At 72.1% G+C, this 51240-nt stretch carries 57 protein-coding genes and 1 pseudogene; 36 read left to right on the plus strand and 22 right to left on the minus strand.

Translation table 11 applies throughout. The annotated features are described in order from the left end of the window. The coding region (locus E1262_RS23530; protein ID WP_238993028.1) for an FGGY-family carbohydrate kinase at positions 1-742 on the plus strand (742 nt) is incomplete at its 5' end. Next, positions 739-1383, plus strand: coding sequence for a class II aldolase/adducin family protein (locus E1262_RS23535; RefSeq protein WP_132106206.1), 645 nt, complete (start codon positions 739-741; stop codon positions 1381-1383). The genes E1262_RS23530 and E1262_RS23535, both read left to right, overlap by 4 nt. A gap of 11 nt (positions 1384-1394) precedes the next feature. On the opposite strand, the gene E1262_RS23540 is transcribed toward E1262_RS23535, so the two are convergent. Further along, complete coding sequence (locus tag E1262_RS23540) at positions 1395-2447, minus strand: LacI family DNA-binding transcriptional regulator (protein ID WP_162606044.1); 1053 nt, start codon at positions 2445-2447, stop codon at positions 1395-1397. A 55-nt stretch (positions 2448-2502) separates the two neighbouring features. On the opposite strand from E1262_RS23540, the gene E1262_RS23545 reads away from it, so the two are divergent. The 3 genes from E1262_RS23545 to E1262_RS23555 all read left to right on the plus strand — a co-directional run bounded on the left by E1262_RS23545 (position 2503) and on the right by E1262_RS23555 (position 4376). Then, entirely contained in the window at positions 2503-3468 is a 966-nt protein-coding gene (locus tag E1262_RS23545; protein ID WP_132106210.1) for a ketose-bisphosphate aldolase, read from the plus strand. 238 nt (positions 3469-3706) lie between these two features. Further along, positions 3707-3934 (plus strand): AbrB/MazE/SpoVT family DNA-binding domain-containing protein, encoded by a 228-nt coding sequence (locus tag E1262_RS23550; RefSeq protein WP_132106211.1) that lies wholly within the window; start codon positions 3707-3709, stop codon positions 3932-3934. Then, the gene (locus E1262_RS23555; protein WP_132106213.1) at positions 3927-4376 is read left to right on the plus strand and encodes a type II toxin-antitoxin system VapC family toxin; all 450 of its coding nucleotides are present in this window, start codon (positions 3927-3929) and stop codon (positions 4374-4376) included. Before E1262_RS23550 ends, E1262_RS23555 begins: the two co-directional genes overlap by 8 nt. 4 nt (positions 4377-4380) lie before the next feature. Here E1262_RS23555 and E1262_RS23560 read toward each other — a convergent pair whose 3' ends face one another. Further along, positions 4381-4872 carry an RNA polymerase sigma factor gene (locus E1262_RS23560; RefSeq protein WP_162606045.1) on the minus strand — a complete coding sequence of 164 codons (492 nt, stop codon included), beginning with the start codon at positions 4870-4872 and terminating at the stop codon, positions 4381-4383. Between the two features lie 460 nt (positions 4873-5332). Between E1262_RS23560 and E1262_RS23565 the strand changes: the two genes are divergently transcribed. The 6 genes from E1262_RS23565 to E1262_RS23590 all read left to right on the plus strand — a co-directional run bounded on the left by E1262_RS23565 (position 5333) and on the right by E1262_RS23590 (position 16583). Beyond that, positions 5333-10210: a DUF7927 domain-containing protein gene (locus E1262_RS23565; protein ID WP_132106217.1), complete on the plus strand. Its 4878-nt coding sequence runs from the start codon at positions 5333-5335 to the stop codon at positions 10208-10210. Between the two features lie 78 nt (positions 10211-10288). After that, positions 10289-11011, plus strand: a complete 723-nt coding sequence (locus E1262_RS23570; protein WP_203454277.1) for a hypothetical protein — start codon at positions 10289-10291, stop codon at positions 11009-11011. Between the two features lie 4 nt (positions 11012-11015). Further along, positions 11016-11462, plus strand: coding sequence for a helix-turn-helix domain-containing protein (locus tag E1262_RS23575; protein ID WP_132106219.1), 447 nt, complete (start codon positions 11016-11018; stop codon positions 11460-11462). 104 nt (positions 11463-11566) lie between these two features. Next, on the plus strand, positions 11567-13630 hold the full coding sequence (locus E1262_RS23580; protein ID WP_132106221.1) for a hypothetical protein: 2064 nt from the start codon (positions 11567-11569) through the stop codon (positions 13628-13630). Between the two features lie 20 nt (positions 13631-13650). Continuing rightward, entirely contained in the window at positions 13651-15633 is a 1983-nt protein-coding gene (locus E1262_RS23585) for an NHL repeat-containing protein (RefSeq protein WP_132106223.1), read from the plus strand. Continuing rightward, entirely contained in the window at positions 15630-16583 is a 954-nt protein-coding gene (locus E1262_RS23590) for a phosphotriesterase family protein (protein WP_203454278.1), read from the plus strand. Before E1262_RS23585 ends, E1262_RS23590 begins: the two co-directional genes overlap by 4 nt. A gap of 110 nt (positions 16584-16693) precedes the next feature. Here the strand turns inward: E1262_RS23590 and E1262_RS23595 are convergent, their stop codons facing one another. Continuing rightward, positions 16694-17410: a GntR family transcriptional regulator gene (locus E1262_RS23595; RefSeq protein ID WP_132106225.1), complete on the minus strand. Its 717-nt coding sequence runs from the start codon at positions 17408-17410 to the stop codon at positions 16694-16696. A 93-nt stretch (positions 17411-17503) separates the two neighbouring features. Between E1262_RS23595 and E1262_RS23600 the strand changes: the two genes are divergently transcribed. The 9 genes from E1262_RS23600 (at position 17504) to E1262_RS23640 (ending at position 25155) form a co-directional block, all read left to right on the plus strand. Beyond that, positions 17504-18463, plus strand: a complete 960-nt coding sequence (locus E1262_RS23600) for an ROK family protein (RefSeq protein ID WP_132106227.1) — start codon at positions 17504-17506, stop codon at positions 18461-18463. Continuing rightward, positions 18438-19205, plus strand: coding sequence for a sugar isomerase domain-containing protein (locus tag E1262_RS23605; RefSeq protein ID WP_203454279.1), 768 nt, complete (start codon positions 18438-18440; stop codon positions 19203-19205). Before E1262_RS23600 ends, E1262_RS23605 begins: the two co-directional genes overlap by 26 nt. Continuing rightward, complete coding sequence (locus E1262_RS23610; protein ID WP_132106231.1) at positions 19202-19900, plus strand: SDR family NAD(P)-dependent oxidoreductase; 699 nt, start codon at positions 19202-19204, stop codon at positions 19898-19900. The genes E1262_RS23605 and E1262_RS23610 overlap by 4 nt, the downstream gene beginning before the upstream one ends. Further along, positions 19897-21174: an FAD-dependent oxidoreductase gene (locus E1262_RS23615; protein ID WP_132106233.1), complete on the plus strand. Its 1278-nt coding sequence runs from the start codon at positions 19897-19899 to the stop codon at positions 21172-21174. Before E1262_RS23610 ends, E1262_RS23615 begins: the two co-directional genes overlap by 4 nt. Before the next feature lie 39 nt (positions 21175-21213). Continuing rightward, complete coding sequence (locus E1262_RS23620) at positions 21214-22482, plus strand: ABC transporter substrate-binding protein (RefSeq protein WP_132106235.1); 1269 nt, start codon at positions 21214-21216, stop codon at positions 22480-22482. After that, positions 22479-23375 carry a carbohydrate ABC transporter permease gene (locus E1262_RS23625; RefSeq protein WP_132106237.1) on the plus strand — a complete coding sequence of 299 codons (897 nt, stop codon included), beginning with the start codon at positions 22479-22481 and terminating at the stop codon, positions 23373-23375. Before E1262_RS23620 ends, E1262_RS23625 begins: the two co-directional genes overlap by 4 nt. Continuing rightward, positions 23372-24271 (plus strand): carbohydrate ABC transporter permease, encoded by a 900-nt coding sequence (locus E1262_RS23630; RefSeq protein WP_132106243.1) that lies wholly within the window; start codon positions 23372-23374, stop codon positions 24269-24271. The genes E1262_RS23625 and E1262_RS23630 overlap by 4 nt, the downstream gene beginning before the upstream one ends. Beyond that, on the plus strand, positions 24268-24516 hold the full coding sequence (locus E1262_RS23635) for a hypothetical protein (protein ID WP_132106245.1): 249 nt from the start codon (positions 24268-24270) through the stop codon (positions 24514-24516). Before E1262_RS23630 ends, E1262_RS23635 begins: the two co-directional genes overlap by 4 nt. A gap of 210 nt (positions 24517-24726) precedes the next feature. Next, the gene (locus E1262_RS23640) at positions 24727-25155 is read left to right on the plus strand and encodes a CBS domain-containing protein (protein WP_203454281.1); all 429 of its coding nucleotides are present in this window, start codon (positions 24727-24729) and stop codon (positions 25153-25155) included. 41 nt (positions 25156-25196) lie between these two features. Here the strand turns inward: E1262_RS23640 and E1262_RS23645 are convergent, their stop codons facing one another. From E1262_RS23645 to E1262_RS23660, 4 genes are all read right to left on the minus strand, one after another. Further along, the gene (locus E1262_RS23645; RefSeq protein WP_132106247.1) at positions 25197-25643 is read right to left on the minus strand and encodes a methylglyoxal synthase; all 447 of its coding nucleotides are present in this window, start codon (positions 25641-25643) and stop codon (positions 25197-25199) included. 96 nt (positions 25644-25739) lie between these two features. Further along, positions 25740-25994, minus strand: a complete 255-nt coding sequence (locus E1262_RS23650) for a hypothetical protein (protein ID WP_132106249.1) — start codon at positions 25992-25994, stop codon at positions 25740-25742. A gap of 187 nt (positions 25995-26181) precedes the next feature. Next, positions 26182-26862 (minus strand): hypothetical protein, encoded by a 681-nt coding sequence (locus tag E1262_RS23655; RefSeq protein ID WP_132106251.1) that lies wholly within the window; start codon positions 26860-26862, stop codon positions 26182-26184. A gap of 228 nt (positions 26863-27090) precedes the next feature. After that, entirely contained in the window at positions 27091-27915 is an 825-nt protein-coding gene (locus tag E1262_RS23660) for an LLM class flavin-dependent oxidoreductase (RefSeq protein ID WP_132106253.1), read from the minus strand. A 52-nt stretch (positions 27916-27967) separates the two neighbouring features. Here E1262_RS23660 and E1262_RS23665 point away from each other — a divergent pair, with 52 nt between their 5' ends. After that, positions 27968-28612 (plus strand): methyltransferase, encoded by a 645-nt coding sequence (locus E1262_RS23665; protein WP_203454282.1) that lies wholly within the window; start codon positions 27968-27970, stop codon positions 28610-28612. A 5-nt stretch (positions 28613-28617) separates the two neighbouring features. On the opposite strand, the gene E1262_RS23670 is transcribed toward E1262_RS23665, so the two are convergent. The 5 genes and pseudogenes from E1262_RS23670 to E1262_RS32205 form a co-directional block, all read right to left on the minus strand. Beyond that, a complete protein-coding gene (locus E1262_RS23670) occupies positions 28618-28842 on the minus strand; it encodes a CDGSH iron-sulfur domain-containing protein (RefSeq protein WP_203454283.1) in 225 nt (74 codons plus the stop codon). After that, positions 28839-29786 carry an iron-containing redox enzyme family protein gene (locus E1262_RS23675; protein ID WP_132106257.1) on the minus strand — a complete coding sequence of 316 codons (948 nt, stop codon included), beginning with the start codon at positions 29784-29786 and terminating at the stop codon, positions 28839-28841. The genes E1262_RS23670 and E1262_RS23675 overlap by 4 nt, the downstream gene beginning before the upstream one ends. A 44-nt stretch (positions 29787-29830) precedes the next feature. Beyond that, a pseudogene (locus E1262_RS23680) lies at positions 29831-30798 on the minus strand (NAD(P)-dependent alcohol dehydrogenase). A 4-nt stretch (positions 30799-30802) separates the two neighbouring features. Beyond that, positions 30803-31072: a hypothetical protein gene (locus tag E1262_RS23685; RefSeq protein WP_132106259.1), complete on the minus strand. Its 270-nt coding sequence runs from the start codon at positions 31070-31072 to the stop codon at positions 30803-30805. Further along, a complete protein-coding gene (locus E1262_RS32205; protein WP_132106300.1) occupies positions 31072-31380 on the minus strand; it encodes an ArsR/SmtB family transcription factor in 309 nt (102 codons plus the stop codon). Before E1262_RS32205 ends, E1262_RS23685 begins: the two co-directional genes overlap by 1 nt. A gap of 236 nt (positions 31381-31616) precedes the next feature. On the opposite strand from E1262_RS32205, the gene E1262_RS31825 reads away from it, so the two are divergent. After that, the gene (locus tag E1262_RS31825) at positions 31617-32018 is read left to right on the plus strand and encodes a helix-turn-helix domain-containing protein (RefSeq protein ID WP_203454299.1); all 402 of its coding nucleotides are present in this window, start codon (positions 31617-31619) and stop codon (positions 32016-32018) included. Positions 32019-32043: 25 nt separating this feature from the next. Here the strand turns inward: E1262_RS31825 and E1262_RS23700 are convergent, their stop codons facing one another. From E1262_RS23700 to E1262_RS23710, 3 genes are all read right to left on the minus strand, one after another. Then, the gene (locus E1262_RS23700; RefSeq protein WP_132106261.1) at positions 32044-32661 is read right to left on the minus strand and encodes a ClpP family protease; all 618 of its coding nucleotides are present in this window, start codon (positions 32659-32661) and stop codon (positions 32044-32046) included. Then, complete coding sequence (locus tag E1262_RS23705; RefSeq protein WP_132106262.1) at positions 32658-33272, minus strand: ClpP family protease; 615 nt, start codon at positions 33270-33272, stop codon at positions 32658-32660. Before E1262_RS23705 ends, E1262_RS23700 begins: the two co-directional genes overlap by 4 nt. 322 nt (positions 33273-33594) lie before the next feature. After that, positions 33595-35067 carry an HNH endonuclease signature motif containing protein gene (locus tag E1262_RS23710; RefSeq protein WP_132106264.1) on the minus strand — a complete coding sequence of 491 codons (1473 nt, stop codon included), beginning with the start codon at positions 35065-35067 and terminating at the stop codon, positions 33595-33597. 122 nt (positions 35068-35189) lie between these two features. On the opposite strand from E1262_RS23710, the gene E1262_RS23715 reads away from it, so the two are divergent. The 5 genes from E1262_RS23715 (at position 35190) to E1262_RS23735 (ending at position 39166) form a co-directional block, all read left to right on the plus strand. After that, complete coding sequence (locus E1262_RS23715; RefSeq protein ID WP_132106266.1) at positions 35190-35639, plus strand: helix-turn-helix transcriptional regulator; 450 nt, start codon at positions 35190-35192, stop codon at positions 35637-35639. A gap of 5 nt (positions 35640-35644) precedes the next feature. Then, positions 35645-36055, plus strand: a complete 411-nt coding sequence (locus tag E1262_RS23720; RefSeq protein WP_132106268.1) for a VOC family protein — start codon at positions 35645-35647, stop codon at positions 36053-36055. Positions 36056-36063: 8 nt separating this feature from the next. Beyond that, a complete protein-coding gene (locus tag E1262_RS23725) occupies positions 36064-37296 on the plus strand; it encodes an MFS transporter (protein WP_203454301.1) in 1233 nt (410 codons plus the stop codon). A 59-nt stretch (positions 37297-37355) separates the two neighbouring features. Further along, a complete protein-coding gene (locus E1262_RS23730) occupies positions 37356-38339 on the plus strand; it encodes a DUF3800 domain-containing protein (RefSeq protein ID WP_132106270.1) in 984 nt (327 codons plus the stop codon). Positions 38340-38407: 68 nt separating this feature from the next. Then, the gene (locus E1262_RS23735) at positions 38408-39166 is read left to right on the plus strand and encodes an SDR family NAD(P)-dependent oxidoreductase (protein ID WP_132106272.1); all 759 of its coding nucleotides are present in this window, start codon (positions 38408-38410) and stop codon (positions 39164-39166) included. A gap of 28 nt (positions 39167-39194) precedes the next feature. Here E1262_RS23735 and E1262_RS23740 read toward each other — a convergent pair whose 3' ends face one another. Continuing rightward, positions 39195-39854 carry a response regulator gene (locus E1262_RS23740; protein ID WP_132106275.1) on the minus strand — a complete coding sequence of 220 codons (660 nt, stop codon included), beginning with the start codon at positions 39852-39854 and terminating at the stop codon, positions 39195-39197. 128 nt (positions 39855-39982) lie between these two features. Between E1262_RS23740 and E1262_RS30505 the strand changes: the two genes are divergently transcribed. Further along, on the plus strand, positions 39983-40129 hold the full coding sequence (locus tag E1262_RS30505) for a hypothetical protein (RefSeq protein ID WP_162606046.1): 147 nt from the start codon (positions 39983-39985) through the stop codon (positions 40127-40129). A gap of 84 nt (positions 40130-40213) precedes the next feature. On the opposite strand, the gene E1262_RS23745 is transcribed toward E1262_RS30505, so the two are convergent. Beyond that, a complete protein-coding gene (locus E1262_RS23745; protein WP_132106276.1) occupies positions 40214-41089 on the minus strand; it encodes an EamA family transporter in 876 nt (291 codons plus the stop codon). Positions 41090-41162: 73 nt separating this feature from the next. Between E1262_RS23745 and E1262_RS23750 the strand changes: the two genes are divergently transcribed. Then, positions 41163-41738, plus strand: coding sequence for a CGNR zinc finger domain-containing protein (locus tag E1262_RS23750; protein WP_162606047.1), 576 nt, complete (start codon positions 41163-41165; stop codon positions 41736-41738). Positions 41739-41745: 7 nt separating this feature from the next. Here E1262_RS23750 and E1262_RS23755 read toward each other — a convergent pair whose 3' ends face one another. Then, positions 41746-42468, minus strand: coding sequence for an IclR family transcriptional regulator (locus tag E1262_RS23755; protein WP_046771421.1), 723 nt, complete (start codon positions 42466-42468; stop codon positions 41746-41748). An 82-nt stretch (positions 42469-42550) separates the two neighbouring features. On the opposite strand from E1262_RS23755, the gene leuC reads away from it, so the two are divergent. The 3 genes from leuC to E1262_RS23770 all read left to right on the plus strand — a co-directional run bounded on the left by leuC (position 42551) and on the right by E1262_RS23770 (position 45635). Continuing rightward, entirely contained in the window at positions 42551-43960 is a 1410-nt protein-coding gene (gene leuC / locus E1262_RS23760; RefSeq protein WP_132106280.1) for a 3-isopropylmalate dehydratase large subunit, read from the plus strand. Positions 43961-43987: 27 nt separating this feature from the next. Beyond that, on the plus strand, positions 43988-44578 hold the full coding sequence (gene leuD / locus E1262_RS23765) for a 3-isopropylmalate dehydratase small subunit (RefSeq protein WP_119662238.1): 591 nt from the start codon (positions 43988-43990) through the stop codon (positions 44576-44578). A gap of 79 nt (positions 44579-44657) precedes the next feature. Beyond that, the gene (locus E1262_RS23770; protein WP_132106282.1) at positions 44658-45635 is read left to right on the plus strand and encodes an HU family DNA-binding protein; all 978 of its coding nucleotides are present in this window, start codon (positions 44658-44660) and stop codon (positions 45633-45635) included. 80 nt (positions 45636-45715) lie between these two features. Here the strand turns inward: E1262_RS23770 and cofC are convergent, their stop codons facing one another. After that, positions 45716-46360 carry a 2-phospho-L-lactate guanylyltransferase gene (gene cofC, locus E1262_RS23775; protein WP_132106284.1) on the minus strand — a complete coding sequence of 215 codons (645 nt, stop codon included), beginning with the start codon at positions 46358-46360 and terminating at the stop codon, positions 45716-45718. A gap of 114 nt (positions 46361-46474) precedes the next feature. On the opposite strand from cofC, the gene E1262_RS23780 reads away from it, so the two are divergent. From E1262_RS23780 to E1262_RS23790, 3 genes are read left to right on the plus strand one after another with little or no spacing between them, the layout of a single operon-like run. After that, positions 46475-47263: a lysophospholipid acyltransferase family protein gene (locus E1262_RS23780; RefSeq protein ID WP_203454303.1), complete on the plus strand. Its 789-nt coding sequence runs from the start codon at positions 46475-46477 to the stop codon at positions 47261-47263. Next, positions 47260-48267: an NAD(P)H-dependent glycerol-3-phosphate dehydrogenase gene (locus E1262_RS23785; protein ID WP_132106286.1), complete on the plus strand. Its 1008-nt coding sequence runs from the start codon at positions 47260-47262 to the stop codon at positions 48265-48267. The genes E1262_RS23780 and E1262_RS23785 overlap by 4 nt, the downstream gene beginning before the upstream one ends. 20 nt (positions 48268-48287) lie before the next feature. Further along, entirely contained in the window at positions 48288-49403 is a 1116-nt protein-coding gene (locus E1262_RS23790) for a D-alanine--D-alanine ligase family protein (RefSeq protein WP_132106289.1), read from the plus strand. 65 nt (positions 49404-49468) lie between these two features. Here the strand turns inward: E1262_RS23790 and E1262_RS23795 are convergent, their stop codons facing one another. From E1262_RS23795 to E1262_RS23805, 3 genes are read right to left on the minus strand one after another with little or no spacing between them, the layout of a single operon-like run. After that, complete coding sequence (locus E1262_RS23795; RefSeq protein ID WP_203454305.1) at positions 49469-49990, minus strand: GNAT family N-acetyltransferase; 522 nt, start codon at positions 49988-49990, stop codon at positions 49469-49471. Positions 49991-49999: 9 nt separating this feature from the next. Then, the gene (locus E1262_RS23800; RefSeq protein WP_132106291.1) at positions 50000-50461 is read right to left on the minus strand and encodes a DUF3515 domain-containing protein; all 462 of its coding nucleotides are present in this window, start codon (positions 50459-50461) and stop codon (positions 50000-50002) included. Continuing rightward, entirely contained in the window at positions 50440-50676 is a 237-nt protein-coding gene (locus E1262_RS23805) for an Lrp/AsnC family transcriptional regulator (protein WP_111255174.1), read from the minus strand. The genes E1262_RS23800 and E1262_RS23805 overlap by 22 nt, the downstream gene beginning before the upstream one ends. Positions 50677-50764: 88 nt before the next feature. Here E1262_RS23805 and E1262_RS23810 point away from each other — a divergent pair. Next, the coding region (locus E1262_RS23810) for an AIR synthase related protein (RefSeq protein WP_238993029.1) at positions 50765-51240 on the plus strand (476 nt) is incomplete at its 3' end.

Genomic DNA, 51240 nt, shown 5'->3' on the forward strand with positions numbered 1-51240 from the left:
GGTGGGGGAGCGGTCGGTGTTCTCCTTCGGCTCCAGCGACTGCCTCACCGTGGGGACGGCGCGGCGGCCCGGGACGCTGCTCGGCACCGGGCTGGCGACGTACCCCGTCGGGCCGGGACTGTGGGTCACGCTGGCCGGGACCGCGGCGGGCGGCTGGGCGCTGGACTGGTTCGCCTCGCTGGTGCGCCACGACCGCGTCGACCCGTGGGCATCGCTGTTCGACCTGACGGCGACCCCGCCGCCGGCGCTGCTGGTGCTGCCGTACCTGGCCGGGTCCGGCACGCTCGACAACGACCCGCGGGCCCGCGGCGCGTTGCTCGGGCTGACGCTGGAGACGACGACGGCGCAGGTCGCGCGCGCGTTCGTCGAGGCGTCCGGGTACGAGCTGGCGAAGATCCGGGCCGCGCTGGCCGAGCGCGGGATCGCCGGCACCGACGTGTACGCCGCCGGCGGCGGCTCGGCCAATCACAGCGCGCTCCAGGCCCGGGCCGACGCCGCCGGCCTGCGGCTGCGCGCCGTCACCACGGAGGCGTCCAGCCGCGGCGCCGCCCTGCTGGCCGCCGCCGGCGTCGGCGTCCACGATGGCGTCGGCGCGCTGCCCGCGCCGCCCGTCCTGCACGACGCCGAGCCCGAACCCGAGTACGCCGCCTGGTACACCCGCCAGCGCGAGACCTTCGGCAGCCTCTACCCGCTGCTGCGGACTGTCAACGCCTCGTTCACCGCCCTGGAGGAGATCGCATGACCACGCTCGACACGTTCGACCTGAAGGCCGCCCGGGAGAGCGTGCTCGCCTACTGCCTGGAGTCGGTCCAGCTGGGCCTGAACTTCAACACCCAGGGCAACATCAGCATCCGCATCCCCGGCACGTCGACGTTCCTCATCACCCCGACCGACCTCGAGTACGACCGGATGAGCCCGGACGACGTCGTCGTCGTCGACGAGGACGCGAACGTCGTCGAAGGGCGCCTGCAGCCGTCGTCGGAGGTCACCGTGCACCTGGCGGTGTACGCGGCCCGGCCGGACGTGCAGGCGATCGTGCACACCGAGCCGACGTTCGCCAACGTGTTCGGTGTGCTCGGCGAGCCGATCCGCGGCGCGCTGGTGAACATGGTGATCTACACCAAGGGTGACGTGCCGGTCATGCCGTTCGCGCTGAGCAACTCCACCGAGTTCGGCGAGCGGATGGCGGAGTACCTGACCGACCGCAACGCCGTCGTATGGGCCAACCACGGGCTGCTCACCGTCGGGCCGAACCTGCGTGACGCGTTCAAGACGACGGTGGCGGTGGAGAGCGCGGCGAAGGTGCTCGCGCACGCCCGGGCGATCACGTCCGACCCGATCGTGCTGGACTACGCCTCGCTCGGCCTCACCCACACGCTGTGACTGCGGCGCGCTCAGCCGAGCACGTTGCGGGCGGCGTCGAGCGGGATGCAGCCGCAGGTGGTGCCGTAGGCGATGTCGTAGTCGATCTCGAGCAGCCGCGGCGGCAGCCCCGGGTTGTTGATCCGCTCGGTGAGCAGCTGCACGACCCGCGCCGCCAGCGTGGTCGCCGGCGCCACCGCGTTGGTCGGGACGATGCCCGTCGTGCCCACGCCGGGGATCTGGTCGAACGTCGTCAGCACGATGTCGGACGGGATCTTCAGCCCCAGCCGGACCGCCGCCGACAGCACGCCCCAGAACATCAGGCTGTTCGTCGACAGCACCCCGAACGGCGGCTCCAGCGTGCGGAACAGAGCGTACGCGGCGGTCTCGGCCTCCTCGGCGGTGGTGAGGCCGGCCAGCACGTGGTTCTCCGTCCCGGTGCGGCCGACCACCCGGTGGAACGCGGTGTGCCGGTTGCGCAGCGTCGACACCCCGAGGTTGCCGGCGACCAGGCAGACCCGCTGCACGTGGTGCTGCTCGATCATGTGCAGGGTCAGCGACTCCGCCGCCCGCCGGCTGTCAGGCAGCACGTGGTCGACCAGCCCGCGCACCGACGGCACCGTCCGGTCGACGACGACCGTCGGGATCTGCCGGGCGAACTCCGGCAGGCCCGGCGCACCGGTCGGGAAGATCACCAGGCCGTCGACCTCGAGCCGGCGGTAGGCCTGCAGGATCTCGTCCTCGATGTGCAGGTCGTCGTCGGAGTCGCTGGACACGAGCGTCGGGCTGACGGTCGCCAGCCGCTCCTGCAGCGCCCGGCTGACCGCGGCGAAGTAGTCGTTGCGCACGTCCGGGAAGATCAGGCCGACGACGCCGGTGCGGCGCTTGCGGCCACGCGGCCGGCTGTCGCCGCCGGCGCCGAGCTCCTCGATGGCGGCCTCGACCGCCTGCCGGGTGGCGGCGGCGACGTGCGGCTCGGCGTTGATGACGCGCGACACGGTCTTGACGGACACGCCGGCGCGGGTGGCGATGTCGGCCAGACGCACCGTGCGCCCGCCGGCCGCCGTCACGTGCGGACCGTCCACTGCACCGCCCCTGTCTCCTCCCGCGGATGTCCCGAATGATGCCACCGGAGCTGCCATGACGCTCGTCACGAACCGTACCCTGCTCGACGTCGCCGCCGGCGCCGGATTCGGCGTGGGCGCCTTCAACGTCGCCGACCTCACCATGGCGCAGGCCGTCCTCGACGCCGCCCGCGCGACCGAGTCGCCGGTCATCGTCGAGACCCTCGCCGGCGCTCATCCGCACTGCTCCGACGAGACGTTCTGGGCACTGCTGCTGGAACTGATCGACGGCTACCCGGAGGTGCCGGTCGCGCTGCACCTGGACCACGGGCCGTCGTACGAGACCTGTGCGCGGGCGATCTCGGCCGGGTTCACGAGCGTGATGATCGACGGGTCGCTGGACGGTGCCGGGCGGCCCGCGTCGTTCGAGCAGAACGTCGCGGTGACCCGCCGCGTGGTCGCGTACGCGCATGAGCGGGGGGTGTCGGTGGAGGGGGAGCTGGGGACGATCGGCGGCTCGAAGGACGGGACGGTCCGGGCGGAGATCGTGCTCGCCGATCCCGCCCAGGCGGCCTCATTTGTCGCGGCCACCGGCGTCGACGCGCTCGCCGTCGCGATCGGCACGTCGCACGGCGCCTACAAGTTCGACACCCCGCCGGACGGCTCGGTGCTGCGGCTGGACCTCGTCGCTGAGATCGCCGCGCTCGTGCCCGGCACCCACCTCGTCCTGCACGGGTCGTCGTCGCTCCCGGCTTCGCTGCGTGCGCGGGTCAACGCGTGTGGTGGCCGCGTGCCGGAGTCGTGGGGTGTGGCGGACGAGGAGAAGGTGCGGGCGGTGAAGCTGGGGATCCGCAAGATCAACCAGGGGATGGACCACTACCTCGCGTTCACGGCCGGCGTGCGGGAGGCGCTGGCCGCCGACCCCGTCTCCGTCGACCCGGCGGTCTACCTGGCCGCGGGTCGGGAGTCGGCGCAGCGGCTGCTGGAGGAGCGGATGGTGCTGTTCGGCCAGGCCGGCCAGGCGTCGCGATACCGGCGCTGACGTCACGGACCCGCTCCCGCTTGCTCCCCCGCATCGACCGGCATGAGCACCGCCGAAATCGCGGCGTTCCTGCGACGGGTGATGCGTCCCCCGCGCCTGGTCGAGTCCGCGACGCCTCAGCCGGTGACGCTCGTCGACCCGCACAGGTGGCGGAGGTACTGCTCGGTGGCGCGCGAAGAATTCCGAGCGGCACGTGATACGTTGTAGATGTAATACGTGTCGGGGTTGGGAGGGCGCCATGCGACTCAACAGCAAGGGCCAGGTCACCGTCCCAGCCGAGCTCCGCAGGAAGTACGGACTGCGCGAAGGTGACGAAGTGGACGTCGTTGAGTCCGGCGGAGCCTTGCAGATCGTCCGTCGCGCGGATGCGCCGTCCCGAGGTGCACGTGCGGCCCGCCGCTTGCGGGCCACGGCGAGCACCGGGATGAGCACGGACGAGATCATGGCCCTCCTCCGCGATGAGTGAGGCCGCGCTGCGCCTGGTGGAACCGGCATCCGCCGCGCCCGTCACCCTGGTCGACTCCTGTGTCCTGCTCGACATCGCCACTGACGATCCACGCTGGGGCGAGTGGTCCGAAAACGCGCTGACGCAGGCGCTCGATTCCGGCCGGGTCGTCATCAACCCCGTCGTCTATGCCGAGGTGTCGATCGGCTACGACACCGTCGAGGAACTCGACCGGGTTCTCCCGAACGGCGATTACGAACGGGAACCACTGCCCTACGAGGCAGGATTCCTCGCAGGCAAGGCCTTTCTGGCGTATCGGCGACGAGGCGGCCAGAAGCGATCTCCGCTGCCGGACTTCTACATCGGCGCCCACGCGGCCGTCCAGTCATACCGCCTGCTCACTCGAGACACCAAGCGCTACCGCACGTACTTCCCCCGGCTGGAGCTGATCACGCCACCGTGATGTTCTAGCCTGCGGCGGCGTATGCAAGGCGCAGTGCGCGGCGGGCGCGGCTGGCGAGGCTGGAGACGGCGTTCGGTGACATCTGCATCGGGGCGGCCAATTCGGCGGGCGAGTACCGGTCGACCTCGATGAGCCACAGGACGTCGCGCCAGCGCGGCGGCAGGGTGGCCAGGGCGGCCGCGGCACCGGCGGCGGGGTCGGGCAACGGAGTGTCGGAGGGCCGCTGCTCCCACTCGGCCTCGTCCAATGGAACGGTGCGGCGGGCAAGGGCGCAGTACCGATAGGCCAGTCGCTTCGTGATGGCCAGCACGTACCCGGTGAACGACCCGTCCGGGCCGCGTCCTGTGCGCAGCGCCTCGAGGGCGATACAGAAGGCCTCCTGGGCGAGATCGGCGGCGATGTCGGCGTTCTGGACGATGCGGTATGCGGTGCGGCGCGCCCGCGGGGCGACCGTGCGGTAGAGAGCTGCGAAGGCGTCGTCGTCGCCGTTCCTCACGCGGCGGACGTAATCGGAGCGGTCATCAGCGTCCGATCCACTGAGCATGAGAATGACCGTTCCGGCGCAAGGCACGTAGCCGCATCCGTGAAAACCGCACGGGGCCACCTAGGTTCACCCTCGAATCCGGGCAGACAACACTAAATCGTCCGTCAGAGTAGCGGTCGTTGCGGCGTGCTGCTGGGCGCGCGAGCTGCCCGTTGATCAACAGTCGAGAATGTCCGACATTGTCGCGATGCATTCATGTGATCTGCATCACATTAGGTTTAGCCGCGTGCTGCGGGGCCCCGTTTTCGCCACACCTATTGCAGGACCTATCCGCACGACCCCCGTCGTGGCCGGATGGGCTCCCGAAGGTCCCAGTAACACAAGTGCAGGGTGGATAGGGGGAAGCCGGATGAGTGGCGGACAGCTCCTGCAGCGTCGTCGATCAGCCCGAGTGAACTCAGTACGCAAGCCGATGGCGATCAGCATCGTGCTGGCGCTGATGGCGAGCTTCATGGTGATTCTCAGCGGCGCCGCACCAGCGTCCGCGGCGACACCGGAGTACGAGATCGACGGCAGATGGGTGGATCAGCCGGCGTCGGTCGAGCGCGGAGAGCCGGTGGTCGCCGAGTGGCGTTTCAACGTCAACGACGCCGACGAGCCGCCGAGCAACGAGCCGGTGGACAATGTCACCGCCACGTTCACAGTGGAGAAGGCGTTCTTCGACGAGATCCCCGACCTGTGCAAGACCACCGACGTGGAGCCGCCGTCGAGCATCTCCGAGGACGGGATGACGCTGACGTGCAACTTCGGCACGGTCAACATGGGTACGGCGATCGTCGTGCAGACCCCCGTGGTCGCCAACGGCATCACCGGTGAGGAGATCGTGCTGGACGGTACGAGCCCTGGCGGCGAAACCGTCGAGCTGCCGCCGATCGAGATCGTCAACCCGTTCGTGATGGACCTCCAGTGGACTGGGATCAGCGACTACGAGTTGTGGGATGACCCCTACGACCCGCACTATGTCGATGTCGATCTGCAGTGGTCGCTGCGCCTGGGGGAGGGCTCCGACCCGGGACCCGACACGGTCACGTACCGGCTGAACGTCGGGACGACGGACGGCTCCCCGGTGGAGGTCGGCTTCCATCCCTCGAACGCCGGTCAAGAAGACAACTGGGGCCTCCAAGGCTGCACGGAATTCGACTTCGCGCAGGCCGATGGACATCCGTGGTCACACGCCCCCGGGCATCCGCAAAGCACCCAATTCGTCGAGAGCTGCACGCTGACCGAGGTCAGCCCAGGCGTGTTCGACCTCACCCTGGCGGGGATCAACTACGACCTGCTCAACGCACCCGAACGGGACTCCACCGGCAACCCCCTGCCACCGAACTGGAACTACGTGGCGAGCGGCTCGGTGTGGTTCCGGGTGCGCACCGACTCAGCCGGGTCGATCAACCTCTCGATGCGGAACCAGCCGACGTACACGGCGCCGACCGGGCAGACGTACACCGAAACCCTCCCCAACAACGCCTCGAACAAGATCTACACCTTGCCCGGCGGGTTCCGGGCGGGATACTGGCGGCCCTACACCAACTCCGGCGGGACGCCCAACGACAACACCTATCGGGTCCCGGCCGACACCACGGTGATGCAGTGGGTCAACTCCGTCTGGGACGGCGACCAGGTGGAGCCGAATGCTCCGTACGGCAGCTGCCTGGTGTTCGACACGCAGTATGCGAAGGCCGTGGCGCCCCCGGCCGACGCGCCGTTCGCGCAGATCCGTGGCCTGATCCGCCAGGGCAACCCGGGCTGGCCGGACCAGAGCGGGCAGCCCCTGGACAACCCACCGCCGATCGAGTATCACACCGGTGGCGTAGGCGACCCTGACCAGTTCAACTGCTTCACCGGTGGTGGCTGGTCGACGACACCTCCCGCTGACATCGGGACCGTGACCGCGGTGCGGATCCGCTATCCGCACGACCTCCCCCGCCAGGAAGGCGTCGATGGCATCCAGCTCAACTGGTACACGCAGATCAACGACGACGCGCCGGTGGGTGAGGACATCTGGATGTTCGGCTCGTCACTGCGCAATGGGGTCGTGTATGGCATCGGCGAGCCCTGGGCCACGCAACAGGTATGGGCGCCGACGCCTGGCTTCGACTACCCACACACCAACGGGCGCCGCGACGTCGTGCGGGTCGTCCTCGCCGATCCGTACATCGAGAAGGAGGCCGCCGAAGCGACGCTGACGCCGGGGGTCGCGGCCGACTTCACGCTGACGTACTCGGCCACCGGCGCGGGCCTTGTCCCGCCGACGGTGGACGACTACCAGATCGTGGACACACTGCCGCTGGGCATGACCTACGTGGAGAACTCGGCCGACCCCGCGCCGGTCGTCTCCCTCGACGATCAGGGCCGGCAGGTCCTGACCTGGACGCTGGACGGCGTGGCCACCAACGAGGAGCACACCCTCACCTACCAGGCGATCGTCGAGGACGGCATCCCGCCTGGCACGCCGTTGACCAACACGGCGCAATCGAGCCTGGCCGGTGAGGAGTCGACGCCCGTCGAGGAGACGGTGACGACCACCACCAACGGCCACACGATGATCCTCAAGACGGCCGACCCGGAGTACGTCCCGTACGTCAACGAAGAGGGCGTCGGGACCGGTTCGTGGACCGTCGCAATCACGTCTGAGGACCCGACACCTCAGGCGTTCACCGACACCATCGACATCCTGCCCTACATCGGTGACCAGCGCGGAACCGACTACCACGGCACCTACACGCTGTCCGACGTGGTCGTGCCGGACGGGGCGACGGTGTACTACACCGCCGCCGACCCGGCGACGCTGTCCGACGACCCGGCGGCCGACGCCAACGGTGCGCCGGGTGCTCCGTCGGAGCTATGGAGCACGACGCGGCCGGAGAACCCGACGGCGATCCGCGTCATCGGCGGCGAGCTGCGCTCCGGTGGGACGTTCGCGTTCCAGGTCCTCATCGAGACCGAGGGCGCGCAGCCGCAGGACGTCTACGTCAACCGGGCCCAAGCGCGGGCCGAGCACACCGAGCTGGTGATGCGCACGTCGGCACCGCTGTACGTGTCGGACTACGCGGTGGCGAAGACGTCGGACCCGGCTCCGGGGTCGACGGTGAAGCCGGGTGACACGATCACCTACACGATCACCGTGACCCAGGAGGGCCCGGTGGCCGCGGCCGGCGTGTTCACCGACACGCTGACCGAGGTGCTCGACGATGCCGTCTACAACGGCGATGTGGCCGCGGACATCGGCACGGCGACCGTCGAGGGCGACGTGCTCTCGTGGGAGGGCGTGGTCCCGGTCGGCGAGGTCGCGACCATCACGTTCACGGTGACGGTCAAGGACGTCCCGACTCTGGAGGCCGACGGCGCCGACACCATCGTGGACAACTCGGTGTGGTCGCCGGTCTGCCCGGACGACGTGCCCGAGGGCGAGGTGAACCCGTGCGAGCCGCCGCCGGTCCTGGTCGGCTGGTACGAGTACTCCAAGACCGCGGACCCGGTGCCGGGCTCGTCGGTCAAGGTCGGTGAGGTCGTCACCTACTCGGTGCTGATCGAGCAGCGTGGTGAGGGTGCGGTGGCCGGTGCGTTCGTCGAGGACGACCTGACGGCGGTGCTGGACGACGCCACCTTCAACGATGACGCCGCGGCGACGTCGGGGACGGTGTCCTACGCCGAGCCGACGCTGCGCTGGGACGGCGATCTGGCCGTCGGTGACGTGGTCACGCTGACCTACTCGGTCACGGCGACCGCGATCGGCGAGGGCGACGACCAGCTGCACAACGTCGTCACTTCGGTCTGCCCGGAGGATGATCCGGACTGCTTCGAAGGCGTGTGTGTGCCGGCGCCGGATGAGAACCCGAACTGCGAGACCACCCACATCCTCGGGGACTACCAGGTGATGAAGACCTCGGACCCGGTCACCGGGTCGGAGGTCGAGGAAGGTGACACCATCACCTACACCGTGACGGTCACGCAGGTCGGGCCCGGCGCGGTGGAGCAGGCCGGGTTCGCCGACGACCTCACCCAGGTGCTCGACGACGCCACCTTCAACGACGACGCCGAGGCGTCGGCCGGTCCGGAGCCGACCTATGAGGAGCCGACGCTGGCCTGGTCCGGTCCGCTCGCGGTCGGCGAGGTCGTCACCGTCACCTACTCCGTCACCGTGACCGGTGAGGGTGACCGGTTCCTGAAGAACGTGGTCACCCCGAACGACCCGGACAAGTGCGTCCCGGCCGAGGTGCCGGGCGAGGTGCCGGGCGAGGTGCAGCCGGAGGCGCAGGTGCAGCCGGCGGCGCAGGTGCGGCCGGCGGCGCAGGAGCAGGAGGAGGTGCCGGCCGAGCCGTGCACCACCGAGCACATCAACGGCGGGTACACCTTCGCCAAGACGTCGGACCCGGTCCCGGGGTCGGTGGTGGACGAGGACGGTGTGATCACCTACACGGTGCTCATCAGCCACGTCGGTACCGCGCCGGCCGAGGGAGCCACCATCGAGGACGACCTGTCCGCGGTGCTGGACGACGCGGAGTTCAACGACGACGCCGCGGCGGATTCCGGTGAGGTGTCGTTCGAAGGGGAGACGCTGACCTGGACCGGTGACCTCGAGGTCGGCCAGGTCGTCACGCTCACCTACTCGGTGACCGCCAACGCGGTCGGGGAGGGCGACGACGAGCTGGTGAACGTCGTGACCGACCCGACCGGCGAGGGGGTGTGCGTGCCGGCCGAGGACGGCAACGAGGGCTGCACGACCGACCACTACCAGGGCGAGTACACCTACGCCAAGACGTCGGACCCGGAGCCGGGGTCGGAGGTCGAGGAGGGTGAGGTGGTGACCTACACCGTCACCGTCGAGCACGTCGGCGCCGCACCGATCGAGGACGCCATCGTGGTCGACGATCTCTCCCAGGTGGCCGAGGTGGCGGACTGGAACGACGACGCCACGGCGACGTCGGGACAGGTGAGCATGGACGACGAGCAGCTCACCTGGACCGGTGACCTCGAGGTCGGTCAGGTCGTGACGATCACCTACTCGGTGACCGTCGGCGACAAGGCCGACGCCACCATGCGCAACGTGGTGACCAGCCCGGACGAGAACGCGGTGTGTGTCCCGGCAGCGGACGGCAACCCCGGCTGCCAGACCGAGCACCACACCCCGGACGAGGAACCCGGGCCGGACCTGCCGGACACCGGTACCAGCCTCACCGGCTGGTTCCTCACCGGCGGGATGGCCCTGCTGATCGGCGGCCTGGTGCTGGCGGCCACGCACCGGCGGCGGCCGTTCGGCGGACCGGGAGGCCCGGCGAGCTTGTCCTAGGGGATCCATCTGGCGGTGCCCCGTCCCTCGAGCGTGAGGGGCGGGGCACCGCCGTATCTGAAGTGATAACGTGTCAGAGTGGATGGCAGTGCATCTGGTGGTGTGCCTGGGCCGGGCGGCCCGCCGAGTGCTGAGCTCACGGCGGTTCTGGAGTCCGCAGCGCGGTTGCAGCAACTCGTGCCGGACGCGGTACTTGTCGGCGGGTCGGCTGCCGCCTTCTACGCGGGACATCGGGACTCGTTCGATCATGACCACGTGGTAGCGGATCTGCGGGATCGTTTCGACGTCGTGCTGGAGGCGCTGGAGTCCGAGGGCGACTGGGTGACCAATCGGGTCCAGCCCGGAAAGATCATTCTCGGGCGACTGGGCGATATCGAAGCGGGCGTGCGGCAGATGCTTCGAAAGCGCCCGCTGGAGACCGCCGAGGTCGTGCTCGAGTCGGGGCGGGTGCTGCGGGTGCCGACAGCCGACGAGACCTTGCGCATCAAGGCGTTCCTCATCGTCCGGCGCAACCAGACCAGGGACTACCTCGACGTAGCTGCACTCGGGGATCGATACGGCGTGGCGTATTCCGGCGGGATCCTGGCCCGAATCGACGAGTACTACGCGGATCAGCACGGCGACGGACGTGGCGTCGCAGCCCAGCTCGTTCGGCAGCTCGGCGACCCGCGGCCGAAGGATCTCTCCGTCACTCGCCAGCTGGGCAGCTACCGCAACCTGGCGTCGCGGTGGACGGATTGGCGCGAGGTCCAGACGGTGTGCCGGGACCTCGCGGCCGAGATTCTGCAGGCGGAGGTGTAGGGCGATGGGCCTGGCATTCCGCAATCTGACCGTGTCGCCGCAGGACCCGGTGGCGACGTGGCCGACCGAGGCCATCCAGACCGCTCTGGAACGCGGCGACCTCGACGACTGGCGGCGCGTCGTCGCCGAGCTGGAGCGCGATCCGTGGGGACGGGTCGCCCGGCAGGTCGAGGAGGTCCTCACCTACTCCCGTCCGTACGGGATCAGTGAGGCCATGGAGGTCGTCCTCGGCCGAGTCCGGGCGCGCGCCGAAGCGGGCGAAAAGGCCGACGTCGCAGCCGAGGTCCGGCGTGTGATCGCCGAGTCCGGGCTCAGTCAGGCCGAGTTCGCCTCGCGCATCGGCACATCCGCTTCCCGGTTGTCGACGTATGCCAGCGGCAAAGTCACGCCGTCGGCCGCGCTCATGGTCCGAATCCGCCGCGTCCTCGAGCGGTCGGCTGAGCGGGAGTAACGCGAACAGCCGCGAACCGGACCATTGACCCGTCTCCTGGCGTGCGGCTAGTGTGCCGCCACAAGTGTCTATCTGTCTATACCGCTAGACAACCGGGAGGCACGATGAGCACATTCACCCGCCGCGCACTGGTCACCGCCGCCACCGCGACCGCCGCGACCGCCGCGGCCGGTGCCGCTACGATCGCTCCGGCGGCCAAGGTCAGGGCGCTCGAGACGACGGGCGAGTACCTCAGCACCATGGACCCCGCGAACACCGGGGCCGCCAACGCCGCCGCGTTCGTGGCCGACGTCGTGGCGGCGGCCGGGAAGCAGATCGTCGTCCCACCAGGCACGTACACCGTCGGCCAGGTGGCGATCACCGGCGAGACGATCAACGTCCGGTTCATGCCGGGCACGCTGCTCGAGCCGGACGCGAGCCTGCACGCCGTCGGCCCGGCCGGGAAGTGGTACCAGGCCACGAACTGCGACACCCGGCTGTACGGGCTGGTCGTCGACGGGCGGAACATCCCCGAGGGCGCCTGGCGGTCCGACGGCGGCGAGCTGCGCATGTACGACACCCGGATGGAGAACCTGGGCTTCCTCGACCTCGCCGGCAACTCGACGTCGCTGGGCACGTTCGGCATCACCGTCAAGAACGTCGCCGAGGTGATCATCGACGGCTACGTGGGCCGAAACTTCGTCGGCCGCAAGGACGGCGTCTTCGCCAACCAGGCCGGCAAGGTCAACCACCTGTTCGTCTACGAGTGCGAGCGGGTGACGGTGCGCAACGTCACCGCGTCCGGCGGCGAGGGCGAGGACAACGACTTCGTGCACGTACTGGACCAGCGGACCACGCCCACGATGCACGGCACGTTCGAGAGCTGCCACTTCCTCTACAACGGGCAGACCCGTCGGTGCATGAAGTTCCAGGGCGGCAACTGGGACCTGCGCGACATCCACTGCTACCCGGGCCCCGACTTCGTCCCCGTCGGCTCCAACACCGACGTGGGGGAGCAGAACCTCAACTGCATCGACTTCGCCGGCTCGCTGGCCGGCACCGTCCGCCTCTCCGGCAGTTTCATCGACGCTACGGGATACGTGGTCGGCGTCTCGCACACGGTCGGCCCGCTCGGCAAGGTGGTCGTCGACACCACGACGATCGTCGGCGGGCGCAAGCACGCGATCCGCGACAACCCGGAGTCGCCGGGCACCCCCCAGGACATCCAGACCATGGGCTTCTACGCCGCGCCGTCGGAGAACGAGAGCGAGATCCGCGACTGCGTCATCAAGGGCTTCTCCCGCGCCATCGTCGTCCAGGGCAACCGCAACCGCGTCGTCGGCAACACCGTCGACGACCCGCAGGACCTGTGGTTTCAAGGCGGCAGCTCGACGGCGAAGGACTTCCTCGAGCTGTCCGGCAACAAGGTCTACACCCGCACGCCGGGTGCGATGGGCGTCTCCCGGTGCGCCCGCATCGACAACTTCAGCAACCTCGAGATCTACGACAACACGCTGATCCGGGTGCTGAGGCTCGAGAACAACGTGCTCGTGCCGGAGAACCCAGGGCACGCGGCGGTCTTCATCGACCTGCTCAACACCAACGCGTCCGGCTTCGCCCGCAACAACCGGGCGCCCGCGGGCACGACGCCGGTGAAGACCGGCGGCACGAAGGTCGCGCTCTACCAGAACCAGGGCCATCACCTGCGGCCGCTGTTCACGACGACCGACGTCGGCAACGTCATCACAGGCGAGGACAACCTGCACACGCACGCGATCCCGGCGTTCAACCTGCACACGCCCGGCGCCGCGGTGCGCACGACGTTCACCGGCACGACGACGAACAACGCGAACCCGAAGACGCTGCGGGTGTACGTCGGGACCGCGCCGGTCATGACGAAGTCACTGACGCCGAACCAGGCCGGCGCCTGGCAGGTCGAGATCGTGCTGATCGCGACCCCGACCGAGACCGCGCCGAGCGTCCAGCGGTACACGGTCCGGCTGATCGAGTGCGACACCGCGGGATCCGGCGCGCCCACCGTCGCCGGGATCGCCGTCGGCACGACGACCCAGGCCAGCAACGCCCAGATCATCCTCAAGACCACCGCCGAGGCGGTCGCCAGCAACGACGTGATCGGCCAGGTCGGCGTCTCGGAGTCGCTCGAGGGCCGGCACTTCGTCTTCACCTGAGTCCGAGGAGAACCCCACCCATGCCACGTCTCATCCGCCGCGTCGCGACGCTCGCCGCCGCGGCCGCGCTGGTGGTCGGCAGCGCCACCGCGGCACCCGCCGCGGAGCTGACCGAGCTCGGCGTCCCGATCACCAACGTCGCGATCGACAAGGTCACCTACGGCACGCTGCCAGACGGCCGGCCGGTCATCTACACCGTCCTGCTGGGCTCCGGGACGACCAGCCTGCACGTCATCGACGTCCGCAGCCGCGAGTCGATCCGGTCGGTACGGCTGCCCGGCGCCATCGGCTCACGCGACCTCGCCGTCGCGCCCGACGGCACGCTCTACCTCGCGACGTTCCAGCAGGGCCGGCTCTACTCCTACGACTACGCGACGGACACGCTGACCGACCTCGGCCGGCCGTCGTCCGCCGTCACGTACCTGTTCGGGCTGGGGATCCACCCGGACGGGACGGTGTTCTTCGGCGGCTATCCGACGGGGCAGCTGTTCGCCTACGACCCGGACACCGGGGCGTTCGGCGACTACGGCCAGCTCGCGCCCGACTCGCAGTACCTCCGCAGCGTCGTCGTCTGGGGTGACGCCGTCTACGCCGGGCTGGGCACGCAGCGGGCCCGGCTGGTCCGCGTCGACATCGACTCCGGTGCCGTCACGCCGATCCCGCTGCCGGCCCCCTACGATGCCGAGCACGAGGTCAACCAGGTCACCGTCCGCGACGACGTGGCCTACGTGCACCTGACCGCATCACGCACCATGCTCCGTTACGACCTGGCGGGACAGCGGTGGCTGGCGCCGATCGGGGTCGCCGCCGGGCTGGACGTCTCGCCGGTGTCGCCGATGCGCAAGGAGGTCTACTACGTCTCCAACGGGCGGCTGCGGGCGTTCAGCACGCTCACCGGGCGCGGCCGCGACGTCGACGCGTTCACCTCGATGTTCTCCTCGCGCGGGTTCGCCTGGATCGACATGCGGGAGGACGGGTACCCGGGGGAGTCGCTGGTGATGACGGACTACATCGGCCGGCTCTGGGTGTACAACCCGCGCACGGGCGAGTTCCGCGTCGATCAACTGGACATCGTGGGCGAGCCGGTGCACATCCGCTCGCTCGGCGTCGGGCCGGACGGGCGCGTCTGGGCCGGCGGGCTCGGCTCCGGCGGGCTGTCGTCGTTCGACCCGGCGACGGGGGCGACGCAGCAGGTGCCGCGCGGCACCGTCGGGCAGACCGACGAGATGCTCACCGTCGGGTCCGACCTGTACCTCGGCACCTATCCCGCCGGAACCGTACTGCGGTACGACCCGGCGCAGGCGTTCGCGTGGGGCGCCAACCCGGGTCCCGTCGCGAACCTCGCCGCGCACGGCCAGGACCGGCCGCTGGCGCTGGCCGCCGCGGCCGGCCGAGTGGTCATCGGGACGGTGCCCGACTACGGGCAGCTCACCGGCGCGATCAGCGTCTACGACCCGGCGACGGGTTCCGTGGCGGTCGACCGCGGTGTGGCCGGGACCGGCAGCGTCGTGTCCGCGGTGGCGATCGGCGACGTCGTCTACGCGAGCACGTCGAAGTGGGCGGGCCTCGGGATCGTGCCGCCGGACGATGACGGCCGGGTGTTCGCGTACGACCCGGTCACCCGCACGAAGCTGTGGGAGGTCGTGCCGTACCCGGGCCTGCCCGCGGTGACCGAGCTGGCGGTGTCGCCGTCCGGCACGCTATGGGGCCTGACCCAGGGTCGGCTGTTCGAGCTGGACGTGGTCACGCGGCAGGTGGTGCGCGAGATCGCGGTGCCGGCCGAGGACTGGGTGAACGTCGACCACGTGTGGTCCGAGGGCCAGCGGCTCGCGGTGCTGCCCGACGGCACGGTGTACGCCGTCGTCGGTGGCCGGCTGCTGCGCGTCGACGTGGCCACGGGCACGGTCACGACGGTGACCGACGGCGTGTCGGCGGTCGTGCTGGGTGACGACGGCGCTCTGTACCTGTCGAAGGGCGCCGTCCTGCACAGGCTGGTGCCGTGAACGGATTCGTCATGACGGTGCTCGGCCCGGCCGAGCCGGCCGGGCTGGGCGCCGTCGACGCTCACGAGCACCTGTTCCTGCGGTCGCCGGCGCTGCCCGGCGACGACTTCGGCGACGTCGAGGCGATGAGCACCGAGGTCGCATCGGTCCGGGCCGCCGGCATCGACACGCTCGTCGACCTGACGCCGGTGGGGCTTGGCCGTTCGATCGCCGGGCTGGCGGAGGTGAGCCGGCGCACCGGCGTGCACGTCGTCGCCGCGACCGGCTACCACCGCGACGCGCACTACCCTCCGGGCCACTGGGTGTACCGCGAGCCGGCGTCAGCGCTCGAGGACGTGCTGCTGGCGGACCTCGCCAGCGGGATCGACGAGCGCGACTGGCAGGGGCCGGTGCCGGCGCCGTCGTCGCACCGGGCCGGGATCATCAAGCTCGGCGCGTCGTACCAGCGCCTGTCGGCGGCCGAACGACTGCGGCTCTCCGCCGGCGCGTCGGCGGCGCGGCGGACGGGTGCGCCGGTCGCCGTCCACTGCGAGATCGGCACCATGGGACCGGAGTTGCTCGACCTGCTCACGGCCGACGGTGTGCCGGCGAACCGGGTGCTGCTGGCGCACCTCGACCGCAACCCAGACCCGGGGCTGCACGCCGAGCTGGCCGCGCGCGGCGCCTACCTGCTGTACGACACCGTCGGGCGGATCAAATACCGGCCCGACTCCCTGCTGCTCGAGCTGATCGAGCGCATGGTGGTCGACGGCTACAGCGACAGGGTGCTGCTGGGGACGGACGTCGGGCGGCGGTCGCAGCTGCGCGCGTACGGCGGCGGGCCCGGCATGGCCGTGTTGGGGGAGACGTTCGTCCCGCGGCTGCAGTCGCTCATCGGTCCCGACGCGACGTCGGCCATCCTGCGCACCAACGCCTGGACCGCCCTCACCTGGTCCGATGCCTCTAAATGATCAGGTTCAGTAGGGGTGGACCTGCTTTGTGTGGCAGGGTCGCGGTCACACCGACTCCTCGCCGGGCAACGCGCCCACGGAAGCAGCAGAAGAAGCTCATTTCCAGGTGGTCAGCCGGGCTGACGCAGGAGCTCGATGTCGAACAGGTAGCGGCCGCCGACGTAGCGGGACTCGGTGAACTCGACCGGCGCGTCGGCCTGGTCGTGGATGGTGCGCTGCTCGATCAGCAGCGGCGCGCCGGTCGGCACGTTGAGCCACTGCGCCTCCTGCACGTCCGCCGCCGCCGCAGTGAGCGTCCCGTACGCGCGGGTCGGCGTCCGGCCGATCGCCTCCAGCGCCACGAACAGCGACGTCTCCTCCAGGTTCGCCTCCAGCACCCCGGCGCAGACGGCCGGCAGCCGGACGTTCTCGACTGCCATCGGGACGCCGTCGGCCAGGCGCAGCCGCTGGATCGCGACCACCAGCCCGCCGACCGGCAGCTGCAGCGCGACGACCTCCTGGTCGGTGCCGGCCCGGACTCCGGACTGCAGCATCCGCGACCCGGCCTTCAACCCGCGGCGGCGCATCTCCTCGGTGAACGACAGGAGCGTGTTGATGCGCCGGTGCACAGGCGTCTGCGCGACGAACGTGCCGCGCCCGGACACCCGGTAGAGCAGGCCGTCGGCGGCCAGCCGCTGGACCGCCTGGCGGGCGGTCATGCGGCTGACGCCGAAGCGCCGGCACAACTCGGCGTCGGACGGCAGTGGATCGCCTGGCTGCGCCTTCGCGATCATCTTGCGCAGCTCAGTCTCGATGATCACGTATGCGGGCGGTGTGGTCGTCTTCATCCGATCCCCGTCGCTCCAGTGGTTGACGAACTCCCTAGCAGTATAGATACTCTGGCTATCTAGACAGCTAGTCGGGTCTGGGAGAGGGACGACATGGACGAGCGGCTCCTGGGCATCGACGTCGGCGGTAGCACCGTCAAGTGGGCCGTCCTCGACTCCCGGACCGCCCGGCCGCTCCTCCGCGGCACCATCCCGACGGCGCGCGACCCGCACACCGTCGCCGCCGACCTCGCCGCCCTGGTGGCCGAGGCCGACGACGCGATCCGCGCCGACGGCGCGAGCAGTGCAGACGGCGCGAGCGACGGGCGGATCACGGCGATCGGCGTCGGTGTCCCGGGACACGTGGACCGGCGATCCGGCGTCGTCCGGTTCCTGCCGAACGTGCCCGGCGCCTGGTCCGGCTTCCCGCTGGCCGCGACGTTGCGCGCGTCGACCGGGCGACCGGTCTCCGTCCTCAACGACGCGCGGGCCTTCTGCCTCGCTGAGTGGCGGCTGGGCGCGGCGCGCGGCCACGGTGACGTGCTGTTCCTGACCCTCGGGACGGGCGTCGGCGGCGGTGTCGTCAGCGGCGGCACGCTGCTGACCGGCCCGGACGACCGGCTCGGCGAGATCGGCCACCTGGTCTACGACCGCGGCGGACCGCCGTGCGGCTGTGGCCACCGCGGCTGCCTCGAGACCTATGCCAGCGCGACGGCGATCGCCCGCGCCGCCGGCCGGGCCACCGCCGAGGACGTCTTCCTGGCCCCGCGCGACATGGACGCCGCGGCGGCCGTCGCGGCCGCCGGCCGGGCGATCGGCGAGACCGTCGCCAGCCTGTGCGCCGTCCTGCCCGCGGACCTGCTGGTCATCGGCGGCGGGGTCGCGGCCGGGCTGCCGCGGCTGCGCCCGTACATCGAGGCCGCACTCGCCGAACGACGTGACTTCATCGGCATGGTCGACGTCGTCGCGGCCCGGCTCGGACCCGACGCAGGAGCCGTCGGCGCCGCCCTGGCCGCCACGCCATGGACGACAACGGACGGAGGTGGACGTGAGCTGGATCGAGCGAGCGCATGAGGTGCTCGACACCATCGCGCGGACGCAGGGAGAGGCCATCGAGACGGCCAGCCGGTTCTGCGCGGACGCGATCGGGGGCGGCGGGGTGGTGCACACGTTCGGCACCGGCCACTCGCGGATCCCAGTCGAGGAGCTCTTCCCGCGTTATGGCTCGTATCCCGGCTTCCACCCGATCGTCGAGCTGTCGATGACGTTCCACACCCAGGTGGTGGGCGCGAACGGGCAGCGGCAGGCGATGTTCATCGAGCGAATCGAGGGGCTGGCCGAGCAGATCCTGGCGAACTTCACGCTGCGCGAGACCGACGCGCTGATCGTCTTCAGCGCCAGCGGCCTCAACGCCGTTCCGATCGAGGTCGCCCAGCAGGCGCGGAAGGCCGGCCTCCGGGTGATCGCGGTGACGGCGCTCGCGGAGTCCCGCTCGGCGCCGGCCCGGCACAGCTCCGGAACCCGGCTGGCCGACCACGCCGACGTCGTGATCGACCTGTGTACGCCGCCCGGCGACGCCCTGTGCGGCGTCGACGGGCTCGACGTGCCGGTCGGACCCGGCAGCACGCTGGCCGCGGTCGCGATCGTCAACGAGATCAAGGTGCGGGTCGCGGAGCTGCTCACCGCCGCCGGCACCATGCCGCCGGTGCTGACGAGCAAGGCGCTGGTCGGCCCGGAGGAGTCCGCGGCCCGGTTCGAGGCGGCCTACCTCGACCACGGGCGCCGCGCCGCCGAGGTGCTGCGGGGCACGCCATGAGGGTCCTGGTGTGCGGCGCGTCCGGCGGCATCGGGTCGGCGTGCGTCGCCGCCCTGACCGCCGCCGGGCACCAGGTGCACGCCGTCGACCGTGACGGCATCGACATCACCGCGCCGGGTGGCGCCGAGAAGGCCGTCGCCCAGGCCGTCGACGCGCTCCGGGGCCTGGACGGCGTCGTGCACGCGGTCGGACGATCCGGCCGCCGCCTCGGCGACGGGCCGGTCAGCGCCTGCACCGACGAGGCGTGGCGCGAGGTGCAGCGGGTCAACCTCGACTCCGTGTTCTGGCTGCTGCGTGCGGTGCTGCCGGTGCTGCGCGGCAAGGACGGCGGCGGGTCGATCGTCGTGGTCGGCTCGGCGCTGGCCCGCACGCTGGACCGCGACTTCCTCACCACCGCCTACCTCACCAGCAAGAGCGCGGTCGAGACATTGGTCCGGGCGGCCGCCTACGAGGGCGCGCCCGACGGCGTCCGCGTCAACGTCGTGGCGCCCGGACTCGTCGACACCCCGATGGCGGCCCGAGCCCTGACCGACCCGGCGATCGCCGCGCGGCTGCCGGAGCTGATGCCGCTCGGCGGCGGGCACGCGAGTGCGCCGGACACGGTCGCGGCGGCCGTCGCATGGCTGCTCTCGCCCGCCGCCGGCCAGGTCACCGGCGCGGTGCTGCCCGCCGACGGCGGCTGGAGCCTGCGATGAGCAGGCCGCCGCGGTTGTGGGACGGCGACGTCGTGGTGGTGGGCGGCGGGTCGGCCGGCTGCGCCGCGGCCGTCGCGGCGGCCCGGACAGGCGCCCGGACGCTGCTGATCGAGTCGGCCGGCTTCCTCGGCGGCACGGGCGCGGCGGTCCTCGACACGTTCTACGGCTTCTACGCGCCCGGCGGCGACGGCGAGCGCGTCGTCGGCGGTATCGGCTGGGAGGTCGCGGCGTCGCTGCTCGACGACGGCCAGGCGTTCGAGCGGCCGAACAGTTACGGCGCCGGCACCGGCGTCACCTACGAGCCCGAGGCGCTCAAACGCACCTGGGACGTGCGGACCGACGCGGCCGGCGTCGCCACCCTGCTGCACACGACGCTCGTCGGCGTCACGGCGGAGCACGGGCGGGTCACCGGGCTCACCGTCGCCACCAAGGCCGGCACGCACACCGTCACCGCGAACGCCGTCGTCGACGCCAGTGGCGACGCCGACGTCGCCTGGCGGGCCGGCGCCGCGCTCGAGCGGCCCACGCACGACCAGAAGCGCCAGCCGCTCACCGCGACGTTCCGCCTGGGCGGCGTGAACACCGACGTCATCAGCACGAAGGACCTGCACGAGCGGCTGGCCAAGGCGGCTGAGTCCGGCCGGTACCGGCTGCCGCGGCGCGAGGGCTCGGTGCACCGGACGGTGCTGCCCGGCGTCGTGCACACGAACCTGACCCGGGTCGGCGGGCTGGACCCGACCGACCCGTGGCAGCTCTCGGCGGCGGAGGCCGAGGGACGGGCTCAGGTGGCCGAGTACGTCCGCTTCCTGACCGAGGAGGTGCCCGGGTACGAGGACGCCTACCTGCTGTCCACCTCGGTGCGGATCGGCGTGCGCGAGACCCGCCGGCTGATCGGGCGGTACGTGCTCACCCGCGACGACGTCCTCGACGCGCGCGAGTTCCCGGACGCCGTCGCGCGCTGCGGCGCACCGGTCGAGGACCACGACGGCGGCGAGTCGACCATCTGGGAGTACGTCGGCGGCCACCGGTCCGGGCGCACGTACGGCGTCCCGTACCGCTGCCTGCTCCCCGTCGAGCTCGACAACCTGGCCGTCGCCGGCCGCTGCCTGTCCGCCACGCACGACGCGCACGCCTCGGTGCGCTCGATGGCCCAGTGCATGGCGCTCGGACAGGCCGCGGGCACCGCGGCGGCGCTGGCTCCGGACGGCGCCGTCGGCGAACTGGACCCGACGGTCCTGCGCGACCGGCTGGCCGCCGATGCGGCCGTGCTCTGAACACCCACGAAGACAGCGACAGAGAAGGAGACCGGAGAGATGCGAACCCGCAACGCTCCGACCGCAGCGGTGCTGGCCCTGAGCATCGGACTGCTCGCGACCGCCTGCGGTGGCGACGACGACACGGACACGACCGGCGGCGAGGGCGACAGCGGCGGGGTCTCGGGCGAGGTCACGATGTGGACCTACCCGGCCATCGCCGACGAGCCCACCCACCGCGCGTTCTGGAACGACACCGTCGCGGCGTTCAACGCGGAGTACCCGGACGTCGAGGTGACGGTCGAGATCTTCCCGTGGGCCGACCGCGACCAGGCCCTGACCACCGCCATCGCCGGCAACAGCGCCCCGGACGTCGTCTACCTGATCCCGGACCAGCTGCCGGCGTACGCGCGCAACATCGAGCCGATCGACGACTACCTCAGCGAGGACGAGAAGGCCGACTACCGGCAGAACGTCGTCGACTCCGTCACCATCGACGGCCAGATGATGGGCGCGCCGATCCTGCAGAGCGTCCTCGCGCTGGTCTGCAACAAGCAGGTCTTCGACGCCGTCGGCCAGACGGAGTATCCGGAGACCTGGGACGACCTGCTGGAGTTGGCGCCGACGTTCCAGGCGGCGGGCTTCGACATGACCGCGTACGGCGGCGACGTCGCCAACTCGCTCAACCTGTCCTTCTACCCGCTGCTCTGGCAGGCCGGCGGCGACGTCTTCAATGAGGACGGCACCGAGGTCGCCTTCGACAGCGACGCGGGCGTCCGGGCGCTGGAGTTCGTCCAGCAGCTGGTCGAGAACGGCTACGTCGACTCCGCCCAGCTCACCACGGAGCCGCCGCTGGAGCAGACCCGCATCGCGCAGAACAAGGTCGCCTGCGTCTGGCACATGGAGCCGCAGTACCTGGTCGACTTCTGGGGCGCGGAGAACGTCGTGGTCCGGCCGCCGTTGAAGGACGCCGAGCAGATCCAGTACGGCACCGTCGGCTCGCTGTCCATGCTGCGCAGCGCCGAGGACAAGGAGGCCGCTGGCGCCTGGATCGACTTCGTCACGTCCGCCGAGCGGGCCGCCGAGTACGACACCGCCGGCCGGTTCTTCTCCACCAAGGAGTCCGTCGGCTCGCTCTACGAGGGCGACCCGATCCTGGGCGAGCTGGAGCAGTACGCCGGCCTCACCACCGTCGGCCCGCTCAACGCGCACGCACGCGAGGTCATGGGCGTCCTGGCCCCGGAGATCCAGGCGGTCCTCGTCGGCGACAAGGAGCCGCAGCAGGCGCTCGACGACGCCGCCGAAGCCGCGAACGCGCTCCTCGGATGACGGTGAGCGGCATCGCGGTCGCCTCCCGCCGGTCACTGCGCCGGCGGGAGGCCCGCGTCGGGTTGCTGTTCGTCCTGCCGGTCCTGCTGCTGTTCCTCGCGTTCCGGTTCGGCCCGGCCATCGCGGGCGGCGTACTCGCGTTCACCGACTACACGATCGGCGCGGAGACCAGCTGGACCGGCCTGGACAACCTGCGGCGCATGATCGACGACCCGCTGTTCTGGCGGGCGCTGCGCACGACGCTGATCTACTCGCTGCTCGCGGTGCCGCTGTCGATCCTGGCCTCGCTGGGCATGGCGCTGCTGGTGCGGCGGTCGTTCCGCGGCGTCCGGCTGTTCCGGTCGATCTTCTTCCTGCCGGTCGTGACCAGCCTGGTGCTGGCCGGCATCGTCTTCACCTGGATCTTCTCCGAGGGCGGGCCGTGGTCGTCGCTGCTGGGCGCCGTCGGGCTGCCGGACGGGTCGTGGCTGTCCGACACGGCGCTGGTGGTCCCGGCGCTGGTGATCGTCGCGGTGTGGACGCGGTTCGGGTTCGGCATGCTGATCCTGCTGGCGCGGCTGCAGGACATCCCGCGCGAGCTGGAGGAGGCGGCGCTCACCGACGGCGCCGGCGCCTGGCACCGGTTCCGGTACATCGTGCTGCCGGAGCTGACGCCCGCGCTGTACTTCCTCGCGGTCATCGAGACGACGGTGTCGTTCCAGGTCTTCGACACGGTCTACGTGATGACCGGCGGCGGGCCGGCGCAGTCCAGCTACATGCTCGTCTTCCAGCTCTACGACCAGGCGTTCCGGTACTTCGACTTCGGGTACGCCAGCGCGATCGGCCTGGCGCTGTTCGTGATGACGCTGGTGGTCGCGCTGATCCAGCGGCTGACCCTGGGGAGGGACCGATGACCGCGCTGACGACTCCGGCCGCGCTGGACGCGGACGCCGGCGCCGTGCCGCCGCAGCGGCGGACGCCGTACCGTGCGCTGCAGCCCGGCCGCGCCGGCGCGGCGGTGCGCGCGGTGCTGCTGTTCCTCGCCGCCGTCGTGACGCTGTTCCCGTTCTACGCGATGGTCGTGCTGTCGCTGAAGCCGGCCGGCGCGATCGTCATGCCGGACAGCCTGCTGCCATGGCCGCTGTCGACGGAGGCCTACGAGCGGGTACTGAGCGCGGAGTCGGTGCTGCGCTGGACGCTCAACACCGTCGTCTACTCGGTCGTGTCGGTGGTCGCGGTGCTGTTCCTCGCCTCGCTGGCCGGGTACGCGTTCGCCCGCAAGCGGTTCCCCGGCAAGGAGGTGATGTTCTGGTCGTTCATCGCGATGATCATGGTCCCGTACCACGTCACGCTGATCCCGAGCTTCATCGTCATCTCCGAGGCCGGCGGCGTGAACACGTACTGGGGCCTCATTCTGCCGACACTGGCCAACGCCCAGGCCGTCTTCCTCATGCGGCAGTTCATCAAGTCGCTGCCGGACGAGCTGTTCGAGGCGGCCATGCTGGACGGCTGCTCGGAGTGGCGCATGTACGTGTCCATGGTGCTGCCGCTGATCAAGCCGATCCTGGCGACGCTGGGCGTGTTCGTGTTCCTGTGGCACTGGAACGACTTCCTCTGGCCGCTCATCGTCGGGCAGAGCACCGACATGCGCACGCTGACGACCGGCCTGGCGTCGTTGAACGCCGAGAACGCGCCGCTCAACGTCGTGCTGGCCGGGTCGGTGGTGGCGTTCGTGCCGATCTTCATGGCCTACCTGGTCGGGCAGCGGTACTTCACCGAGGGCGTGACGATGACCGGGGTGAAGGGGTGAGCCCGGTCGTCGCGGCGGCGGTGCCGGCGGGGCTCCGGGCGCTGTTCTTCCCCGAGGGGGTGCGGACGGCGCTCGCCGGCCTCGGTGAGCTCCGGCTGCCGGACCCTGCCGACGACGACGGCGACCGGCTCTGCACGCCGGAGGCGCCTGACCGGCGAGCCGCTGCGACACGAGGTCACCGGCGACCAGGTGGCCCGCCTCGGCTGACCGCGGCGGCCCGCTCATCCAAGTTGATCTTGGAGTAAGGCGGCCATCTATCGGACATTTCGGACCGTGATGCCGGCATTGCTCCAAGATCAACGGCGACAGCGTCGTCCCCGGCGCGGCACCGGACTGACCGCCACCGGCCGGCTGGTCGTCACGTCGTCGGCACGCGGCTCGTGCGGCTGATCGGGTTGTGCGTCCGTCGCCCGTGGGTACCGGTCGAAGGTAGCGACCGTCAGGAGGAGGAACCCATGGCCAGTGCACGAACCGTCGGCGACGTCATGACGACCGAAGTGGTGACCCTGCCGACCGACGCGTCCGTACGCCAGGCGGCGGCCGAGATGCGCGACCACGACATCGGCGACGTGATGGTCGTCGACGGTGACACGCTGCGCGGCGTGGTCACCGACCGCGACCTCGTCGTACGCGTCCTCGCGGAGAACGGCGACCTCGACGGTCCCGTCGGCGACGTGTGCAGCAGCGGCGACCTCGTCACCGCCCGCCCGGACACGTCCGTCGACGACGTCGTCCAGATGCTCCGGCAGGCGGCCGTGCGCCGCGTCCCGGTGATCGACGACCAGCAGCGCCCGGTCGGGATGGTCTCGATCGGCGACCTCGCGATCGTCGAGGACTCGCGGTCGGCGCTGGCCGACATCAGCGCGGCGCCGCCCAACACCTGACCGACCGGGGACGGTCAGGGGCGAAGGCCGGCCGACGCTCGTCAGCCGGCCTTCGCGCGTTGCCAGTCGCGGTCGCCGAAGTCGGGCCGGATCCGCTGGTAGAACCCGGACAGCAGCGGTGAGGAGATCATCAGATCGGCGCTGGTGACGTTGCAGGCCACCCCGATGTTCCACACCGCGGCCAGCCGCAGCAGCGCCCGGACGTCCGGGTCGTGCGGTTGCGCCTCGAGCGGGTCCCAGAGGAAGATCAGAAGGTCGATGACGCCCTCGGCGATCTTCGCGCCGATCTGCTGGTCGCCGCCGACCGGGCCGGACAGGAACCGCGTCACCGGCAGGCCCAGCTCGTACTCGAGCATGGTGCCGGTGGTACCGGTGGCGTACAGCTGATGCCGGGCCAGCGTGTCGCGGTTGAACGCGGCCCAGCTCAGCAGTTCTACCTTCTTGTTGTCATGCGCCACGAGGGCGATGTGCCGGCGTACTCCACTCACCCGACCATCCTCGGCCGGTCCGATGACGTCGCGGTTACGCCGGTGTCAGCGCTTGGGTGTCAGCGCTTGCCGCCGCCCAGCAGGCCGGCGGACGGCTCAGGCCAGGACGGGGTGCTCGGCGTTGTCGCTGACGGCTCCGACGCCGGACTCGTGTGCGCAGTGGGCGCAGCAGAAGACCTGGTCGCCGGCCTGGACGCCGTGGCCGATCACTTTGCAGCCGCAGTGGGCGCACGACGGCGCGACGCGATGGATCGCGCACTCGAAGCTGTCGAAGACGTACTCGTCACCGCTGGCCGTGCGCAGGGTGAAGGCGTCCTGGTACTCGTTGCCGCAGACGTCGCAACGGTTCATGGTTCCTCCTCGGTCGGACGCTCGGCCTGTACCCGGGTCGCCCCGGCCCATGAGCCGGGCCGGGGCACGAACCCGGCACTATCCCAGCAGCCATGCGACCAGCCCGATCGCAAGCGGCTTCAGCAGCCAGTCGCCGCCGTGGACGAACGCCGCGACGGTCCCGCCGGCGACGGCGAGCGGCGACACGTCAGGCATCGGAGCCGCCGCCCTCCAGCCGCGCCTTGAGGCCGTCGAGGCGCTCCTGCCAGAACGCCTTCATCGCCGCCGCGGCGTCGGCGTCGGTCAGCCGGACGTGCGAGAGGGCGATGGTGCTCTTGTCCGGGCCCTTCGCGTCGAACGCCACGTGCACGCGGGTGGCGCTGCGGTCCCAGTCGAACCGCGCGCTCCTCGGCCGCGTCGCCGTCCGCTGGAGCAGCCGGTCCTCCGGCAGCCAGCCGGCTCGCCGGGACTCGTCGACGACGGCTTCGTAGAGGCGCTCGACGCTCACCGCGACCGTGCGCGAGACGCCGACGGTGAAACCGTCCTCGTGCTGGCCGATGGCGCGGCCGAGCCGGGCCCGCTCGTAGCTGCCGACGACCGCCTGCGCGTTCCACGCCAACGGCACGACGCCGAGCTGGTCGGCGACCCAACGGGCGGTCTCGCGGTGCGACTTCTCCGCGGCGCCCCACTCGTCGAGGAGGTCGAACCACTCCTCCCAGCCGCGGCCGGTGCGCTCGCGGATGGTCTCGTCGGACGTCGCGAGGACGGGCTGCGCGGCGCCGGGGGCGTCCTGCGCGGCGAGCAGCACGGCCCGGGCGGCGGTGTAGCTCTCGCCGGTCTTGGCCATGCGGGTGCGGACGAGCTGCTTGAACGATCGTTGCCTGGTCACCTGGTGTTCCTCTCGTCGGCGGCGCGACGCGACTCACGCTCGCGACGTCCGCCGGAAAGGACACACCGAACCGGCATCCCGAGGGCTCGAGCCCCCTTTGCCCCCGCTACCGCCGATGGCGTGAGCACCGGAACCGAGGGTTGGGCGCAGGACGGCGCCACGACGGCAAAATACCACCGCGGGGCGGACTACGCGAGAGTCGCGTCGATGAGCCGCCGGGTGCCCGTCCTACGTCACCGCGCCGGGGCCGTCGCGGAGCACGCCGCGGACGGCCTCGACGGTGAGGGGGTGCGGCTCGAAGTCGGTGAGCCACCAGGTCGCGCCGGCCGCTGCCCAGGGCGCCGTGTCGGTGCCCGGAACGAGGCTGACCACGAGGTCGTACAGCCCGGTCGCACCGGCCTCGGCGCGCAGCTGCCGCACGGCGTCGGCCGCCTCCGCGAGCTGGTCCGGGTGCTCGAGGTTCACCGGGAAGAACCCGTCGTGCCGGGCGGCCCGGCGCATCGGAGCGACCTTGCCGGGGTAGCCCGCGATCCACACCGGGACGCCGCCGGGCCGCGCCGGCGTCGGCAGGAAGCTGATCCCGTCGACGACGTAGTGCTCGCCGCGGTGGTGGACGGTCTCGCCCGTCCACGCGGCACGCAGGACGGCCAGCGACTCGTCGAGCATGCCGGCGCGGACGCGATCGTCGAGCTCCTCACCCGTGCGGCTGAACTCCTCGCCGAACCGGTCGCTGCCGAGCCCGGCGCCGAGAACCAGCCGGCCGCCGGACAGCCGGTCGAGCGTGGCGGTCTCGCGGGCCAGCTTCACCGGCCGGCGGCGGGCGAGCGGGGTCACCATCGGCCCGATGACCAGTCGCTCGGTCACCGTCGCGGCCGCGGCCAGGACGATCCACGGGTCGGCGGCCGCGCGCACGGGCTCGCGCCAACGCACGTGGTCCCAGACGAACAGGCCGTCCCAGCCGGCCTCCTCGGCCTCGGCGGCCAGCCGCACCACCACGGCGGGATCGGCGAGCTCGTCGAACAGCGGGAACCACAGTGCGGAACGCAGCGTCATCGGGACACCGTACCCGCACATGTGTGCGGCGTTCCTGGGTAGAGCAGGGAGGGTGACCACCGAACTCTCACGGTGCAGCGCCGCTTTCGGCCGGCTGCGGATCGACTACGACCACCGAGTGCTGCGGCCGCGCCCCTGGACGACCGCGCAGTCGGTGTGGGCCGCCGAGCTGCTGCACGACGCGCCGCCGGGGCCTGTGCTGGAGCTCTGCGCGGGTGCCGGCCACATCGGGCTGCTGGCGCTGGCGCTCGCAGGTTCCCGCCGCGACCTCGTCCTCGTCGACCGGGACGCCGTCGCCTGCGCGTTCGCGCGCGTCAACGCGTCACGGGAGCTGCCGGCGGGCGTCGTCGACGTCCGGCGCTCACGGCTGGAGACGGCGCTGGCGCCGGGGGAGCGGTTCGCGGTGATCCTCGCCGACCCGCCGTGGGTGCCGACGGCGGCGGTCGGACGGTTCCCGCGGGATCCGGTCACGGCGATCGACGGCGGGCCGGACGGCCTGACCGTGGCGTGGGTGTGCCTCGACGTCATCGCCGGGCACCTGCTGCCCGGCGGGTCCGCCGTCGTGCAGCTCGGCACTGCAGGCCAGGTGGACCGGGTCGCCGAGCGGCTGGCCGGGGATCCGGCGGCGACGCTGCGAGTCGCCGCCCGGCGGTCCTACGGTGCGCGCGGCATCCTGGCGCTCGTGCGCCACCGCTGACGGCGTCACGGCTTCAGCTTGTCGGGCAGCACCTTGTGCGTCCCGTCGCACCAGGGCTGGTCGGTGGACTTGCCGCACCGGCAGACGGCGCTGACCGGGCGGGTGGTGCGGTGCTGGCGGCCCTCTGCGTCCTGGACGACGTGCTCGCCGCGCAGCAGCAGCGGTCCGCCGGGACAGAGGACGACGTCGGGATGGTCGAAGTCGGGCACGTGGTCGATCTGATCGGTCACGCCGCCGCCCCCCAGTCCGCGAGCATCCGCCGGGCGAACCGGTCCTCCAGCCCGAGGCAGGTCAGCGCGCCGAACGCGACCTCAGCCGCCTGGGCCGGCTCCTCGTGGACCAGCGCGCCGCAGATGGTCCGGACGGCGAGCTGCTCGTGGACGGCGTCGGCCTCGATGTGCTCCTGGTAGTACGCGATCATCTCCGCCGGCAGCCCGAGCCGCCCCAGCCCCTGCGCCATCCGCCGCGACGGCAGCGAGCTGGTCGCCTCGAACGCCGCCAGGTGACCGAGCGCCGCGCCGCGCAGCCGCCGGTGCAGCCCGAACAGCGTCATCGCGTTGTTCTGCATGAGCACCTCGACGGGGACGTCGTCGACGTAGGCACCGTAGTCCGAACGCAACCCGGCGGCGTCGAGCCCGCGGACGAACAGGTGCGAGTGCAGCCGGTTCGGGTCGCCGCAGCCGTACTCGTCGTACTGCAGCTCCATCAGCGCCGCCTTGGGGCCGGTGGTGAGCCGCGGCACCACCCACGCCGTCGGGTCGGCCTCCTTGAGGTGGTAGATGGTGCGGTAGCGCAGCAGTTCCAGCGTCTGGTCGAGGGTGGCCTCACGCTGCACGAACGTGGCGACGGACGCGCCGTCGTCGTTCCCGATCAGCTCGAAGAGCGCGTCTGCGAACGGCCCGCCGAGCTCCGGTGGTGAGAACCACTCGCGCAACTCCGCCTCGAACCTCCGCTCTAGCGTCCGGCGCAGCGCCAGCAGTTCCGGCTGCCATTCCAGCTCGTCGTCGACGTCGTCGAAGCCGCGGTAGGACAGCTCGTACAACGTCCACAGGCTCAGGTGCCGGTCGGCGTCGTCGGTGGCCGGGACGGCGGTCAGCGCGGCGGTCGGCGTCCCCTCGTGCAGGGCGGCCGCCAACGCCTCGCTGAGCTCGCCCCGTGCCTTCGGTATCCGCATGCTCCGCCAATACCCCGCGAACGGTGGCCGATGCGGTGCCGGGATCAGAGCGTGAGGGCGATCTTGCCGCGGACGTGACCCTCGCGCAGGTACCGGATCGCCTCGGCGGCCTGCACGAGCGGGAACGTGCGGTCGAGTGCGGGGGTGGCGCGGCCGTCGTCGATCATGGTGCGCAGCAGCTCGAGATCGTCCGGGCGGTCGGTGGAGATCAGCGTGCCCAGGCGCTGGGGCACGAACGGCGACAGCAGCATCGCCCGCAACTGCCGGTCTGTGCCGCCAGCCAGCGACCGCCGTACTCCGAACCGATGATCACCAGCGTGCCGCGCGGCTCCAGTACCCGGCGCAGCCGCGCCAGCGACGCGTGTCCGCCGCAGTCGAGGACGACGTCATAGCGCCGGCCGCCGGCGGCGAAGTCCTCCCGGATGTGGTCGACGACGTCCGTGGCGCCGAGCGAGCGGACGAGGCCGACTTTCGCCGTACTGCAGACGCCGGTGACCTCGGCGCCGAACGCTCGCGCGAGCTGCACGCCGTACGAGCCGACCCCGCCACCCGCGCCGATGACCAGCACACGGTCGCCATCCTTCACCCGGGCCTTGTCGCGCAGGCCCTGCAGGGCGGCGAACGCCGAAGTGGGCACGGCGGCGGCCGCGGCGAAGCTCAGCCGGGCCGGCTTGCGGGCCAGCTTGGCCGCCGGGGTGACGACGTACTCGGCGAACGACCCGGCGGCGGTGCCGAACACCTCGTCGCCCGGCCGGGACGCCGTGACGTCCGCACCGACGGCCTCGACGACGCCGGCGACGTCCAGCCCCGGCACCGGGTTCTTCGGCCGGCGCAGCCCGGACACCGGCCGGATCGGGTAGGGCAGCCCGGTGACGAGGTGCCAGACGCCCTGGTCGACGCCGGCGGCGTGCACGCGGACGAGGACGTCGCCGGGTCCGGGCGTGGGACGGTCGAGCTCGATGCGCCGCAGCTGACTCGGGTCGCCGTAGGCGCGACTGGCCATGGCCTTCATGCCGTCACTCCACGGTGCGTAGGAGCTGCTCGATCGACGTGGTCCGCGAGCGCAGCTCGGCCACGTCGGCAGCCGTGCGCTGCTGGGCGTCGAGGGTGTTCTCGGCGAGTTGCTCGTACCGGCCCACGAGCTGGCGCAGCTGGGTCTCCTGCTCGGCGACCAGCCGCGTCTTGCGCATCTCGAGGAACGTCGCCATCGCGGCGCCGACGAGGAAGATCACCAGGGCGACGACGCCCAGGAAGATCATCGCCTGCGGCCAGGTGATGTCGTCCATCAGGACTCCTTGCGTGCGGGACCCGGCGGGTCCGGTGGGGTGAGGGTCTGCGCCGCGGCGGCCAGCGCCGCCGCGGTCAGGTGCAGGTCGAAGTCGGTGACCTCGTAGTACTTCATGGCCTTGCCGTCGTCCGAGAGCTCCAGCCGGCCGGCGATCAGCCCGGCCGCCTCGAGCTTCTGCAGGTGCATGTGCAGCAGCGGCCGGCTGACGCCGATCTCGCGGGCCAGGTGGCTGACGTAGTCGCGCCCGCCCGCGAGGGTCGCGACGATGCGCACCCGGATCGGGTTGGCGAGCGCGGCTGACCGGATACGACGTGCGGATGCTGGCCCAGTCGACCGCCGTGATCGACGCCGCCGAGGCCGGGGTCGGGCACGGAGGCGGCGGCGCTGGCCGACGGCGGCCTGCCGGAGCTGTCGGAGACGTTCGACACCGTCGAGCACTTCGCCCACCGTGCGCTCGCGTGCGCGGCGGCATGACGCGCGGCCGTTTCGCCGGCGGCGAACCAGTCTCCCCAGGCCCGGGCCGGCGCGGCTAGCGTGAGCACATGATCGGCCCGGAGGACCGCGAAGCACGATCGATCCCGCTGTTGCGGACGGTGCTCGGCGAGGTGTTGCGGCGCACGCGGCGGGAGCAGGGCCGCACGCTCGCCGACGTCGCATCCGACGCCAAGGTCTCGATGCCCTACCTGTCCGAGGTCGAGCGCGGCCGCAAGGAGGCCTCGTCCGAGGTGCTCGCGGCGGTCTGCGAGGCGCTCGGCCTGGAGTTGTCCGACCTGCTCGGCGCTGTGCGGCACGACCTCGACGAGCACCGGGCCACGGTCATCCGGCTCGACGCCGTCCGTGCCCTGCGCCGGCGCGACCCCGTGCGCCCGCTGCAGGCGACCCGGGCACCGCGCCGCGGTCCGTCGTCCGGCCGCAACGGCGACGTCCTCCTGCTCGCGGCGTGAGGACGTCGCCGTCGGCCGTCAGCCGTCAGCCGTAGACCGCGCCGGCGGGGATGGCCTTCCGGCTGGCGATGATCTGGTCGGCCAGGCCGTAGTCGACCGCCTCCTGGGCGGAGAAGGTCTTGTTGCGGTCGGTGTCGGCGCGGATCTTCTCCACGGAATGACCGGTGTGCCGGTTCAGGATCTGGTCCATCTCGGCCCGCACCTTCGCCACCTCCTTGGCCTGGACGGCGAGGTCGGGCAGTGTGCCGCGGGCCTGGCTGGACGGCTGGTGCAGCATGACCTTCGCATGCGGCAGCACGAACCGCCGGCCGGGCGCGCCCGCGGCCAGCAGCACCGCCGCGGTCTCCGACGCCTGGCCCATGCACGTCGTCGACACCGGCGGCGTCACGTACTGCATGGTGTCGTAGATCGCGGTGAGCGCGCTGTACGTCCCGCCGGGGGAGTTGATGTACAGCCCGATCTCCAGGTCCGCGCTGACCGACTCCAGGTGCAGCAGCTGGGCCATGACGACGTTCGCGACGCCGTCGTCGATCGGGGTGCCGATGAAGACGATCCGCTCGTTCAGCAGGCGCGAGTAGATGTCGAAGGCGCGCTCGCCCGACGGCGTCTTCTCGATGACCGTCGGGATCGTGTACTGGCTCACGCGCCCACCCCCACGACCGGGCGGCCAGACTTCGGCCGGACGTCGTTCATGTGCTCGACGATGTGGTCGATGAAGCCGTAGGCCAGCGCCTCCTCGGCCGTGTACCAGCGGTCGCGCTGGCTGTCGGCCTCGATCCGCTCCGGCGACTGGCCGGTGTGCTCCGCCGTCAGCTTCGTCATCAGCTCCGACGTGCGGGCCAGCTGCTGCGAGTAGATCTCGATGTCCGCCGCGGTCCCGCCGAACCCGGCCGAGCCCTGGTGCATGAGCACCTGCGCGTGCGGCAGGCTGAACCGCTTGCCGGGCGTGCCGGCGGTGAGCAGGAACTGCCCCATGCTGGCCGCCAGCCCCATCGCCAGCGTGCTGACGTCGTTCGGGATCAGCCGCATCGTGTCGTAGATCGCCAGGCCGGCGCTGACCGAGCCGCCGGGGGAGTTGATGTAGAGGCTGATGTCGCTGCGCGGGTCCTCGGCGGACAACAGCAGCAGTTGGGCGCAGAGCCGGTTGGCGATCTGGTCGTCGACCTCGGTGCCCAGGACGATGATCCGTTGGTGGAGGAGCCGGGTGGCCAGCTGGTCGTCCAGCGTCCCGGTGATGGGTCCCGCGTTCGTCACGGTGTTCTCCCTGCTCTCTGCGGTGTTCAGGTGTCCTTGAGACCGATCATCGAGAGTGCGGGACAGCCGCTCCAACTGAATCTGCTGGCAGCAGAGGCACGAGCTCGAGGCACAGGTTGAGGGTCAGCCGGTCGACCTCGCCGGCGTCGAGCAGGGCCCGGATGATGCTGGCGGCCGGCCTGGCTGACCGCGTCCGTCGAACCCCGAGATCGGCGAGCGGCTCTTCATGGGCCGCGGCACGGTCCAGACCCACCTCGCGCACGTGTACGCGAAGCCTCAGGTCGCCTACCGGACCCTCCCACGCGACTAGCCCACCCGGCGCTCAGCACGGCGGCGGATCGCTGCTGCTCGGGCCGATCTGTTCGGGTGGTCTCTGGTGCCGGTGGCCGGTGGGGCCGGTCCAGCGCGTGGTGCCGTCGGGTGCTCGGGTGACGGTCCACTTGCTGTGGTGTTTGAGTAGGTGGTGGGTCTGGCAGAGGGCGTGCAGGTTGCCCGGCGACGTCGACCCGCCGGCTGCGAACGGGACGATGTGATCGATGTCGGCGGCTCGGGCGGGACGGTGACAGCCGGGCATCCGACAGGTCCGGTCCCGGGCGGTGATGAACTCCGCGAGCGCCTTGGTGGGCCGGTACTTCGTGCGGCCCAGATCGAGCAGCTGTCTGCTGCCGGGGTCGGTGCGCAGCCAGCTCCACACGCCCTCGGCCGCGAGGACGCGGGCGACGTTGGCAGGGATCGGCCCGTAGCCGTCCAGCTCGCCCGGTCCGTCGTCGAGGCCGGCCAGGGTGGCGAACAGGACGGTGACGTGCACGCTGATCGGCCGCCGCGCGGGTCCGCCGTCGGTGGCGGCGTCGGCGCGGGCGGTGAGGAAGGCCCACCCCAGGTCGGCGAGCGCGTCCGCGCGGCGCTGGTCCTTCGACCGCGCCGGCAGCCCGGCGGCCGCGTCCGACCGTTTCGCGTCCGCGGCGGCGGCGTTCAGCGCGGTGTCGAAGGCGGTGGCGTCCTCGGCGGGCAGCAGCGCCTCTACGTGCGCCATCCCATCCGAGGCGGGCGTGACCGCCACGAACCGGCGGTCCCGGGCGGCCTCGTGCCGCTGCGCCGTCTCGACCGGCGCGAGCTCGTGCAGCAACTGCTTGATCAGCTTCCGCAGCGCCACCGAGTCCAGAAACGGCGCCTTCGGCAGCACCCCCGCCTCCACCCGCACCCGCACGCCCGCGTCTTGCCCACCCAGCTCGTCGGTGATCACCCGGGCCCGGCGCAGATCGATCACCCCAGCCGACAACGCGGCGTGGGTGGCGGGGAAGTCCTCCACCAACTGCACCGCGTGACCGACCTGGTTCTCCGCCTGCCGGGTCGTCATCTGACACCGTGCGGCGATCTCCACCGCGGTGTTCGTGACCGGGTTCACCGACCGATACCCGCTGTGGTCCGGGCGCATCTCCGGACGCGACGCCAGCGCCGCGTGCACGGCGGCCTTCCTGCCCGCCACCCAGGCCTCGAGCCGTTCCAGCCCCGCGGCGGCCTGCACCAGGTCAGGCCCACCGGCGACGGTCGGGTCGAACGCCGCCAGCGCCACGGCCAGCTCCGGCCCGGCCGGCAACTCGTCGACATCGACCGGCAACACCCCCGCCGCGTACTCGCGCGCCAGCCGGTCCAGCATCGCCTCCAGCCGCGGATCGACCAGATCACACGGTTCCACCGCCACCCAGTCGCCCAGCCCTGGATGCCACGCCACCGGCCGCCCCGCCACCGGGTCGTCACCCGGCGACGGAGCAGTCAGTAGCGCTTCTTCGAACATGCGACCCACTCTATTCGCACCCACCGACAAGGTCGCATCGACGGCCTCACCAGGAGAACAACCGGCCAGCCCCGGCCGGCCGGCGCTGGCCGGCTGCCGAGCACCGTGGCAGGATTCTGAGGATGACCAGCAGTCCCGACGAGGCCCAGCGCCTGCGCGATCTCGCCCGGTTGCGGCGCGTCCGCGACCGCATCGACCGCGAGTACGCCCAGCCGCTGGACGTCGAGGCTCTGGCGCGGGGCGCGAACATGTCCGCCGGGCACCTCAGCCGCGAGTTCAAGCGCGCCTACGGCGAGTCGCCGTACGCGTACCTGATGACGCGGCGCATCGAGCGGGCGATGATGCTGCTGCGCCGCGGCGACCTCAGCGTCACCGAGGTGTGCTTCGCGGTCGGCTGCCAGTCGCTGGGCACGTTCAGCACCCGCTTCACCGAGCTGGTCGGCGTCCCGCCGAGCACCTACCGGGCGCGGACCGTTCAGCCGGCGCCGGAGATGCCGTCGTGCATCACGAAGCAGGTCACCCGACCGATCAGGAAACGAGAAGCGCCCGCCGGCGAGGCCCAACTAGCGTGACGTCCATGGACATCACCATCCACAACACGTTCCTCCCGCAGACCGACCCCGACGCCGCGCTTGCCTTCTACCGCGACACCCTGGGCTTCGAGCTGCGCATGGACGTCGACTACGAGGGCATGCGCTGGCTCACCGTCGGGCCGCCGAACCAGCCGGGGACGTCCATCGTCCTGCACCCGCCGGCCGCCGACCCCGGCATCACCGAGGACGAGCGCCGCACCATCCTCGAGCTGATCGCGAAGGGCACCTACGGCGCGCTCACCCTGGCCACGCCCGACCTCGACGGAGTCTTCGACCGGCTGCAGGCCAGCGGCGCCGAGGTGCTCCAGGAGCCGATGGACCAGCCGTACGGCGTCCGCGACTGCGCCTTCCGCGATCCCTCGGGCAACGTGATCCGCATCAACGAAGTGCGCTGAGCCCGCCGATGGCCACCGCGGCGGCGCCCGGGACCAACCGGTCCTACCGCGAGGTGCTGCGGCACCGGGGCGTGGCCGGTCTGCTGGCCGGCGACCTGCTGGCCGGTGCCGGCACGGGCATGCTCCTGGTCGCGATGCCCGTGCAGACGCTCGCGATCCACGGGGACGTGCCGCGTGCCGTCGCCATCGGGCTGGTCGCGGCGGCGCCGTTCGTCCTGTCGACGGTCCTGGCGTCGGTCATCGGGCTGGGCCGGGCCGGGGTCTTCCCGCGGACGCTGCTGATCGCCGACTGTGTGCTGCGGGCGGCGACGTTCACGACGCTCGGCGTGCTGGCGGTCACTGACCGGCTCACGCTGCCGGTGCTGATCGGCGGCCTGCTGGTCGGGTCGCTGTTCCGGCTGGCCGGATCCAGCGGCCGCCGCCTGCTGGCGACGTCCATGGCCGGCGACGACGGCCGGTTCGCCGTCAACGGGCTGCTCGGACTGAACACGTCCGTCGCGCTGTACGTCGTCGGACCGGTGCTGGGCGGCATCGTGGTCGCGTCCGCCGGCGCAGGAGTGGCGCTGCTCGCCGACGCCGCCGGTGCGCTGGTCCTGCTGGCCGCCGTGCTCGTCTTCGTGCCCCGGATGCGTGCGGACGGCGACGCCGTTCGCCGTCCGCCCATGGGGGAGTCGGGCTGGCGGATCCTGCGACGCCGGCCGGTCGCGGCCCGGCTGCTGGTCGTCGTGTTCTTCTTCAACTTCTTCTACATGCCGATCGAGGTGGCGCTGCCGCTGTACGTCCGAGGGTCGCTGGACGCCGGCGCGTCCGCGCTCGGCCTGCTGTGGGGTGCGCTCGGCGCCGGCGCATTCGTCGGCGCGGCCCTGGTGAACCAGCTGCGCAACCTGCCGCAGCGACACGTCCTGATCGCGATCGTCGGGCTGTGGGCGCTGTGCCCGATCACGCTCGCCGTCACCGGCGACCTCACCGTCGCGATGATCGTGTTCGGCCTGGGCGGCCTCGTGTGGGCGCCGTTCACGCCGGTGGCGTACAGCTTCGTGCAGTCCGGGCTGGAACCGGCCGAGCACCAGCCGGTCGTCACGCTCTGGACGACCGGTGCGACGGTGGCCGCGCCGCTCGGCCTGCTGGCCGGCGGGCCGCTGGTCGAGCTGGCCGGGGTGACGGGCGGGCTGGTGCTGTCCGGCGTCCTGACCCTGCTGCTGGTGCCGATCGCCGCCGCGGCCGTGCTCGGACGGCGCTGACGTCGGCGGACGCGAAACGGCGTTGTGCCCGGCGGCCGGACGGCGGAGGATCGGTGCGCATGGACGGTTCCACGGCGGCGGTGGAGATCGCCTGCGACGAGTCCGGCTCCGAGGGCGAGCGGCTCGCCGGCGGCAACACCGACGTCTTCGGGTACGGCAGCGTGCGCATCGACGCCGCCGCGGCCGCGGCGTGCGTGGCCGAGCTGCGTGCCCGCATCCGCTCGCCCGCCGTCGAGTACAAGGCGAACCACCTGCTGCGACGCAAGCACCGGGCGGTGCTGGCGTGGTTCCTCGGCCCGGCGGGGCCGGTCGCCGCGCGGGCGCACGTCTACCTCGTCGACAAGCCGTTCCTGCTGGTCACGCGCGTGGTGGCGGAGGTGGCGGGCGGGACGGCGACGGCGGCGGCCGCGCTGTACCGGGCCGGGCCGGCCGCGTTCGGGGCGGACCGCTGGGGCGCGTTCCTGACGGCGTCCAACGACCTGCTGCGGGCGGCCGGGCGCCGGCCCGCGCCGGACGATCCGGGGGCGATGTTCGCGCAGGCGGTGGAGGGGCTGAGCACGGCCGGGCCGGGGGCGGGAGCTGCCGCCGTCGCCGTCGTCGACGAGTTGCGCGCCGGCCGCGAGCGGGCCGTGCGGCTGCGGGACGAGCTCGACCGCGCGCCGGGCACCGTCGCGTCGCTGGACCCGCTCGTCCCGGCGCTCGCCCGGGTCGTCGAGCACTGGAGCGACGGCGGGTGGCCGGTCCGGGTGCTCCACGACGAGCAGCGGATCCTCACGCCGGAGCGGATCGCGGCGCTCGGCACGCTGGACGGGAGGCTGGCCGGGGTGCGGTTCGCCGACTCGATGGCCGAGCCGCGCGTGCAGGTGGCCGACTTCCTGGCCGGCGTGGCGCGGCGCATCGCCGAGGACGAGCTGGCCGGCGCGCACGACCCCGAGCTGGCCGGGCTGCTGTGCCCGTACGTCGACCCGCGATCGGTGTGGGCCGACGAGGCGAGCTGGGCGGCGCTCGGCCGGGCGCCGGAGTCTGTCGGTGGGCGCGGTTAGCGTCCTGTGCAAGCGCATAGAGAGCGGACTGGCTCGTGCAAGGCCCGACACGTAGAGGATGATCTGTCATGGATCTTCGTGACCGGGTGGCCGTCGTCACCGGCGGCGCGGCCGGCGCCGGCAGGGTCGTCGTGTCGGCGCTGGCCGGTCGCGGCGCGATCGTGCTGGTGGCCGACGTCGACGGCGAGCGCTGCGCTGAGGCGGTGGCGGCGGTGGAGCAGAACGGCGGGCGGGCGTCGCCGGCCGTCGTCGACGTGTGCGACGACGACGCCGGCGTGCTGGTCGAGGCGGCGGAGCGCCTGGGACCGCTCGGCGTCCTGGTGAACAACGCCGGCGGCTGGGGCGATGCGGGCCGGCGGTTCCCGAACGCCGCGCGAGAGGAGTGGGGCCGGGTGCTCGACCTCAACCTGCGTGCGCCGATGCTCCTCACGCAGGCCGTGCTGGCGCCGCTGCGGGCGGCCGGCGGCGGCGCGGTGGTCAACGTGGCCTCGGGCGCGGGGATGGAGCTGTCGCCGTACGGGTCGCCGGAGTACGGCGCCGCGAAGGCAGGGCTGATCCGCTTCACCGCCGCGGTCGCCGGGCTGCGCGAGACGCACGGCGTGCGGGTGAACTGCGTCGTCCCGGGCTGGATCGGGCTCGATCGCGCGCACGCCGAGCTCGCCGCGATGCCGCCCGAGGAACGCGCGCAGGCGCCGCCGTTCGTGCCGCCGGAACGCGTCGCCGACGCCGTCGTCGGGCTGGCTGAGGACGACGACCTCGCCGGCCGGGTGCTCGTGCTGCGCGGCGGACGTGAGCCGGAGCTGCTCGCGCCGGAGCCGTTCGAGTAGCCGCCGGGCTCGGGTGAGCGTCGCGGCGTCAGGCCTCGCCGTCGGCGGTGACGAGGCCGCTGGTCCACGCCCAGCCGGCGACTCCGACGCGGTTGCGCACGCCGAGTTTCTGCTGGATGTTGGCCAGGTGGTTCTTCGCCGTGCCGGCGCTGATGAACAGCTCGGCGGCGATCTCGGCGTTGCTCAGGCCGCGCGCCGCCAGCCGGGCGACGTCGCGTTCCCGGTCGGTCAGTATGTCGTCGGCGACGGTGGCCGGCGCGGGCCGGCGGAGGTGCCGCAGCAGGCGCACGGTCACCTGGGGGCTGATCAGCGTGTCGCCGGCCATGGCCGCACGGACCGCCTCGACCAGCAGCGTCGGCCCCGACCGCTTGAGCAGGAACCCGCACGCGCCGCCGGCAAGGGCGGCGTGCACGTAGGTGTCGAGGTCGAACGTCGTCACGACCACCACGCGCAGCGGGTCCGGATTCGCCGGGCCGGCCAGCCGCCGGGTCAGCTCGAGGCCGTCGATGCCGGGCATCCGGATGTCGGCCAGCACGACGTCCGGCCGCAGTTCGCGGGCCAGCCGCAGCGCCTGGTCGCCGTCGGCCGCCTCGGCGACCACGTGCATGTCCGGCTGAGCGTCGATGACCATCCTGAACGCACTCCGGATCGCCTCCTGGTCGTCGGCGACGAGGACTCGCGTGCTCACGACTCACCCCCTGCGCCCGACAGCCCCGGCCGCGGCCCGTTCAGGGGCAGCCGCGCCTCCAGCCGCCAGCCGCCGCCGTCGGGACCGGCCCGCAGGCTCCCGCCCAACGCGTCATCTGGCCGCGGTGGGTGCTCGGTCTCGCGGGCAAGCCGGTGCCGCGGGCGTTCCCGCTGGTGTTCGCGACGACGGTGGCGGTCTCGCTGGCGTCGGCGGGGTCGGTGATCCTGCGGCTGACCGACTGGACCGACCCGCCGAGTGGGCCAGCAGCCCGCTGACCGTGCTCGCGCCGTGGTCCGTGCTGCTCGGCGCGGCGACGCTCGCCTACCACTGCGCACCCGGCCCCGGTGCCGCAGCTGCGGTCAGGGCTGACGCTCTGCGGTTCGGCCGGCCGGGCGCTCGCGGTGCACGACGACGGCGGCGGCCACCAGCCCGACGCCGATGACCTCGACGGGCGTCGGAATCTGCGCGAGCACCACGATGCCGATCACCGTCGCAGTCGCCGGCAACAGCGCCACCATCAGCGCATACCTGCCGCGCGACAACCGGCGCATGGCGAGCTGGTCGAAGACGTAGGGGATCACGGAGGACGTGACGCCCACGCCGACCCCGGCGCCCAGCGCGATCGGGTCGAGGGCGGCGGGGGCGGCGTCGGCCACGCCGATCGGCACTGCCAGGACCGCGGCGATCAGCATGGCCATGGCCAGCCCGTCGATACCGGCCAGCCGCTCGTGCCGCGACACCCGGTGCGCGACGACGATGTAGGCGGTGAACAGCGTCATGTTGGCCAGCGCGAAGGCGAAGCCGGCGGGCGAGCCGTCCAGGCTGACCTCCGCCAGCGCCGCGACGCCGGCCACGGCGAGCAACAGGGCGGCGCCGTTGCGCAGGGTGCGGACGGCGACCGCCGCGAGCGCGACCGGACCGGCGAACTCGATGGCCGCGACGGTACCGAGCGACAGCCGGTCGATGGCCAGGTAGAAGGTGGCGTTCATCAGTACCAGGACGGTGGCCCAGGCCACGACGGCCCGCCGTTCGGACGGACCGGCGGCGGCCCATGCGCGCCACGGCCGCCGCCACAGCGCGAACACCAGGGCCGCGGTGACGATGCGCAGCCACGCGACGCCGAGCGGCTCGATCCGGGCGAACAACAGCACCGCGAACGCCGGCCCGAGGTAGTGGAAGACCGCCGAGCCGGCGAAGTAGAGCTCCGGGCGGACCCGGTCCGGCCACGCCGCCATGCGCCCACTCAACCGCTCAACTGCTAACGTGTCAACTGAAGTTAGACCGTTAGGTGCTGATCGGAGGTGCGGAGTGGCCGGCGCCGTGGCTCTCGACCCGCGCACGTACGGCGGGACGTACAAGCTGATCGGCGGCTCGCCGGCGCTCGACTTCGCCAACCTGGTCAGCTACCGCGGCACGCCGCGCGAGCACGACTGGCTCGATCCGGCGGCGAACGCCTCGGAGTGGGCGCGGGCGGCCGGCCTCGACGTCGCGATCGGCGACGTCGCCATGCTGCGCGACGTGCGTGAGGTGCTGGCGCGGGTCTTCCTGGCGGTCGCCGACGGCGCCGCTCCGGCGGCCGCGGACGTGGCGCTGGTGGGGGAGCTGGCGGCGGACGCGTGGACCCGGCGCCGGCTCGTCCTCAGTGCCGGTGAGCCGCCCGCCCGCTGGAGCGACCGAGCGGCGACGCTGCTCGACGAGCTGGCGCTCGACGCCGCCGGCCTGCTCACATCGGCGGAGCGACTGGACCGGGTGACCGCCTGCGACGAGTGCCGGTGGGTGTTCCTCGACGCCACGCGCAATCGCAGCCGGCGCTGGTGCGACCCGGCCGACTGCGGGAACAGGTCGCGCCAGCGTCGTCACTACGAACGGCGACGGGGGCGCTGAAAGCCCGTCAGCCGTCCTCGGCGCTTCGCAGCACGCCGGTGAGGTGCTCGGCCGCGGCCAGGACGGCGGGCGCGTGCACCCGGCCGGGCTGCCGGGTGAGCCGCTCGATCGGCCCGGAGACCGAGACGGCGGCGACGACACGGCCACTGGACGAGCGGATGGGCGCGGACACCGACGCGACGCCGGGCTCGCGCTCTCCGACGCTCTGTGCCCAGCCGCGGCGGCGGACCGCGGCCAGCATGGTGGCGGTGAACCGGGCGCCCTGCAGGCCGCGATGCATCCGCTCGGGCTCCTCCCAGGCCAGCAGCACCTGGGCGGCGGAACCGGCCAGCATCGTGACCGTCGCGCCGACCGGGATGGTGTCGCGCAGGCCGCTGGGCCGCTCGGCGGCGGCGACGCAGATGCGCTGGTCGCCCTGGCGGCGGAAGAGCTGGGTGCTCTCGCCGGTGGCCTCGCGCAGGCGAGCCAGGACGGGGCCGGCGGCGGCCAGCAGGCGGTCCTCGCCGGCCGCGGTGGCCAGTTCGCCCAGCCGCGGGCCGAGCACGAACCTGCCGTGGAGGTCGCGGGAGACGAGCCGGTGGTGCTCCAGCGCGACGGCGAGCCGGTGGGCCGTGGGCCGGGCAAGTCCGGTGGAGGCCACCAGGTTGGCAAGGGTGGCTGGGCCTGCCTCGAGAGCGGACAGGACGAGTGCCGCCTTGTCTAGAACGCCGACTCCGCTAGAGTTGTCCATGACTCGATATTGCCATCTCAACATGCGAGATCGCAAGTGGTGTGTATCCACCGAGATCATGTGACGACGAACGGAGCAGGTGATGGGCAAGACCCTGGCGGAGAAGGTGTGGGACGCGCATGTGGTGCGTCGAGCCGAGGGTGAGCCTGACCTCCTCTACATCGATCTTCATCTTGTCCACGAAGTGACCAGTCCGCAAGCCTTCGACGGCCTGCGACTGGCTGGCCGCCCGGTCCGCCGTCCGGACCTCACGCTGGCCACCGAGGACCACAACACCCCGACCCTCGACATCGACAAGCCGATCGCCGACCTCACCAGCCGCACGCAGATCGAGACTCTGCGGCGGAACTGTCAGGAATTCGGTGTCCGGATCCACTCGCTCGGCGACGTCGAGCAGGGCATCGTGCACGTCGTCGGCCCGCAGCTGGGCCTGACGCAGCCGGGCCTGACGGTGGTCTGCGGCGACTCGCACACGTCGACGCACGGGGCTTTCGGTGCGCTGGCGTTCGGCATCGGGACCTCTGAGGTCGAGCACGTGCTCGCCACCCAGACGCTGCCGCTCCGGCCGTTCAAGACGATGGCGATCAATGTCGAGGGAACGCTGAAGCCGGGCGTGACGGCGAAGGACATCATCCTCGCGGTCATCGCGAAGATCGGCACCGGTGGTGGTCAGGGCTACGTCCTGGAGTACAGAGGGAGCGCGCTGGCAGGGTTGTCCATGGAGTCGCGGATGACCATCTGCAACATGTCCATCGAGGCCGGCGCCCGCGCCGGCATGATCGCGCCCGACGAGACCACGTTCGCCTACATCGACGGCCGCCCGCACGCGCCGAAGGGCAAGGAGTGGGACGCCGCGCTGGAGTACTGGCGCACGCTCTACACCGACGACGACGCCGTGTTCGACGCCGAGGTCACCATCGACGCCGACGAGCTCGAGCCGTTCGTCACATGGGGCACCAACCCGGGGCAGGGGCTGCCGCTGTCCGCGTCCGTCCCCGACCCGGAGAGCTTCGCCGACGAGTCCGAGAAGGCGGCCGCACGCCGGGCGCTGGAGTACATGGCACTCGAGGCCGGCACGCCGCTGCGCGACATCGCGGTCGACACCGTCTTCATCGGGTCGTGCACCAACGGCCGCATCGAGGACCTGCGCGCGGCCGCCGCCGTCGTGAAGGGCCGGAAGAAGGCCGACTCCGTCCGCGTCCTCGTCGTGCCCGGGTCGGCCAAGGTCCGGCTGCAGGCCGAGCAGGAGGGCCTGGACAAGGTCTTCACCGAGTTCGGTGCCGAGTGGCGGCACGCCGGCTGTTCGATGTGCCTGGGCATGAACCCCGACCAGCTGGCGCCGGGCGAGCGGAGCGCATCCACGTCGAACCGCAACTTCGAGGGCCGTCAGGGCAAGGGCGGCCGCACCCACCTGGTCAGCCCGCTGGTGGCCGCGGCCACCAGCGTGCGCGGCACGCTGTCGTCGCCCGCCGACCTCGAGCCCGTCGGCTGAGCGCCGCTTCAAGGAGAGACGTACGTCATGGAGAAGTTCATCAGGCACACCGGCGTCGGTGTCCCGCTGCGGCGCAGCAACGTCGACACCGACCAGATCATCCCGGCGGTGTACCTCAAGCGGGTCACCCGCACCGGGTTCGAGGACGGCCTGTTCGCGGCGTGGCGCGGCGACGAGACGTTCGTGCTGAACAACCCCGCGTTCGCGTCCGGCTCGGTGCTCGTCGCCGGCCCCGACTTCGGCACCGGCTCGTCCCGCGAGCACGCCGTCTGGGCGCTCAAGGACTATGGATTCAAGGCGGTGCTGTCGTCGCGGTTCGCCGACATCTTCCGCGGCAACTCCGGCAAGCAGGGCCTGCTCACCGGCCAGCTCAGCCAGGACGACATCGAGCTGATCTGGAAGGCGCTCGAGAACGCCCCCGGCACCGAGGTGACGGTCGACCTCGACCAGCGGGTGGTGACGTGCGGCGAGATCGTCGCGCCCATGCAGGTCGACGACTACACCCGCTGGCGGCTCATGGAGGGGCTCGACGACATCGGTCTCACGCTGCGGCACACCGACGCCATCGACGACTTCGAGGCGGGCCGTCCGTCGCACAAGCCGCGCACGCTGGTCTGAGATCCCTGATCCGTTGCCCTCGGCCGTCTATGGTGGACCGAGGGACTCGCCCGCCGGGCGGGACGGCTGAGGAGCAACGGTGGGGAAGAAGAAACTGATCGACCGCATTGCCGACGGCTTCGACGGCAACCGCGAGGTGGCGCAGCACGCACTCGACTCCGTCGTCGAGGGCATCCAGCGTTCGCTGGCCGCGGGCGAGAAGGTCGCCGTCAAAGGGCTCGGCGTCTTCGACCGCGACAAGAGCGCGGACAAGGGCAAGAAGAAGTCGAAGAGGCGCGCGGTGCCGACGTTCAGCCCGGCCGACGAGCTGAACGACGTCGTCGCGGGCGTGAAGAAGGCGCGCACGCGGGTCATGGAGTCGCTGTCACTGGTGCCTGCGCAGGCCGCGGCGGTGGCGGAGTCGGCGAGCCGCTCGGTGTCGTCGGCGGCCAAGCAGGTGGCCGAGGCGGTCCGCGGCGAGTCCAAGGACGAGGCGGCGCCGGCCAAGAAGGCGGCGGCGTCGACGGGCTCGACGGCGCGCAAGGTGCCCGCGACCCGTCCGACGGCGCCGAAGAAGGCGGCCGGCCCGGCCCGGAAGACGACGACGTCCACGGCGGCGGCCAAGAAGACGACGGCGACCGCCGCGAAGAAGACCACGCCGGCGAAGAAGACGGCCGCTCCGGCGGCGAGGAAGACGGCCGCTCCGGCGGCGAGGAAGACGGCCACGTCGACGGCCGCGAAGAAGGCGACGACGGCCGCTGCCGCCAAGAAGACGGCCGCTCCGGCGGCGAAGAAGTCGACCACGGCCACTGCCGCCAAGAAGGCGACGGCCGCGCCGGCGAAGAAGGCGACCACGTCCACGGCGGCGAAGAAGACCACAGCCACCGCCGCCAAGAAGACCACGACGGCGCGCAAGACCACCACGGCGGCCAAGAAGACCGCCGCACCGGCCACGAAAGCCACGGCCGCGAAGAAGACGACGGCCACGCCGGCCAAGCGGGCGGCCGCCACGCCGGTGCAGCCCGCCACGACGTCGGCTCCGGGCACCACCACGCCGCCGTCGACGCAGGGCGCCTGAGCCCGCGTCACCCAGGCGACACGAGCCGGGCGGCGGCCACGAGCATGCCGCCCGGCTCGCTCATGCCGGGCAGGACCGCGTCAGAGTGCGACGTCGAGCTCCGCCAGCAGGGCGGCCGTGCGCGGCCCGACGCCGAGGCGACGGGCGTCCCAGAGGTCGACGGCGGTGTCGACGTCGCGGCGGACCGACGGGATGCCGCCGAGTTCCAACTCGACGGCGCCCGCCAGCCGGTGCGCGGCCCGGGACCGGCCGCCGAAGGCCGGCTCGAAAGGGACGCCCGGACCGGCGGCGTAGAGGGTCGTGCCGATGCCGGCGGCGTCGGCGACGAACGACAGCGGGTGCTGCGCGGCCGCGGCCAGCACGCGCTCCAGCTCGGCGGGGCGCAGCGCCGGCAGGTCGGCGGAGAGCGACGCCACCGCCGCGTCCCCAGCAACAGACCGGGCCGCCTCCGCCCCGTGCCGCAGTGCCGCGTTCAGCCCGGCGTCTGGTGCATCGGCGACCACCTCCGCGCCCAGTGACCGCGCCTCGTCGGCCGCCGCGGCGTCGTCGGTCACCACGATCACCCGGGTGACCGGCGGGCAGTCCAGAGCGGCCCGGACGGTGTCGGCGGCGAACGCGCGCGCGAACCGCGGGCGCAGCTCGCCGACGGCGTCGGCCAGGCGGGTCTTGGCGTGCTCGGGTCGCTTGACGGGAATCACGACCGTCCAGAGCTGCGGTGTCGTCATCGGGATCCAGTCTGGCGCATCGGCCCGCGCGGCGCGCCGGTGGCCGGTTCGACGTGCGCGGCCCGGGGGAGCGACACTGTCTCCGGGTGTTCACGCGGGCGGAGGGAGAGGTACGTGGCGGGACCGAGTGCTGATGCGCGGGCGGGGGTGGGGTTCGCGTTCAGGTTCATCGCGTTCCTGCTCCGTCCTTTCCTCATGGCGTTCACCCGGCAGAACTGGCGCGGCGGCGAGCACATTCCGCCGGCCGGCACCGGTGTGGTCGTCGCGGGCAACCACATCTCGCACTTCGACCCGCTGACGTTCGCGCACTTCCTCTGGGACAACGGCCGCGCCACCCGGTACCTCGCCAAGTCCGGGGTGTTCCGCGTCCCGGTCTTCGGCCGGCTCATCACGGCCGCCGGGCAGATCCCCGTCTACCGCGAATCGCGCGACGCCTCGCAGGCCTACCGGGCCGCCGTCGCCGCCGTCCGGGCCGGTGAGCTGGTGGCCATCTACCCTGAGGGCACCATCTCGCGCGACCCAGGACTGTGGCCCATGGTCGGCAAGACGGGGGCCGCCCGGGTGGCGCTCGAGACCGGCTGCGACGTCATCCCGGTCGCGCAGTGGGGCGCCAACCACGTGCTGGCGCCGTACTCCAAGCGGATCCGGCTGCTGCCGCGCAAGACGGTGTACGTCGTCGCCGGCCCTCCGGTCCCACTCGACGACCTGCGCGGCAAGCCGGTCGACGCCGCGGTCCTGCGTGTCGCCACCGACCGCATCATGGCCGCCATCACCGCGCAGCTGGCCGACATCCGCGGCGAGGTCGCACCGGCCGATCGGTTCGACCCCAAGGCGGTCGGGCTGCCGCCGGTCGGCGACCCGAAGCAGCGGCCACAGGAGCAGCAGCCGGAGGAGCAGCCGTGACCCGCGCCGCCGTCTTCGGCGCCGGCTCGTGGGGGACGGCGTTCGCGCTCGTGCTCGCCGACGCCGGTGCCGACGTCACCATGTGGGGCCGCCGGCCGGAGCTGTGCGAGACCATCAACGACACCCACACCAACCCCGACTACCTGCCCGGCGTCGCGCTGCCGCCGGTCATCCGAGCCACCCACGACCCCGCCGAGGCCGCCCGCCGGGCCGACCTCGTCGTTCTCGCCGTGCCGTCGCAGTCGCTGCGCGCCAACCTCGCCGAGTGGGCACCGGTGCTGCCGCCGTCGTCGGCCCTCGTCAGCCTGATGAAGGGGGTCGAGCTCGGCACGACGAAGCGGATGAGCGAGGTCATCGACGACGTCACCGACGCCGGTCCGAAGCGCATCGCCGCCGTCTCCGGGCCCAACCTCGCCGCCGAGATCGCCCAGCGGCAGCCGGCCGCGAGTGTCGTCGCCGCCGAGTCCGAGGAGCTCGCCCAGCAGATCCAGCGGGCCTGCCACTCGCCGCACTTCCGCCCGTACACCAACCACGACCTCGTCGGCGCGGAGCTCGGCGGCGCGGTGAAGAACGTCATCGCGCTGGCCGTCGGCATCGCCGCCGGGCTCGGGTTCGGCGACAACGCCCGCGCCAGCGTCATCACCCGCGGGCTGGCCGAGACCGCCCGGCTGGGCGCGGCCCTGGGCGCCGACGCGTACACGTTCTCCGGACTGGCCGGGCTCGGCGACCTGGTCGCGACGTGCATGTCGCCGCTGTCGCGGAACCGCTCGTTCGGCGAGAAGCTGGGCCGCGGCATGACCGTCGCGGAGATCGTCGCCGGCACCCGGCAGGTCGCCGAGGGCGTGAAGTCGTGCGAGTCGATCCTCGACCTCGCCGGCCGGCACGACGTCGACATGCCGATCGTCCAGCACGTCACCTCGGTGGTTCGCGGGAAGCTCACGCCGGCGGAGATGGTGGGATCGCTGCTGTCCCGATCGGCCAAGCCGGAGCGTCACGGGCATTGAGGACGGGTATGGTCGGCGCGATGAACGCCTCGCAGGACCGCCGCATCAGAGTCGCCGTCGTGTTCGGCGGCCGAAGCTCGGAGCACGAGATCTCGTGCGTCACCGCCGGGGGAGTGCTCGCCGCCCTCGACCCGCGCCGCTACGAGGTGCTGCCCATCGGCATCACCACGTCCGGCCGCTGGGTGCTGACCAGCGGTGATCCCCGGCAGCTGGCGATCACCGAGGGCCGCTTGCCCCACGTCGACGACGAGGGCGGCACCGTCGTGCTGCCCGGCCGCGGCGAGCTGGCGGTGCAGTCGCCCGGCGAGGTGCCGCGCGCGCTCGGCGCGGTCGACGTCGTGTTCCCGTTGCTGCACGGCCCGTACGGCGAGGACGGCACCATCCAGGGGCTGCTCGAGCTGGCCGACGTCCGCTACGTCGGCTCCGGCGTGCTGGCGTCGGCCGTCGGCATGGACAAGCACGTCATGAAGCTGCTGCTGGCCGGCGCCGGGCTGCCGGTCGCCCGGCACGTGCTGGTCCGCCCGTCGGCGTGGGAGCCGCAGCGCGACCGCGTCGTCGCCGAGGTCGAGCGGACGCTCGGCTGGCCGGTCTTCGTCAAGCCGGCCCGTGCGGGGTCGAGCATGGGCGTCAGCAAGGCGCGCGACGCGGCCGAGCTGGAGGCTGCCGTCCTGGCCGCCCGCGAGCACGACCCGAAGGTGCTGGTCGAGGAGGCCGTCGTCGGGCGCGAGGTCGAGTGCGGCGTGCTCGAGGGCCAGGGCGGCGGCGAGCCCGAGGCCAGCGTCGTCGGCGAGATCCGGCTCGGCGCCGACCACGAGCTGTACGACTTCCAGGCCAAGTACCTCCCCGGCGACGACGTCGCCCTCGACATCCCCGCCGACCTGCCGGCCGACGTCGCCGAGCGGGTGCGCCGGATGTCGATCGAGGCGTTCCTGGCGCTGTCGTGCGAGAGCCTCGCGCGGGTCGACTTCTTCCTCCGCGACGACGGGTCGCTGATGGTCAACGAGCTGAACACGATGCCGGGCTTCACCCCGACGTCGATGTTCCCGCAGCTGTGGGCGAAGACCGGCATCGACTACCCGTCGCTGGTCGACCGCCTCGTCGACACCGCGCTGCGGCGGCCGACGGGGTTGCGCTGATTCCCTTTCCCTTGTGGGACTCGCTGCCCACCTGGACCTCGCGGTCGGCGTTCGGCGAGCCGCCGTCAGGCGGCGTCGCGCGCGTACACGACCACGTCCAGGCCGTCGTGCGTCGCCTCCTCCCAGAGGGAGAAGCCGAGCCTGCGCATGACGGCGACCGACCGCGTGTTCGCGGGGACCGTGATGGAGATCAGCCGCCGCAGGCGCAGTTCGCCGAACGCGTGCTCCAGCCACGCCGTGGCCGCCTCGGTGGCGTAGCCGTGCCCCCAGGCGTGCGTCGCCAGCCGCCAGCCGATCTCGACGTCGTCGGGGTACCAGCAGTGGCGGTGGATGCCGGTGAAGCCGAGGAACGCGCCGTCGGCGGTCCGCTCCACCGCGGCCAGGCCGTACCCGTCGCGCAGGTGCTGCTCGCGCATCTTTGCGAGCATGCGGTCGGACGACGCGCGGTCCAGCGGTCCGGTGGTGAAGTGCTCCATGACGGCCGGATCGGCGTTCATGGCGGCGAACGCGTCGGCGTCGCGCGGTTCGATGGGGCGCAGGGTCAGGCGTTCAGTCGTCAGGGTGGTGGGCTGCTGCGTGGTGGGCACCGCCCGACGTTAGCGCAGCGCCCGCTCCGGGACGGTGTCGAGGATCGCCGTCGCGAGGTCGGCCAGCACGTTCGCCTCGGGCGCGTAGTCGTCGGGGACGGCGACCTCGACCAGGATCTCCCGATCGACGGCGGTGAAGAAGATGCCGCCCTCGCCCTCGTCGGCCAGCCAGCCGACGCCGTCGACGTCGAACAGCTGGGCGTCCGGGCGGTACGAGGCGGGCATCGGGACGCCGCAGCGCAGCACGATGGGCGGCTGGCCCCAGGCGGCCACGTACTCCGAGGACGGGTCGACGTCGCGCCGGACCGCGTCGTCGACGGTGTCGGGGAGGGCGTCCTGCAGAGCGGTGCAGACGTCGGCGCTGCCGGGCTCGGGCTCGTGCGGTTCGACGTCGACGGCGCCGTACCCGCAGCCGGCCAGTCCCGTGGCGAGGAGGATGGCGCCCAGCGTCAGATGTGGACGACGGGGCACGTGAGGGTGCGGGTGATGCCGTCGACCGTCTGCACCTTGGCGACCACGAGCTTCCCCAAGTCGTCGACGTTCCCGGCCTCGGCGCGCACGATGACGTCGTACGGCCCGGTCACGTCTTCGGCGAGCGTGACGCCGTCGATCTCGGAGATCTTCCGGGCGACCTCGGCGGCCTTGCCCACCTCGGTCTGGATCAGGATGTAAGCCTGGACGACCACGGGTTTGCCCTCCCACGCGTGCGTGAAGTGTGCGAACGGTCAACCTACCTGGTCGAGGATTGGTGCGGGAGCAGAGGGAGCGCAGAGAATGCCCGACAGCGTTGGCGACCTGGGAGAGTTCGGCCTCATCGGTGCCGTGACCGCGCGGCTGCCGCAGGGTCCGGACGTCCTCCTCGGCCCCGGCGACGACTCCGCCGTCGTCGCGGCGCCCGACGGCCGGGTGGTGGTGACGACCGACCTGCTGATCGAGAATCGGCACTTCCGCCGCGACTGGTCCGACCCCGTCGACGTCGGCCACAAGGCGGCCGCCCAGAACCTCTCCGACATCGAGGCCATGGGCGCCCGCCCGACGTCCCTGGTGGTGGGGCTGGGGGTGCCGGCCGACCTGCCGGCGTCGTGGGCGGTCTCGCTGGCGTCCGGCCTGGGTGAGGAGGCCGCGTTGGTGGGCGCCTCGGTGGTGGGCGGTGACGTCGTGCGCTCGCCGCTGGTCGTGGTGTCGGTGACGGCGCTCGGCACGCTGTCGGGTGCGGAGCCGGTGACGCGGGCGGGCGCGCGGCCAGGCGA

The organism is Jiangella aurantiaca, assembly GCF_004349105.1.
GTDB lineage: Bacteria > Actinomycetota > Actinomycetes > Jiangellales > Jiangellaceae > Jiangella > Jiangella aurantiaca.

Bases quoted from the DNA above. Each gene is read 5' to 3' on its own strand.
- E1262_RS23535 (WP_132106206.1), top strand. From the start codon at position 739: ATGACCACGCTCGACACGTTCGACCTGAAGGCCGCCCGGGAGAGCGTG.
- E1262_RS23545 (WP_132106210.1), top strand. From the start codon at position 2,503: ATGACGCTCGTCACGAACCGTACCCTGCTCGACGTCGCCGCCGGCGCC.
- E1262_RS23550 (WP_132106211.1), top strand. From the start codon at position 3,707: ATGCGACTCAACAGCAAGGGCCAGGTCACCGTCCCAGCCGAGCTCCGC.
- E1262_RS23555 (WP_132106213.1), top strand. From the start codon at position 3,927: ATGAGTGAGGCCGCGCTGCGCCTGGTGGAACCGGCATCCGCCGCGCCC.
- E1262_RS23565 (WP_132106217.1), top strand. From the start codon at position 5,333: ATGGCGATCAGCATCGTGCTGGCGCTGATGGCGAGCTTCATGGTGATT.
- E1262_RS23575 (WP_132106219.1), top strand. From the start codon at position 11,016: ATGGGCCTGGCATTCCGCAATCTGACCGTGTCGCCGCAGGACCCGGTG.
- E1262_RS23580 (WP_132106221.1), top strand. From the start codon at position 11,567: ATGAGCACATTCACCCGCCGCGCACTGGTCACCGCCGCCACCGCGACC.
- E1262_RS23585 (WP_132106223.1), top strand. From the start codon at position 13,651: ATGCCACGTCTCATCCGCCGCGTCGCGACGCTCGCCGCCGCGGCCGCG.
- E1262_RS23595 (WP_132106225.1), bottom strand. From the start codon at position 17,410: ATGAAGACGACCACACCGCCCGCATACGTGATCATCGAGACTGAGCTG.
- E1262_RS23600 (WP_132106227.1), top strand. From the start codon at position 17,504: ATGGACGAGCGGCTCCTGGGCATCGACGTCGGCGGTAGCACCGTCAAG.
- E1262_RS23610 (WP_132106231.1), top strand. From the start codon at position 19,202: ATGAGGGTCCTGGTGTGCGGCGCGTCCGGCGGCATCGGGTCGGCGTGC.
- E1262_RS23615 (WP_132106233.1), top strand. From the start codon at position 19,897: ATGAGCAGGCCGCCGCGGTTGTGGGACGGCGACGTCGTGGTGGTGGGC.
- E1262_RS23620 (WP_132106235.1), top strand. From the start codon at position 21,214: ATGCGAACCCGCAACGCTCCGACCGCAGCGGTGCTGGCCCTGAGCATC.
- E1262_RS23625 (WP_132106237.1), top strand. From the start codon at position 22,479: ATGACGGTGAGCGGCATCGCGGTCGCCTCCCGCCGGTCACTGCGCCGG.
- E1262_RS23630 (WP_132106243.1), top strand. From the start codon at position 23,372: ATGACCGCGCTGACGACTCCGGCCGCGCTGGACGCGGACGCCGGCGCC.
- E1262_RS23640 (WP_203454281.1), top strand. From the start codon at position 24,727: ATGGCCAGTGCACGAACCGTCGGCGACGTCATGACGACCGAAGTGGTG.
- E1262_RS23650 (WP_132106249.1), bottom strand. From the start codon at position 25,994: ATGAACCGTTGCGACGTCTGCGGCAACGAGTACCAGGACGCCTTCACC.
- E1262_RS23660 (WP_132106253.1), bottom strand. From the start codon at position 27,915: ATGACGCTGCGTTCCGCACTGTGGTTCCCGCTGTTCGACGAGCTCGCC.
- E1262_RS23675 (WP_132106257.1), bottom strand. From the start codon at position 29,786: ATGCGGATACCGAAGGCACGGGGCGAGCTCAGCGAGGCGTTGGCGGCC.
- E1262_RS23685 (WP_132106259.1), bottom strand. From the start codon at position 31,072: ATGGACGACATCACCTGGCCGCAGGCGATGATCTTCCTGGGCGTCGTC.
- E1262_RS31825 (WP_203454299.1), top strand. From the start codon at position 31,617: ATGATCGGCCCGGAGGACCGCGAAGCACGATCGATCCCGCTGTTGCGG.
- E1262_RS23710 (WP_132106264.1), bottom strand. From the start codon at position 35,067: ATGTTCGAAGAAGCGCTACTGACTGCTCCGTCGCCGGGTGACGACCCG.
- E1262_RS23715 (WP_132106266.1), top strand. From the start codon at position 35,190: ATGACCAGCAGTCCCGACGAGGCCCAGCGCCTGCGCGATCTCGCCCGG.
- E1262_RS23720 (WP_132106268.1), top strand. From the start codon at position 35,645: ATGGACATCACCATCCACAACACGTTCCTCCCGCAGACCGACCCCGAC.
- E1262_RS23725 (WP_203454301.1), top strand. From the start codon at position 36,064: ATGGCCACCGCGGCGGCGCCCGGGACCAACCGGTCCTACCGCGAGGTG.
- E1262_RS23730 (WP_132106270.1), top strand. From the start codon at position 37,356: ATGGACGGTTCCACGGCGGCGGTGGAGATCGCCTGCGACGAGTCCGGC.
- E1262_RS23735 (WP_132106272.1), top strand. From the start codon at position 38,408: ATGGATCTTCGTGACCGGGTGGCCGTCGTCACCGGCGGCGCGGCCGGC.
- E1262_RS23745 (WP_132106276.1), bottom strand. From the start codon at position 41,089: ATGGCGGCGTGGCCGGACCGGGTCCGCCCGGAGCTCTACTTCGCCGGC.
- E1262_RS23755 (WP_046771421.1), bottom strand. From the start codon at position 42,468: ATGGACAACTCTAGCGGAGTCGGCGTTCTAGACAAGGCGGCACTCGTC.
- leuC (WP_132106280.1), top strand. From the start codon at position 42,551: ATGGGCAAGACCCTGGCGGAGAAGGTGTGGGACGCGCATGTGGTGCGT.
- leuD (WP_119662238.1), top strand. From the start codon at position 43,988: ATGGAGAAGTTCATCAGGCACACCGGCGTCGGTGTCCCGCTGCGGCGC.
- cofC (WP_132106284.1), bottom strand. From the start codon at position 46,360: ATGACGACACCGCAGCTCTGGACGGTCGTGATTCCCGTCAAGCGACCC.
- E1262_RS23790 (WP_132106289.1), top strand. From the start codon at position 48,288: ATGAACGCCTCGCAGGACCGCCGCATCAGAGTCGCCGTCGTGTTCGGC.